Raw genomic sequence first — 57,146 nt, forward strand, 5'->3', positions numbered from 1 at the left:
AGGGTCTGGTGTTTGCCTTCACCGAAGCGCAACAGGGAATCTCGTTCCACGACATGTTTGACCTGCAACAGAAGGTCACCGAGGTCGTGCGCCAAGATCCCAACGTCATGAACCTGATTTCTTCCATGGGCGGGAATCCTTCTTTCGGCGGTTCCCTGAACCAGGGCCGGATGTTCTTCCGCTTGAAGGACAAGAAGGACCGCGTCAACCACATGAGTGCGGCGGAGATCATTCAGGAACTGCGCCCCAAGGTGGCGCAGGTGCCCGGCATCAACGTCTTCCTGCAGATTCCTCCGACCATCCGCATCGGCGGCAACCTGACCAAATCGCAGTACCAGTACGCCTTGCAGACGCCCGATTTACCCGGACTTTATTCCAGCGCGCCCAAGCTGGAAGCGGCCTTGCGCAACCTGCCGCTGCTGCAGGATGTAACCAGCGACCTCCAGGTCAAGAACCCCCAGTTGACCATTCAGGTGGACCGCGACAAGGCTTACGCCCTGGGCGTGACCCCGGGCCAGGTGACCGACGCGCTCTACTCCGCCTACGGCACGCGCCAGATCAGCACCATCTATACGCCCAACAACGAGTACTACGTCATCGTCGAGCTGGCGCCGCAGTTCCAGAACAATCCGGCCGAGTTGTCCTCGCTCTACATTCGCTCCAACGCCGGCAAGCTGGTCCCGCTCGACACCGTCTCCAAACTCGTACCCTCTTTGGGTCCGCTCACCGTCAACCACCTTGGGCAACTGCCGGCAGTCACCATCAGCTTCAACCTGAAGCCGGGCGTCGCGCTCGGGGACGCCACCCACGCCGTCGAGGAACAGGCACGCAAGATCCTGCCGCCCGACATCGTCGGCACCTTCCAGGGCACGGCGCAGGCCTTCCAGCAATCGTTCACCGGCATGGGACTGCTGCTGGTCGCTGCCATCCTGGTCATCTACATCATCCTCGGCGTCCTCTACGAAAGCTTCGTCCACCCGCTCACGATTCTCTCCGGCCTGCCCTCGGCCGGTGTGGGCGCGTTGCTCACGCTGCTGCTCTTCCACCAGGAGCTGAACCTGTACTCCTTCGTGGGCATCATCATGCTGATCGGCATCGTCAAGAAGAACGCCATCATGATGATTGACTTCGCGCTGGAGGCCGAGCGCAAGGAAGGCAAGTCGCCGGAGGAATCCATCTACCAGGGCGCGCTCGTCCGCTTCCGCCCCATCATGATGACCACCATGGCGGCGCTGATGGGCACGTTGCCTATCGCCATTGGTTTCGGCGCCGGCGCCGATGCGCGCCGCGGGCTCGGCCTGGCGGTGGTCGGCGGATTGCTCTTCTCGCAGCTCGTGACCCTGTACATCACGCCCGTCTACTACGTGTACCTCGACCGCCTGCAGCACAGCTTCCAGAGCTGGCGCGAGCGCCGCAAAGCGCAATCCATTCCGGAACTCGGCGAAGCCGCGCTCCTCGGACAGCAAGCCGACGACTAGGGTGGTGTCGGGTACTGAGGATGATCCATTACAAGTAGCGGCTCATCGTGCATTCGGATAAATCTCGTGAAATCCCCATATCACCAGCGTTGGGCCGGGAATCCCGTTTCGGGTGAAACAAGTGATAAGCGCTGTGGCTGTTCACGCCAGTTGACGACAGAAATGCACTCCGAAGGCATGCGAAGAAGAATCCTTCGCGGTAGATGAGCGTCCATCGAGGGGGTGTTGTTTCGTGCGCCGTGTTTAGGTAACCCTTCGAGTTCCGGGCCGTCTAATTCGTGATCTTGCAAGCGAGGGCAGATGGCATCAGCAAATGTTGGGCGGAACCTCTGGCAACATACTGCGGATGCTCCAGGCGACACCCGTACGGATTCTTCACCTAGGGCCAAAGCCGTGGCGGTCATCGCCGTAACCGTCGCAGCCGTTCATCTGCTCACGAACGGCCGCTATGGCTTTCATCGTGACGAGCTTCAGACCTTAAGCGATGCCATGCATCTGGACTGGGGATTTGTGCCATATCCGCCGTTCACGCCTTTTCTGGAGCGAATAGGCCTGGGAATGTTCGGAGTTTCGCTGGTCGAATTAAGGCTGTTCTCAGTCCTCGCGCAGAGTGCAGCAATCGTCGTCACTGGGCTTATGGCAAGCGAACTTGGCGGCGGGCGCTGGGCGCAGGCCGGCGCGGCTCTTGCCGTTGCTGTCTCGCCGCTGCCTCTGTTCGAGGGAACAGAATTTCAATACACGACCTTCGATTACCTGTGGTGGGTGTTGACTGCTTATTTCGTGATCCGCCTGCTGAAGACCGAGAACCCGCGATGGTGTTTGGCGATTGGCGCGGTGGTTGGCATTGGCCTGATGACCAAGTACACGATCGCGTTTTTCGTGGCGGGAATTCTGATTGGATTGCTCCTGACGGGCGCACGACGCTATCTAGCAAGCAGGTGGCTTTGGGCGGGAGTTGGTCTGGCGGTGCTGATCTTTCTGCCTAATTTGCTCTGGCAACTGCGACACGATTTCATCTCCTTGCATTTCCTCCGGTATATCCACGCGCGCGATGTCGGCGAGGGGAGAGCAGAGGGGTTCTGGCAAGCTCAGTTCTTATCCAACGCCAATCGTTATGCGGCACCACTGTGGATCGCCGGCCTGATCGGTTTCTTGCTGAACCAGCGCTACCGAACGCTGGCGTGGATGTATGTAACTCCCCTTGTGATCTTCTGGCTGACGAGAGGACGCGGTTATTACACGGGAGCGGCGTATCCAATGCTGATGGCCATGGGCGGTGTCACAATCGAAGACTGGCTGAAACACCTGCGACGCCTCTGGCGCGGGATCATCCAGATCGCGTACCTCATCGCGCTGATCGCGTGGGGCGTTTACGTTTCCACTGTGATTCTCCCCCTCGCGTCAAGCGGTCCGCTCCGGGATCGTGCTCTCAATAACAACGGAGACCTGCGCGAAGAAATCGGGTGGAACGAATTGGTCAAGACGGTCGCTGATATTCGGGACTCCTTGCCTGCGGAGCAGCGGCAGAACGTTGGGGTGTTGGTCGGCAACTACGGCGAGCAGGGCGCAATCGAGATACTCGGTCCCGCCTATCACCTGCCTCCGCCCATCAGTGGTACGAATTCCGCATGGTTTCGGGGATATCCCTCCTCGCCGCCGCCCACGCTGATCGTTGTCGGGCACTCGCGCGAGTACATCGATAAGATGCTCACCTCGTGTCAACTCGCCGGCCATAATAGCAATCGCTATGGCGTGCATAACGAAGAGGCCGACGATCACCCCGACATCTTTGTGTGTGGTTCCCCGCGTCTGCCATGGCCCGAATTCTGGAAGCGATACCGGAGCTTCGGCTAAAGCGCCGCAGACAAGATGTCGGATATTCGCACCAATATTCAATCGTTTGAGTCGTTTGCTCTTCAACTGGCGTGAAATCCCCGACTACCGGGCGGTGTAGTCGGCTACCCGGACAAATGCATTGGTGCTCGTAATTGTTGTGAAATCCTTATCACTAGTTAAGCGGGTATTGATAACGGTCAACCTCGACGGACCAACGTCCTCTGCTCACTGTCCCCTGGCGTAAAATGATCTCGTCCATGTCTCCCCGCGCCATCATTCGCGAAGCCTTGCGCGCTCTGTTCCGCAACAAATTGCGGAGCACGCTCACCGTGCTGGGCATCACCATCGGCATCGGCGCCGTCATCTGCGTCGTCGCCATCGGCCAGGCCGGCTCCGCCCAGGTAGAGGAGCAGCTCAACAATCTCGGCGACAACTTTGTGTGGATCGAAGCCGGTTCGCGCGCGCCCAGCGGCATCCGCACCGGCAGTCATGGCACCAAGACGCTGCTGCAGAGCGACGTCGAGGCCATCCTCAAGCAGGTGCCGCTCATCAAGCTGGCCTCCGCCAACGTCGATTCCCACACCCAAATCGTGTACGCCAATAAAAACTGGTTCACCGGCTACCGCGGCGTCGCCCCGGAATATTTCCAGATCAAGCGCTGGCCGATGTCGCTGGGCGCGCCCTTCACCCACGCCGACGTGGAGCGCGCCAGCGACGTCTGCGTCATCGGCGAGACCGTGCGGCAACAGCTCTTCGACATCGAAGACCCCATCGGCAAGGTGATCCGCGTTGGTACGCTTCCCTGCCAGGTCATGGGCGTGCTGGTTGCCCGTGGACAAACCGGCTTCGGGAACGACCAGGACGACACCGTCGTCATGCCCTACACGACCGCGCAGAAAAAGCTGAAGGGCACCTCCTGGCTCGACGATATCGTGTGCTCCGCCGTTTCTGCGGATGCCATCAATCCTGCCATCCAGCAGATTGCCGAGCTGCTGCGCGACCGCCACCACATCCGGCGCGGCCAGGACGATGACTTCAACATCCGCCGTCCCGACGAATTCATCAACGCGCAACTGGAAGCTCGCCGCACCTTCTCCCTCCTTCTCATCTCGATTGCTTCCGTGTCCCTGCTGGTCGGAGGCATCGGCATCATGAACGTGATGCTGGTCTCCGTCACCGAACGCACCCGCGAGATCGGCGTCCGCATGTCCATCGGCGCCACCGATGGCGACGTCGCCAAGCAGTTCCTGGGCGAAGCCGTCATGCTCAGCCTGTTCGGCGGATTGTTGGGCGTCGCTTTCGGGGTGGCCGCTTCCTACCTCGTCGGACGCGCCCTGCAATGGCCCATGGAAATTCCGCCGCAAGCCATCGTTATCGCGGCGCTGTTCGCCGTTGCCGTCGGCGTCTTCTTCGGCTTTTATCCCGCGCGCAAAGCCTCCAAGCTCGACCCCATCGAAGCCCTCCGCTTCGAGTAGGCTGCAGACGCCGGTCTCCGGTCGCCCGGTCCTGCCGCCTGAAGACTGGCGACTGACGACTTCCCTCATCACAGCACCCTGTGCGTTCTATCACCGTTTTCCCGGACTGTTTGACATAGCGTCACGCTGTATTGACGCGGCCTGCGCCACATGCTTCCCAATTTGGGAACCGGAAGCGCTCGTCTCGCCCCCCAGTTTTGTCCGTGATTCGGAGGATTCGATGAAGATCCGGCTCACTATCCTCGCCTTGGTCCTCATTCCCGTTCTGGTGGCAGGCGGATTTGCGGTCACCCACAAGCCCATGACCGCCCCCGTGGTCGCGGTTCTCGGGGCGGTGATGATCTGGCTCGCCTACACCCGTTACGCCCGGCGCATTGATGCCGATGTCATCCGTCCCGATGACAAGAAAGCCACGCCGGCGCGCATGTACATGGACGGGGTCGATTTCATGCCCACCAGCCGTAATGTGCTCTACGGCTATCACTTCAAATCCATCGCCGCCGCCGGACCCATCGTCGGTCCCATCGCCGCCGCCACACTTTGGGGCTGGATGCCGGCGCTGCTGTGGCTGACCCTCGGGGTTTCGTTCCTGGGTTGGGCCAGCGACTACTCGGCGATCGTGGTCGCCGTCCGCAACGACGGCAATTCGCTGTCCGCCATCGCCCACCGGCTGATTGCTCCCCGCGCCCGCATCATCCTGTTCGTATTTATCTTCTTTTACCTGTTGCTGCTCGCGGGAGCATTCGTCGGCATCATGGCGGGCATTTTCGATCCCCGCGCCGACGTTCCCTTTGGCATCTTCATGCTCGCCATCATGGGCCTGCTGATGGGGCAGATGCTCTATAAGTGGAAAATGGACCTGATCCTGGTGACCTTCATCGCCGTGGCGCTGACGCTCGGCGGCATGGCGCTGGGCGCCAAGGGCATCAGCAGCGCCAAGGGCACGGGGCCTGATGGCAAGCCGGCGGCCGCCATCGTTTTCGGCGGCCCGATCAATTCGCAGGTAGTGAGACTGGGCAACCTCATCAACCGCATCAGCGGCCGCGAGCCCCTCTACACTGTGGTCGATCCGACCAAGGCCGACCCGCGCCTGGCGACCACCATCATCACGCCCGACGGCAAGGTGGTGCCCAAGTACGTGGACCAGACCGGCGCCATCAAGATGATGCCGTCGTTCATTTTCTGGTGCCTGATGGTGTTCGTCTTCTCCTACCTGGGGACCGTATTGCCCATCTGGCGCTTCGCCCAGCCGACCAACTACATCGGCTTCTGGGTGACGTTCATCACCATCGGGCTTTCGGCGCTGGGCGCCATTGTCGGCGGCGTGCGTGCGCTGCTTGGCAATCCCGAGATGATCAAGGCCGTCACCTTCCAGACCAAGGTGTTCACCACCTGGATGCCGATGTCGCAGGCCAAGGACGCGGCCGGCGGCCTCCTGCAGGCCGTTCCTGCCATCCAGCCGATCTGGCCGATGCTGTTCGTGACCATCGCCTGCGGCGCCATCTCCGGCTGGCACGCGTTGGTCGGCTCCATCGGCACGGCGCGCCAGCTCGAATATGAAACCGACGCGCTGCCGGTCGGCGGCGGCGGCATGTTCTCCGAGAATGCGCTCGCCCTGCTCTCGCTGGTGGCGGTTTCCATCGCCGGCGGCGCGGGTGCGGGAGCGTTCGCGGCGGGCGTCGGCAAGCTGCTCGGCATCGTCACCTTCGGCGCCATTTCCCCGGCTTACGGCACGGCTCTGGGCTTCGGCGTGTTCGTGGTGATCGTGCTGACCATGGTGCAGCTCGTCTTCCGCGTCATGCGTGTGACCTTGGGCGAGTGGCTCGGCGATGCCTGGGTTGGCTTCAAGAACCCGCACATCTCCGCCATCGTCTCCATGGCCCTGGCGCTGGCGCTGGTCCTCAGCGGCACCTGGATCTACCTGTGGCAGTTGTTCGGCGCCTCCAACCAGTTGATGGCCGCTCTCAGCCTGCTGATCGTCAGCCTGTGGTTGAAGTCCATCGGCCGCAGTCCGCGGTACGCCTTCTGGCCGATGATCTTCATGTACGTCACCACCATGGCCGCGATCCTGGTGACCGGCTACAACCTCTACGCCAGCATCCTGTCCAATCCCAAAATCGCGGCGCAGCCGATCAATACCTTCGGCGCGATTGCGATGTTGATTGTGGCCGGGTTGCTGTTCATCGCCGCGCTCTTCATCGCGTACGACGCATTCAAGGCGTGGCGCAAGCTGGACCTGAAGGGCGTCACGCCCACTCCCGCCCGCGACCGTGAACGCCCGCTGACGGCGGCAGCGCACGATTAGTTGTGGAAGCGCACGGCTAGAGGTGGAAGCGCACGGCGGAACTTGTCCCGACCCTGAGCGCAGCGAAGGGGAGGGAGCCGAGCGAATAAGGACTTGCTACTTGTTGTCATTCCGAACGGGCGACCCGAGCGACAGCGAGGGAGCCCGCGAGGAATCTGGGTTCACAGCTTTTGCATGACCGCGCGCATGGCTTCGAATACTTCGCGCGGCTCGTGCTTGCGCACTTGATCGAGACGCCACTGCGCTTCCAGTTGAGGTTCGGTGGCGCGCAAGGTGAACCGCACCAGCGGGCAGCCTTCGAGTGTGGCGGCAGCAAGCACGTCAAGAGCCGGACGCTGTTGCTGTGGCGCGGAGGCCACCAGCGGCGCCGGCGCGGTGGCCGGGACCCAGCCTTCGTGCTTTTCGGCCACGGCCAGCGTCCAGGCGTTTGGGTCGTGGGCCACGATTTCCAGCCGCGGGTGCTTGTTCAGCGTCCCGCGGAAAATAAACAGGTCGCGCCGGCCGCGCAGCCGGGCGATCCACCACAGCAGCGCCACGTCGCGCGGCTCGAGTACCACCAGCACCTCGGCCTCGCGAAACGGCGGCTTCGCTTGACCGATTTTGAGCTCGACGACGGACGAGCCCAGCCAGCGCAGCGTGGTCTTCTCGCCGATCAGCGGCAGGCCTCGTTGCAGCCAGCGCAGCGCGTCCTCGCCCTTGCGGACGTTGCTGTGCGTGCCGGCTGCGAACCAGCCGACCACCAGGACAACGACGGCGATGAACAAAACCAGGTTGAGCGACATGCCCGACGCCACCGCAGGGCTATTGTGGCATGCGCGGCGCTCGCGCGGCTATGACGTATGAACATGGGGGCAACGGCAGTGTCGGGTGAGGCATGGCGCAAGGTCCGCGAATTCATCCATGGCTTTTACGCCTATGAGTTCGAGCGCCAGGCGCTGGAGATGCGCGGCGAGATCGAGTCGGTGTTCATGCTGCTCACCTTTGGAGACATGCTCGGCGTGCCCGTGCTGCCGCCGCTGTACTCGCTGCGCCTGCTGCCCTACGTCGTTCCCCAGGTCGAGACCTGGAAGCGCCGTGTCATGCGCGAACGTGATTTGTCCGACAAGGAAGAGTTTCACTTGCACGGAGTTTGAGGATTGACGAATTTACGTATTGAAGAATTGACGAATTGGTCGGGCAGCCTGACCTTCCACCGCCCCCAGGAATCCGTCAATCCGTAAATTCTGCAATTCGCCAACCGAGGAGAACCGCATGTCAGAAGAAGAAAAACAGGGTTTACTGAGCAAGTTAAAAGAGATCGCCTATGGCATGAGCACTCATGACATGTCGCGCTACGCCATGCGCACGCGCGCCAGCATGGAGCACCTGTTCATCCTCATCACCATGGGCGACCTGATCGGCGTTCCCATCCTCCCGCCCTACTACTCGCTGCGCCTGCTCCCCTACGTGGTCCCGAACATCGCCACCTGGAAGCGCCGCATGCTGCGGGAGAAGGACGTTTCCGACGCCATGTTCTAGGAAGTTCTCGGTCCTCGGTTTACGGTTTTCGGTAATAAGTGCTCGTCTTGGTTTTGCCTACCGACCACCGACAACCGATAACCGAAAACGTTTTGAGCATTGATTTCGCACTCATAAGGACTCCTATGTCATTCAAAGAAACCTTCGAAGCGAACAAGGAACGGCGCTACATCATGTTTGGCGGCAAAGGCGGCCTGGGCAAGACCACCTTCTCCGCCGCCACCGCTTTCTGGCTGGCGCAGCAGGGCCACAAGGTGCTGGTCTTTTCCGTGGACCCGCAAGCCTCGCTCAGCGACATCTTCCAGAAGGATATTTTCGGCAAGGGCGCGGTCAAGATCATGGACAACCTCTACGCCCAGGAAATTGACGCCGACAGCCACATCAAGAACTACCAGAACGAGATTCGCAAGAAAATCCTCGACATGTACGGCCTGGACAAGGTGCCGGAAGAGATCGAGCACTACATCCAGGCGGCTTCGGCCGAGCCCGCCATGGAGGAATCGGCCATCTTCGACGCCGTGGTCGACATCGTAGTCGGCGGCGACTACGACTACTACATCTATGACCTGGTGCCCCTCGGCCACGCCCTCTATTACCTCTCCATGGCCAAGGTCTATGACGAGTGGATCAACCGCATCACCAAGCTGCGCGAGGAAATGCGCCAGCACGAAGAGATGGTGGCGCGCATCAAGCGGCAGAAGACCACCGAGGAAGATCTCGTCCTCACCGAGTTGCTGTACATCAAGAACCGCATCAACCAGTCCTCCGGCATCCTCACCGACCGGAAGAAGACCGCGTTCTTCTTCGTCGTCGTGCCCGAGGAGATGATCATCCTCGATACCGTGAAGGCGGCGCAGTTGTTTTCCAAGTTCGACGTGCCCATCGCCGGCTATGTCGTCAACCGCGTGCTGCCGCCGGAACTGGCGGGCCAGGACATTCCCGCCTACCTCAAGAATCGCCTCAAGATGCAGGGGCGCTACCTGGAAGAGATCGATAAGACCTTCGGCAAGCAGGTGATCAGCCGCGTGCCCGAGTTGGAACGCGATATCACCGGGCTGAAGATGATCGAAAAACTCGCCGGGCTGATGTACGGCAACGGAAACGGGAGGCACTGAGCCATGCCGGAGATCAAGACTTCACTCACCGATTTCATGACCGAGCACCCGCAGATGAAGTTCAGCTTCTTCGGCGGCAAGGGCGGCGTGGGCAAGACCGTCATGGCCGGCGTTACCGCTCTGCACCTGGCCGGGCAGGGCAAGCGCGTCATGCTCGCCTCCACCAATCCGGTGCACTCGCTCAGCGGTTTGCTCGACCAGGACGTTTACGGCAAGCCTACGGCGGTCAAGAACGTTCCCAATCTCTGGGCCTACGAGATTGACACCAAGGAGACCATCGAGCGCTCCAAGCAGGACATCAAAACCAAGATCCGCTGGTTCCTGAAGTTCGCCGAAATCTCCACCCAGGCGGATATGTTCGTCGAGAGCGCCACCATGAACCCGGCCTTCGAAGAGTCGGCCATGTTCGAGAACATGGTGGACCTGATGTTCAAGAACGAGTACGACGCCTACGTCTTCGACACCGCGCCCACCGCCAACGCCCGCCGCCTGCTCGGCATGAGCAAGGTCTATTCGCTGTGGGTAAACAAGATGGTGAAGTCGCGCGAGGAGGCGCAGTCCCTCCGTGACCTGTTCTCCTTCACCAAGAAGAAAGAGGCCGACCCGCTGATGGACTACCTGCTCAGCTTCCGCGAGCGCATCGCGCACGCCCGCGATCTGCTTACCGATCCGGCCCTGACCGCGTTTTTCTTCGTCACCCTGCCGGAAGCGCTGCCCATCGCGGTCATCAAGCGCTTCATCAACTGGTTTCACGATTTCGGCATTCCCGTCGGCGGCGTCATCGTCAACATGCTCATCGACAAAGCGCAGGTGCGCACCGACTCGCCCGAGTTTGTGCGCAACCGCGTCGCCATGCAGGACAACTACATGGCCGAGATTTGGCGCGACTTCGACAACGTGCGCGCCGTCGTCCCCTTGTTCGATGATGAAGTCCGCGGCACCGCGGCGTTGAAGATGGTGGGAGACTACGCCTTTCCGCAACCGGTCGCGGCCGCCGGGACGGGCAAGTAAGCTTCACGATCTTCTAGGAGTCTCATTCTTTCTTGCCCACCCTTCGGAAACCGCGAAGGGTGGGGCACCCACGTTTTGCTGGGGATTAAAGGACGCGCCACCCGCCTCGGGAGTCATGTCCTGACACACCGTCCGCAACGCGTCATTGCTTTCCGCCATCCTTGGAGAGGAAGACCCCCCGATAAGCACAAATCACTGGCAGCACCATGCCATCGTGTAGCTGTCAAGGTGGACGGGGTGCTGGGGCACATTTCGGGAATGGTCTGTTCCGATTCTAGAACAACCTTGCAAAATTTCTTTGTTTCGCGTTTCCGGAACTACGATCTGGTTGTTTCCTGCAGGCCGCGACTTCCGTTCGCGGCGACTTGACCGACGACGTACTCGCGGTGGAGGCGTGTTTCAGGGGTCGGCAAGTTCTCAGAAAACTATTTTCCGGACCTTGACCGCAAGGACTTGGGGGGCGGGGTTCGTTTTTCCCAAAATTCCGCCCGCTTGATTGATCTCTGGCCCAGGAAAAACTCAACCAACTCAGCAAGGAGGATCCATGCCAGATCGAAGTCTTGAGCTTGATGTTTTCCGCGACCTCATGGAGGAAGCCGGCACCATCGGCCAGCTCGCCAAAGACAAGGAGGCATTCACCGCTGCCTATGAGGCGTTCCGCGCCGGTGACTCGGAGAAGTTCCATGCCATTCTGGAGCGGCTACGCCTGCGTCCGTACTGTCGCCTGATTTGTGAGTGGTTTCGCAGCAAGGAGTGCATCTTCCTCTGCCTCGAACTCTGCGGACCACCCAAGGTCATCGAGAAACCCAACCCGCACGACCTCGCTGATGCCATCGTGCGCATCACCGCCAACGAATCGCTGGTAAAGCAGCTCGTACAAGTGCTGGAAAAGCGCGATCACAACGCCTTCCAGCGCATCGTCGCCGAGCACAAACTCGGTCTCCTTTGCCACTTCTTCTGTCACTGGCTCTGCGTGATCCGTTACCGCCTGCTATGCCGATGGGTCTGCAGCCCCGAAAGAATTGAGAAGCCCGATCTTGCCGGCGAACTCAAGGCTGCCGGGCTCGCCCTCCGGCAATTACTCGAACACAAACAGGCCTTTGACCAGGCGGTGGCCGCCTCTGATGCCGGGGACTCCGCCAAGCTTGGCTCGGCTATTCAGGCTGCCGACCTGCTTTCCCGGTGCCGTTTCATTTGCGAGTGGTTCTGCAGTTGGCGTTGCACGCTGGTCTGCCTGAACCTTTGCCGGCAGTATCCGGTCCGGGAGAGCACGAACCACATAGAGGAAGCATTAGCATTTGCCAAAGCGCTGCAGCCGCTCCTCCAGAACCTCACCCAGTTCGAGCGTTTGAGCGTGGCCGTCGGCTCGGGAGACACCAAAGCCTATGATGCCATTCTGAAGGAGTTCAAGCTGCCGCATTTCTGCATTCAGCTATGCCACTGGGTCTGCGGATTGCGCTGCCGCCGCTTCTGTAACCTCGCATGCCCGCCGCAGCAGTTGTATCCCTGGTTCACCTCCATCGGGCGTTACGACTATCTCACCGACATTCACAGTCCGCACGGCCTAGGCGTAGACGGGCTGACTAATGACGGTCGCGCCTTCTACTCCAACCTGCGCCTGAATGGCATTCTCTCGCAAACGCTGGGTGGCCAGCAGTTGGAGTATCGCTTCGAAACCCGTCCCACGGACAACGATGGCAATCCCACCGGCCCCTGGTCACCCGTACTGCCCGCCCAGATCGCCCGTACCGAAATTGGGCATTGGGAACGCTTCAAGCCCGTCTTTCCCTTCATCGAAACGAAAAAGTACACGGTGAATGGCACGGCCGGCCCAAACGAAAAGGTAGCCACCATCGCCGCGGATGGCTGGATCCAGGTGCCGCAGGAGAATAATTACATGTCTCCGGCTGGGGCGTTTTTCTCCAACGGCAACATGATCGAGCTGATCTCGCGGTCCCTCGCGCCCTTCACTCCCGCTGATGAAACCGGAGTGAAGGCGGGCAGTCAAGCCACTCACCCTCTGGTACAGGATGTCTATTTCGGCATCCGCATGCGCATTCGGCAAGTGGGTAATGCTGCCTCAGAAACCGACGGTGGTACCTGCGAGCACATCGCAATTGACAACACCCTCTACAACAGCATCACCCTCCACCCGAGTTGGGACGGAGGCTTGCAAAGCCCGGGGCAGCTCGCGGTGCGCATGCTCGACATCGACGAACTGATCGCCCATCCCTGTGGAGATATCCAGGACACGCTCACCGTGAAGTTCACGGCAGCTCATCCTAATCTCGGCTCGGTCAGCATTTCGATGACCGGTCCCGGTGGGCCATACCCCTTCACGTTGACTCCGATACCCGAGCCGGGTGACTGGTTCGGTGCGGCTAATCCTCCTGCGCCCCCTGATCCTAATGCGTGGTCGGTCTCCGGCCTGGCTCCTTGCGCGTACCTGGTCACGCTTACGATCACGGTGCTCTTGACCGACGGGGATAATGTGCCTGACGCGCTTTACGATCAGATTGCTTTCTGTAAGAAGTAGGCATAGACACTTCCAGCGAGAAGACTCCGTCATCCGCGGGGCCTCTCGCTGGAAGCTATTCCTTCGATGTGTGGAGAGCCTGCTCCGCGCACCGCGGCCAATCAAATTCCCGTGGCTGGCCCCTCCATGCACCCGGAGCCCGCCCTGGGCGCAGCCGAAGGCTGGGAAAAGCGAATCTCAACGCCACCCCCCCTCGCTTCTAAATCTTCTGCCCAACGAAGTGAGTGGAACCCTTAACGATCTATCGCCGGCATTTTCCCCAGCCATCCTCGAATTACCTCCGGCCGATGCGTCAGACCGAAATGTGCAAACGACTTCCGCGAGTGTGCAAACTCTTGCACATTATCGGCCGACAACTCACGTAGCCACCCAATCCTAAGTTACTGATATCAAAGGGGAACATCTCTAGAATCTATATGGTCGTTAACTTGCCCTGTTTTCGGTGCAAATTCCCAGCCCGGTGAGGACAATGCTAGTCTCAAAGTTGCTCGAAGGCGTGGTGGTGGTGGAACGCGGGTCGTCGCGCCGCGCGTTTCGACCCAAGTTCGTGCATCGTCTCCTGCTCGCCTGGCTTTTTCGACACTTCGCTTCCCTGCCCATGTCCGTCTTGACGGCAAGCCAGAAAGCCCTGGTCGCCAACATCATCGCCAACGGCCGGACCACTCCGGTCCCTGACGGTGATTTCGGCACCATTATCGGCACGGTAGAGAGTGTCATCCCCCAAGCGGATCACAGGAAGCCCGTCGCCTCCAGCACCGGTTGGGAATTCGCGAGACGGGGCGCAACTGGCGACCGCATTTCAGCCTAAGCTCGCGAAAAACATCCGCTCATAACACGGCAGCGCCAGGGTGGGGGTTTTCCTCGCACTTCAAGTACACTTGTGCCCATAGGCCCCGGCGCCCTCGCCGGGGCTGCCTTTTGACATAAGCAGATCGCGGCTGCGGCGGGCGCCCTCGCCCGCCTCTCGCAATCCGTAGGGATGAGCAAATGAGCCAATTGCAAGTCGCTGTGTATGGCGTGGGCGGCGTCGGAGGCTACTTCGGCGCCACGCTCGCGCGCGCCGGTAATCCCGTTTCCCTGATCGCCCGCGGCGATCATCTGCGCGCCATCCGCGAATCAGGGCTGAAGATCGTGACTCCCAAGGAGGAGTTCACCGTTACTCCCGTCGCCGCCGGCGACAATCCCGCTGACATCGGTCCCGTAGATATTGTTCTCGTTGGGGTCAAAGCCTGGCAGGTGCCCGACGCGGCGAAAGCCATGCGCCCGCTGCTGAAGCCGGACACGCGCGTCGTGCCCCTGCAGAACGGTGTCGAAGCCGTGGACGACCTGGCCAGGGTGCTCGGACGCGAGTACGTGCTCGGTGGACTGTGCCGCATCATCGCTTCCATTGCCGCGCCCGGTGTAATCAGGATCGGCCCCATGGAGCCGATCGCCGTGCTCGGCGAACTCGACGGCGCCGAACTGGCCGGCAATGCGAAAGCCCTTTACGACGCGTTCCGCAACGCCGGCGTGAATGTATCGAAAGCGCCCGACATTCAGGCGGCGCTCTGGGAGAAGCTGTTGTTCATCGCTGCCGTGAGCGGCGTGGGCGCCGTGTCGCGCGCCAACGTCGGCGAAGTCCGCCAATCCCCGCCCACGCGCGCCCTGCTGCAGCAGGTCATGGAAGAGGTCGCCGCCGTGGCCGCCAAGCGTGGCGTGCGCATCGCCCCCGACATCGTCGCGCGCACCATGGCTTTCATCGACACCATGCCCGGGGAAGGCACCGCTTCCATGCAGCGCGACGTCGCCGCCGGACGCCCCTCGGAACTCGAGGCCATCATCGGCAGCGTCCATCGCCTCGGCAGCGCAGCCGGCGTGCCTACCCCGGCGACTCAGTTCATCTACGCCAGCCTGTTGCCGCAGGAGAGGCGGGCGCGTTCCGCCTGAACCACCACCGAGACACCGAGCACACCGAGAATCACCGAGAAATCCCTTTCAGGAAGAAATAGGAAAATTTCCTCGGTGTACCTCGGTGCACTCGGTGTCTCGGTGGTGAAGAACCACGCTCTACTCGGGGGCCCGCCGTGCTTACCGTGTCGCTTGGTTTTTCGTGGGCGGAGGCGCGTTGTCACAGGCCGGCGTGCTGGCGGCTGCCGCCCCCGATTCCCTGCGCGCCAGCCGCGCGGCCAGTTGGCGCACGCGTCCCTCCAGCTCGCGCTGCCGGATGAAGTCGGGCGAGCCGTGGTACATCATCTCGCGCCGCACCCACTCCAGCGCCTCCAGCACCTCGCGCATGGATCTCGATCTCTGCATGCAGTCAGGATTCTAGCGCGAGGCGCGCCCAGGCTCCGCGCGCTCGAAGGCCTTCAACTTTGCGCCTTGCGCCCGATTACGCGCTGGCCGCCTGCCCGCCCAGCGGCAGGAAGTACTGCGTGCCGCGCACCGGTTCGCTGACCTTGCGCAACAGCTCCTGCAGGTCTTCGTTGCGGTCCACGAAGTCAATGTCGGAGGTGTTGACGATCAGCAGGTCGCTGCCCGTGTAGTGAAAGAAGAAATGCTCGTAGGCGCGCGCGACTTCTTCCAGATAGTCGTCGCTGATCGCCGATTCCGCCGCCGCGCCCTTCTTGCGCAGGCGCTTTTTCAGCACCTCGGGCGTGGCCTGGAGATAGATGACCAGGTCGGGCGTGGGCACCTGCGCGCGGAACTCGCTATAAAAGCGGTTGTAAATCTCCAACTCGGAGTCGGTCAGGTTGAGGCAGGCGAAGAGCTTGTCTTTTTCGAAAATGTAGTCGGCCACCACGACGCGCCGCGACTTCGGCCCCACGTCCAGCGCCTTGAGCTGCTCGAATCGCCGCACCAGGAACGCCATTTGCGCCTGAAAGGCCGCGCCGCGCTCGCCGTCGTAGAAGGCGCGCAGGAACGGGTTGTCTTCCGGCTCGGAGATGCGTTGCGCGTGCAGCCGCTCCGCCAGCACTTCCGCCAGCGTGCTTTTGCCCACGCGAATGGGACCTTCGATTGCTATATATCGGGGTAGCTCGAAAAGATTGGCCATGGTGCCGGGTCGCCGTTTGCGGGGTCCCCAGCGAGCCGGCTTTTGGCTCGCTGGGGTGCCTCGTCCTGGGAACTGCGCGCAGCATAACCCGCAACTTTGCGGGAAGCAATTGCGGATTCAGTAAACGGTCGATCAGTCGATCGGTCGGTCAGTCAAAAACAGGTTGACAAATTCGGCGCACCGACTGATTGACCGAAAGACCGATAGACCGATTGACCGATCGACCTTACAATCCGCCTACATGCTTCTACCAATTATCGCGGGCGCAGTTGCCGCCGTCACTGCCGGCTACAACAGCATGGCCCCGCGGTCGCAGCTGTACGGCCGCACCTTCATCGGAGAGCGTCGCCCGTCCCGCCGGCTGGCCCTCACTTTCGACGACGGCCCCAACGATCCGCACACCCTTCACCTGCTTGACGTGCTGGCGCGCCACAATGTTCACGCCACGTTTTTCATGATCGGCGGCTTCGTCGAACAGCGGCCCGAGATCGCGCGCGCCGTCGCCGCCGCCGGCCACGCCGTCGGCAACCACACGCACACCCACCCGAACCTGATTTTCCACCATGGCAGCGTGGTTCGCCGGGAACTGCAAGACTGCGAGCGCGCGCTCGATAATGCCGGAGTGGTGCGCGCCAGTCTCTTCCGCCCGCCCTACGGCGGACGCACTCCCATCGTGTTGCGAACCGCGCGCGACATGGGTCTGGAGCCCATCATGTGGAGCGTCACCGCCTGGGACTGGAATCCGCACTCCCCGGAAAAGATCACCCGGTTGGTCCACCGGCAGGTGCTCGGCGGCGACGTCATCTTGATGCACGACGGCGGGCATCTGCGCATCGGCATGGACCGCTCCGCCTCCGTGCGCGCGGCGGAGCTTATCATCCAGAGATACAAGGGCGAGGGATATGAGTTCGTGACTGTACCGGAGATGATGCCGAAGCCGGCAGAAACTTCTAACTGATCGCCTGAAACTGAAACGCGAAACCGGAACTACTTCCCGCTCTTCAGCTTCTTCGATTTCTCTTCCACGCCGCGCGCCAGCTTTTCCTTGTGGCCTTTCAATTGGCGCGCGATTTCAGGATCGCCGAGCGCCAGCATCTGCGCCGCCAGGATCCCGGCGTTGGTGGCGCCGGGTTTGCCGACCGCCACCGTCGCCACCGGGATTCCCGCCGGCATTTGCACCGTCGCCAGCAGCGAATCCAGGCCGCCCAGCGAAGTGGAAGGAATGGGTACGCCGATGACGGGCAGCGTGGTCTCGGCGGCAATCACCCCGGCCAGGTGAGCCGCACCGCCCGCGCCCGCGATGATCACCCGGATGCCGCGCCCCGCGGCGTTGCGCGCGAATTCGCTGGTGCGCGCCGGCGAGCGGTGAGCGGAGGTGACATCCATCTCGTAGGCGATGCCGAATTCCTCCAGCGCCTTTCCCGCCTCCCGCATGATCTCCAGGTCGGAGTCGCTGCCCATGACGATGGCGACCACTGGTGTCTTTGCCATTCCATCCTCTTGCAAAAATCAACCGCAAAGTACGCAAAGTTCGCGAAGGTGATTTAACAATTGCCTTTGCGTGCCCTTGCGTCCTTTGCGGTAAGCGCTTACTTCTTGAGGGCGCGCGCGCCGATGTCCTTGCGGTAATGCATGCCGTCGAAGCGGATCTTGGCGCAGGCCGCGTAGGCGCGATCGATCGCCGTCCGCAGATCGGGGCCGCGCGCGGTGACCCCGAGCACCCGCCCGCCCGCGGTGAAGTACGCGCCCTCACGCCGCGCCGTACCGGCGTGAAACACCACCACGTTCTCCATCGCCCCCGCGTCTTCCAGTCCAAAGATCTGCTTGCCGGTTTCGTAAGCGCCCGGGTATCCGCCCGACGCCAGCACGACGGTGACCGAGGAGTCCTGCGACCACTTGAAATCGCCGTCGCTCACCCGCCCTTCAATGGAGGCGATGAACGGCCCCAGCAGGTCGCTTTCCAACCGCATGACCATCGGCTGCGTCTCCGGATCGCCAAAGCGCGCGTTGAATTCCAGCACCATCGGCCCGCGCGCGGTCATGATCAACCCGCAGTACAGGATGCCGCGAAACTCGGTGCCTTCCTCGCGCATGCCGGCCACCACCGGACGCGCGATGTGGTTGACCAGCCAGTCGCGCATCTGGTCGTCCACCAGCATCGGAGTGGAGTACGCGCCCATGCCGCCGGTGTTCGGGCCGGTGTCGCCGTCGCCGACGCGCTTGTGGTCCTGGGCCGCGACCAGCGGCGTGACCCGCTCGCCGTCGCTCAACACCAGAAACGAGAGTTCGTCGCCCTCCAGAAATTCCTCCAGCACCACGCGCCCGCCGGCCTCGCCCACCATCTTGCCCGACAGCATGTCGGCGGCGACCGCCATCGCCTCCTCGCGGCTCTTGACAATGACCACGCCCTTGCCCGCCGCCAGCCCGTCGGCTTTCACCACCACCGGCGCGCGGAACTGCTCGATGTTCTCGCGCACTTCCTCCATGGAATCGCAGATCGCATAGCGCGCGGTCGGAATGCGATGCCGGTACATGAATTCCTTGGCAAAGCTCTTGCTGGATTCCAGGCGCGCGGCCGCCGCCGTGGGGCCGAAAATGCGCAGTCCGCGCCGCTGGAATTCGTCCACCACGCCCAGCGACAGCGGCCCCTCCGGCCCCACCACGGTGAGATCAGGCTGGATGCGATGGGCGGCTTCCAGCAGCGAATCCAGATTGCGCACGTCGGCCGCGGAGCATTCCGCCTCAGCGCAAATGCCGCCGTTGCCCGGAATGCAGTACACCTGCCGGACGCGCTTCGACTGCCGCAGTTTCCAGACGAGCGCGTGCTCGCGCCCGCCGCTGCCAATCACCAGAACCTTCATGTGCCGCCCAGAGTACAGGTTTCGCGATTCACCTTTCAAGCGCCACTTTCTGGGCAGTCCACGGGCGGCGGCGAAACTCACCACCCAGACACCGAGGGCACCGAGGCCCACCGAGCTGACCGGGTCTCAATCACGCAGCAGGCGCAGGAAGCAGCAGGAAGAAAAAATTAAGGGCTTCTACGGTCCTCCGCGTCCCCAGCGTCCTCTGGGTTAAGCCTCCGGTCTCGGTGGATCTCGGTGCACTCGGTGGCTCGGTGGTGAAGGATCTGCGCACGAGAAACGCGAAAATCATGATGTTGTTAACTATAGTTAAGTTTTGGAGTATAATCCCGGTGCAATGATTACCGTCTCGAAAGAGGACTACCTCAAGGCGATTCTGGAGGCGGAGAGCGAGAGCCAGGCCGTGATCTCGGCCACGCTGGCGCACTGGCTTTCGGTTTCCGCGCCGGCGGTGACCATGGCCATGCGCCGCCTCAAGCGCGATGGCCTGGTGAAAGTGCAGGCAGACGGCCGGGTGCAGCTCACCGGGGCAGGGCGGGAGATCGCGCGCCGGCTGACCGTGCGCCACCACTTGATCGAGCGCATGCTGCACGAGATTTTCGGCATGGAGTGGACCAAGGTCCACGAGGAGGCCGAGCGCCTGGAGCATGCTGTTTCCGCGGACTTTGAAGCGCGCCTGGTGAAAAAACTCGGCCGCGGCGGCATTTGCCCGCATGGCAACCTGATGACGCCGGAGAGTGCGGCCAGCCGCAAGCGCCGCGGGCTGGTCCAGTTGGCGCAGGCGGAAACGGGGAAGAGCTACGTGGTGCGCAGCGTGTACGAGCGCGATCCGCGCCTGCTGGAATTTCTCGACCAGCGCGGCGTGCGCCCCGATGCGCACATTCGCGTCCTGGGGCGCCATTACGACCAGACTCTGACCCTGGCCACGGAGCGCGGCGAGGTCCCGCTCGGCAGCCCCGCGGCGGACAAGGTCTGGGTGGCGCCGGATCGCCCGGCACGAACCTCACATTAACCATGCTTCAGTTTCAGGCGCTAAGTCTGGATAAGGGAGAATAGTTTGGCCAACCGTTCTGAGATCGGCCATGTCTCGCTGGAGGGGATGCACAGCACCGTCGAGGTGCCGCACCATCAGGCCGGCTTCTGGGAGCAGTGGCGGGCTTTCGTCGGGCCGGCGATTCTGGTCAGCGTCGGCTACATGGACCCCGGCAACTGGGGAACGGACCTGCAAGGCGGCGCGCAGTTCAAGTACGGGCTTTTGTGGGTGGTCGGCCTGGCCAGCCTGATGGCCATCTTCATGCAGGTCATTGCCGCGAAATTGGGCGTGGTCGCCGGCAAGGATCTCGCCCAATGCTGCCGCGACTGGTACCCCAACTGGACCCGCTGGCCCAATTGGCTGATGAGCGAAGTGGCTATTGGCGCCTGCGACCTGGCGGAAGTCCTGGGGAGCGCGGTCGCGTTAAATTTGCTGTTCCATATCCCGCTGCTGTGGGCGGTCATCATCACCGGCCTGGACGTGCTCCTGCTGTTGGCCCTGCAAAGCTTTGGAATGCGGACCATCGAGGCCGTGGTCCTGCTGCTGATCGCCACCATCGGCGTGTGCTACTTCATCGAGATTTTCGTGCTCCCGCAGACCCACCCCGGCTTTCTGGAGATGGGACGGGCGCTGGTGTCGCCGCACTTTCGTCGCTCGGGGATGCTCTACGTCGCTATCGGCATGATCGGCGCCACCGTGATGCCCCACAACCTGTACCTGCACTCGGCCCTGGTCCAGAGCCGCCAGTTGCAGAAGGACCAACTGTCGGTTCGTCGCGCCATCCAGTTCAACACCATCGATTCCGTCGTCGCCCTGTCCATTGCCTTCTTCGTCAATGCAGCGATTCTGGTGCTGGCGGCGACCGTGTTCTTCGGCAAGGAAAGCGTGACCGTGGCCGGGGGCCAGGTGGTCAAGTTCAGCGCCGACAGTGATTGGATTCGGCTCGCCTATCTGACTCTGGCGCCGTTGCTGGGAACCACCGCAGCCAGCACGCTGTTTGCAGTGGCGCTGTTGGCCAGCGGCCAGAGCAGCACCATCACCGGCACCCTGGCCGGCCAGGTCGTGATGGAAGGCTTCATGCACTGGCGCATTCAGCCCTGGGTGCGGCGGCTCATCACCCGCACCCTGGCCATCCTGCCGGCGGTCTTTATAATCGGCCTCCGAGGCGACAGCAGCGTTACCGATCTGCTGACCCTCAGTCAGGTGGTGCTGGCGCTGCAGCTTCCGTTCGCCATGTTCCCGCTCCTGCACTTCACCAGTTCCCGAAAGCGAATGGGGACGTGGAAGAACGGATGGTTTCTCTTGATTGCCGGCTGGGGCAGCGCAATTCTGATCACCGCGATGGACATTTATGGCCTGCCGGACTCGCTCAAAGCTGCCTGGCAGGTCATCACCGGTGGATGACGCCTTTACGACAGAAACGGAAGAGCCGATGTACGAAAAAATTCTCGTGACCTTGGATGGCACGCCAACGGACCGGGCCATCATCGAGCACGTCAAACAGCTCGCGAAGCTCGCGGGCAGCAAGGTAGTGTTGCTTCATGTCGCCGATGGATGGGCCGCCAGAACCTATGGCCCGGACGCGGTCAGTCCCGAAATCGCCGAAGACACTGCCTATCTGGAACAAGTGCGCTCCGAGTTTCTCGCGGCGGGCATTCCGGCGCAGGCCGAACTGGCGTATGGCGACCCGGCGAATGAAATTATCAAATGGGTCAAGCAGAAGGGTTGCGACCTGGTGGCCATGAGTACCCACGGACACCGTTTTTTTTCCGATCTAGTTCGTGGCGTCACCGCCACCCGGGTTCAGCACAGTATCAATGTGCCCGTGCTTCTTCTTAAGGCGAAATGAAGCGCGCGGCGAAAGTGCGATGACCCGGCGCTGGTCGGTATCACTCCAGTTATTGTTGGTGAGCGTCGCGGTTTCCGCGGCGGCGCAGCAGGTCCAACCGGATGAACCTACGGCCAATCCCGGCCGACCAACCGTCTCCACCCCCGCCACCCTCACTCCGGTTGGCTACCTTCAATTTGAATCCGGGTACGTGGGTGCGTGGCACTCTCCCGAATTCTCTTCCCAGTCGAGTTTCAACGAGGTGGTGAAGTTTGCTTTCACGCGCCGGATCGAATTGCTGGCCGTATCAGAACCGTTTGCCCATTCCCGCGCTGACCATCAAACTGCCAACGGGACGGGAGACGTGGCACTGGGAGTGCAGGGAGTTGTCCATCAGGGAGAAGGCGCGCGTCCGACCATTGCCTTGAGTTATTTCCGCCGCGTCTACAGTGGAAACTCACCCGACCTCGATATTGGCAGCGCCAGAAACTCGCTGATCCTGCTTGCCAGCGCGGACGTAAAAGGCTTTCACTACGACACCAATTATCTCTTCAACGAAGTCATCGACAACGCGATTCACCGCGCCCAGTTCGGGCAGACGCTCTCGGTTTCCCATCCGCTGGGCGGGAAATTCGGGATCTCCGGAGAAATCTGGCATTTCACTCAGCCCTTTCTCCGCAGTCATGCCGTCGGCAACTTGTGGGCGCTGAACTACAATCCGCGGAAAAACCTCGTGATCGATGGCGGTTTCAATCATGGATTCACCAGTACATCCACGCGCTGGGAAGTGTTTGTGGGATTCACTTACCTGCTGCCGCATAAGGTCCTGGCGAGGAGCAGCGCACACTAATCCCCGAGGGGACAAAATTCATGCAGCGCGTTTCCGCAGCACATTAAAATCACGCCCATGGAAATCACCCACATCGAGTCATTCCTGCCCTATTACAAAAACGTTCGCGAGCGCACCATGCGGGTGGCGCGCGTGATTCCGGCGGACAAGCTGGAGTGGACCTACGCGCCCGGCAAGTTCACGCTCGGCGACGTGCTGCGGCACCTGGCGACGATTGAGCGCTATCTGTGGGCGGAAATCGTGCAGGGCAAGCCCAGCCGCTATCACGGATGCGGGCGCGAACTGGCCGACGGCTACGACAACGTGCTCGCCTTCGTCGAACGCCTGCACGCCGAGTCCGTCGAAATTTTCTCGCGCCGGGCCACCCGCCCAGGTCGTCACTAAGCACGAATCGCGAAAAAGCTGGCCAGCGACTAGATTCAAGTACAGAATTCGTAGAAAACGCGAAAACCAGATCGATCAACAATTACTCAGAGACAGCCTTTGCGCACGTCTATTCGTATGTGTGCAAGACAAGTCCGACGGGGGGTTTGTATTCAAGATAGACAGCTTTGCCGCTCTTGGTCTGCCCTAGAAATTTCCCTCCCTCAGGAGACTTACTTGTCACAAGCTGCCCGTCACCATTGGTAGGAAGCACAGCCATGACTGTACGCACCTTCGATGTGGCGTCACCCGCTGCGGGCCATAACTGGATTTGTGCAAGAAACGTCCCCGCAGTTTGCGTCGGCGACATCTTTATTATTTTCGCCTTCGCAGCGTTATTATTAGTCGCCATGTTTGCAAGTACCTTGTGCAAGGGGTACCGTCCGCGTATTCCGCCTGAAAGGGATATTGTGAGTATCTCTTCGGCAGGTGCGAGCCAAAGCACAAGTTGATCTCCGGCGACAAACATCTCTGTTTCGCCACACTCAGAGCCTGATTCCACCACTTCATCTCCTACGGCGAATTGACTTGCCGGGAGAAACTCCCCGAGAACTCTTCCCGCAGAAGAGTATTTGATTAATAGCGGATAACCTCGTTCTTTAGTGTCCTTAGTCCCTAAGGCGAATACGCTTCCGTCAGCGGCGACTGCAAGATGGTGGTGGTGATATGGATATACATCCCATATCCTTTCAAGTTTTCCATCTCGGTCGTACGTCATCAGGAGGGACTTCAACACGCGAGGCTTGGACGATTCCGCCGTATATTGTGCTATTGCACTGAACACAACGCCTCCTGACGGCGTTTGTGCCACATCCCATACGCCAATACTGAGCGCCCCCGGGAGATCCAGCAAAGGATAAATTGAAATCATACTACCGCTTTGCGCAACCATTTGGACGGCTGGCACTGACGCTACACGCGTGTCTCTAAAGAAGATCGCGCGTTGGGCGGCATAATCCCATTTCGTGAGGAATCCTGTCTCGTTCTGGCCGCCGACAGAAAGAACAACTGGAACTTCTTGTGCGGTACCAGCGCTCAGGAAGAGTTGCAAGAGTATTGAGAACGTCATGAGTTTCAACATAGTGTCACCCTATTCTCCATTTACAACTGTACACAGTCACTCGAAGCAGTGTCGTTACGACAAGTGCCACAGGGGGGATAGCTATTGTACTTGAACTTGCATGCCCTGTTGATAGTCGTTGTGACGGCGCATGTGTAAATTGTGCATGGTCCGTTCCAGCAATCCGGGCATTTACCGCACATTCTTCGATCGCAATTCTCGTCGTTACAGGTCGGCTTCGTTGTTGAGGTGTCGCAAAACGTGGTGGCACATGCCTGAGCACTCGGAATAAACGTGAAGCGAACCTGCGACAGCAGACCTCGATGTGGTACTGCGATCTGATGTTGTGTTGACTGCACAAAAACGTGTTTCACTTGGGAGAAGGTTGGATGTGGAGGCAGCAGCGCAGCTACACTCAACATACGGGTCGTCATTGCCGGAAGAAGTAGCAATCCGAATGTAATCGCAAGCACCTTTAGAACGCGTCGATTTAGCATCGTTATTGCCCTCATTGAAGTCGAACACGAAACATTGTGGTCAGTGAAACTAAGTGTCCGCTATCGAGTTGAACCTGGCGGTTTACTCATCAGCAAAACGTCGTAGGCCCATGTGCTGTGTCCACCGATAATGACTTTAGAGCGATAGCGGAAGATGTTTCCAAACTCGTCTGTTCTCTGCGATTGTCGGTAGTCAAGCGATATACTCGTAATCCCGAACTCCGAGAACGGGTGCAGTTCAGCAGGCTCGGAGATACCGTTATGGTTAGCATCTATCCACAGCAAGAGCCGCGGGAACACTGCGTCGTGTGAATCGATCACTCCATCACCGTTTCCTCCGTTCTCAGGCTTGTCGAACTCGCTAAGTGCTCGAAAGCCATTTGGTGTTTTTGAAGAAGGTTGTGGAGTCACATTGCCGAATAATTCGGTGCCATTGTTTATGACTCCATCTCCATTGCGGTCGAGCACTAAGAAGCCGACTTGTGAGTTTGCTTTAGTCCAGGCAATCTGTTCTGGCAAGCCGTCAGCGTTAATGTCGAAGAGTACTCCGTTCGCTACATCCGTGAGTACGATGTCTCCACGGGAAACGTTGATTATGATCGGTGTGGGGCAGCCCACACACTCGCAGAAACACGTATCCAACACTCCGCATGAGCACTCGGTAAGCTCACAGTACGGTACGCACTCACAAACCTGTGCGGAAGTGTTGATCGACGTTAGAGAGCACAATACAGTTACAACAAGGGTACAGAAGCGTGAGTTGATCTTCATCGTCATGTCCCCCTAGACGGTATGTGATCGGTTCTCAACCTTACAGATGGCCCAGCACTCTCCAAGACCCGTGAAAGCGCGGCAGCGATACTCTTGCGCACGAGGTCGCGCAAGCGAGTTGTACAACACTGGTACAACAAAATAGCTAGCCGAGTGTTCCGTTTCGGAACTTCAAGTTGCTAAAGGAGGCTTGCGTTCGTCGAGGATGTTCGCCTATGTTCGTGTATGAGGGCGCGTATCACCTGTGAGATTGAGACTTCTTTTGCACGCGCGATTGACCGCACAAACGAATAGTCAGCCTCGCTTATCCACAGGTGAATTTGACGACGACCGTTCGTGACGGATCGAATGATGCTGCTATCGGTTGCTTCGCGCATAGTGGCCGCGAATGTACGCGCACGAGAACCTCTACTGTTCAGAAAATACGATTTGTTCCGAATTCAGAACAGACGCAGGAGAAGAACTCGTCATTCATGCGGCGCGGACATCTTGTGTCGCTGCCTAGCAGATTTAGTGCGTTATTGGATAATGTTGCGGACCAGATGCGAATGCATCCGGTCGTTATCGCTGCACTCAAGCCACTCGGAGCCCTGCGCCTTTCTGTATGACTCAGAATTGAACATTGTGGTGCTCCAACGATCGCCTCATGTGAGCCACGCTGCTTTCGCGCGGCTGGTCAACTGGGCTGCGGACACTGCTTTCTTCTTCCTGCCAGTTCTGAACGGTGGAAGGTGCTGCGGCTGGTGGTGGAGCATGAAATCCACCATCGCGGCGAGATTTATGTCTACCTGGGAATGTTGGGCGTGCCAACGCCGCCGCTCTACGGCATGACCTCGGAACAAGTAATGGAACGAAGCGCCAAGGCGTGAGTTCTTTTGGTATTTAGAACTGGTTTACTGGTTTCAAGAATCGGTTTTTGGGTAGGGCTTTTTGGGGGTAGGGCACGGCGGAACCTGTCCCGAGCGAAGCGGAGGGAGCCGTGCCGCTCGAGGCCGCAAGAATAGTGGCCTTTAGCAGGCTGCTGAAAAACTCCGAGTGAAGCTCGTTTTGAAAGGGCGCGGCTTCAGCCGCGCCGCAAGAGCCCTTTATTACTGTCATTCCGAGGGGCTTCACCCCCGAGGAATCTCATTTTCGTTCCACCTACGCGAGTTTTTCAGCAGCCTCTTAGCCCCTGAGGGACATTTTTCCTCAGGCGAAAATGCATTTTTGAAACCAGTTCTAGTGATTGAGTGATTTGCGATTGAGTGATTTGTCGGTTCGCCACGCGATTGGTAAATCACTAAATCACAAATCACTAAATCACTAAATGCAGCTACCAACTACCTGGTGCCGACCGCGGTGGGCTGCGCTATATGCTTCGCTTTCCCCGCCGCCTCCACCCGGTTTCTCCCGTTATCTTTTGCGCGGTAAAGCGCCTGGTCGGCCGCCTCGATGACCAGCTCCGGCGTGTACAACCTGACGCTTGACTCGGCCACTCCCATGCTCACTGTCACCGCCGTCCTGGTCCGCGCGCTGCCCACCGGACGCCGCCCCGGCTTGGTGTAGCGCCGCTCATCGCGCCGGCGGTCGCTGCGATCCGGGCCGCGCACCATAAAACTGGACCGTTGAATGGCCGCGCGCAGCTCCTCCAGGTGCGGAACACAGTCCGCCGCGTTGTGGGCGGGAAACACGATGACGAACTCCTCGCCTCCATAGCGAAAGGCGTGCCCGCCTCCCCCGACCTGTGCCAGCCGCCCGGCAACCATGCGCAAAACCTGGTCGCCGGTGTCGTGGCCGTAGGTGTCGTTGAAGCGCTTGAAGTGGTCCACGTCCACCATGGCGATGGAGTAGGTGTCATGCAGGGCGAGCAGCGCCTGGTTGAACGCGCGCCGCCCGGGCAGTCCCGTCAGTTCGTCATGGAAGGCCAGCAGGTACGAGGTTTCGACCAGCGCGGCGGCAAACATCAGCACGCCGGTGGCGAGGTACAGCGACGACGCCCGCCCCGGTGACGCCACGTGCAGCCCGGCACAGGCGGCACACACGCTCCAGAAGAAGGCGCTGTCCACCGGCTTGCGCAGCAGGGCCATGCGCATGCCGAGCCAGGCCGCGGCGCCCGCACCCGCCAGCAGCGCCAGTTGGGGCAATGGTGTCCAGGCGAACAGCCCTCCCGGCAAATATGTGCGTTCTGCCCAGCGCGCGAATTCCAGGTTCTCCGGGCGCGCCAGTACGATGACCGCCACCGCCTGCACCGAAACAATGCCCACGCCCGATCCCACCGACGCCAGGGTGAGCCCGCACTCGCCAATCACCGAAAAGAAGACGAGGTTCAGCGGGACCAGCAGCGCCAGCAGCGCGAATCCCGCATTGGCCGCCGGCGCCGACGCGTGTCCCAGCATGACCAGCGCGCGGTCGGCAAGGCACAGCACCACGGCGGCGAAGACCACGCGGCTGGAATGGAACCGCCAGGCCATGGCGAGTGCGCCGAACATGGCGGTCCACAACAAAAAGTTGACCACGTAAGGCGCGGTAGCGTGCGCCGCCGGGACGTGCGCCAGCACCAGCGCCGCCAGCAACAGCGCGCCTCCGGGCACGACGAAAGAAACGAATGTCCTTGCTGGGGCCGAGTTCACGGCCGCGGCTCCTCGCTTCCGGGTTCGTCCTCAATTATGTGCGCCGCAGCGAGGCGAGGCAGGTGACTTACGGGGTACGCATTTTCGGTACAATATCCCCATGCCGACTGTGGACGACATCATGGAGCGCCTCCGCAACTGCTACGACCCGGAGATTCCGCTGAACATCGTGGATCTGGGCCTGATCTATAACGTCCAGGTGGAGAACGAAGGCGACGTGACGGTGGACATGACGCTCACCGCCCAGGGCTGCCCTTCGCATACCGAAATCAGCCGCGACGTGCGCACCACCCTGCTCAGTACGCCCGGAGTGAACAACGCGAAGGTGAATGTGGTGTGGGATCCGCCTTGGACTCCGGACCGGATCAGCCCCGAAGGCCGGCAGAAGCTGGGAATCGAGGAGTGATCGGGCGATCTGGTGATCGGGTGATTTGAAAGCCTTCGGGATATCAAGAACCTGCTTCAACGCTTACGCCGATCACCCGATCGCCGGATCACCCGATCACCCGATGTCTGGATCACCCGATTCCTCCCGCCGTTTGCTAAAATGGATTCACCCCACTAGGTACTTGGTACTCGGTACTAGCTCTTCCGTCGGGACGTGGCGCAGCCTGGTAGCGCACTCGCTTGGGGTGCGAGGGGTCGGCAGTTCAAATCTGCCCGTCCCGACCAATCTTTTCTTCCACACCAAATTTCATCTCTAGCAACGCACTTGAGGCTGCCGACCGCGAGCACCCCAATGTGCAGCGCGGTCGCGAAGCGAATGCGCGCAAAAGAACGCGTGCGAGGGGCCGCTCGTTCGCCAGAACGAGCGCGTTCGGCAGTTCAAATCTGCCCGTCCCGACCATTCTTTTCTCCTGCACAAATCTCTGCGCCGCACGTCAGCTTGAGTGCCGACCGCGAGCACCCCAATGTGCAGCGCGGTCGCGCAGCGAACGCGCGCAAAAGAACGCGTGCGAGGGGTCGCTCGTTCGCCAGAACGAGCGCGTTCGGCAGTTCAAATCTGCCCGTCCCGACCAATTATTTAAACGAGGCTAGACCAAGAACTTACAACGGCGACCATTCCTTCGGTTTTGAACGTCACAACAAAATTCCGGGTCGTCTGTTCTGAATTCGTAACAACAAGTAGATATCCGAACCTTCGCCGGGAATGGATGCTAGCATCCGACTCTCCGGCCAAAGCACAATTCTTCCGAAAAGACGTGCAATTCTCGCACTCCGCAAAGCGAGCAATTTTGAAGGTTGAGGTAGTTCTAACAAAAGGAGCAATTATGAGAATCCGATTGTATTCTCTACCTACATTTGGGGGCGCTACAAATGTTGGAGTATCAATGTGGGTGACCTACGTATATGCGGTAAATGGTGGGGGCAGTGATGTCAACGCAAGAATGGCAGAATATGACACCGATGATCCGAATGGGTTCGTAAGTCCAGTAATGAGCCGGCCAAGCCCCGAAGAGATTTTTACCTTGCTCAGCCCTAATGGCAGCGTTCTTAACCCCCTCGTATCAGGCGAGCAAGTTTATCTGCGCACTGCGGATGGCCACTATGTAGGAATTGAGCATGATGAGGACGAGCATGCGGACTATGTCGTAGCCTCCGCACTTACGCCTGGGCTTAGCGAAACTTTTGTGGTTACCTGTATTGCAGACAGCTCACTGACGATAGCTAGTACTACCCTCGATCCTTGTGGCCCTTCGCATGCCATCGGTTTTAGGGGTCGCAATTGGAACTATCTTGCTTTTCCGAATACGGGCGATGGCCCACTTTCGATTGGCTCACCTGTACTTGGCTCCCCACAGACATTTGCGCTTGATTATCTCGATCCTGTACCTTTACGCCACAAAATCCCGCAACCCATTAAGCCTATCAGACACTACATTAAGCCTTGACACTAAAAGCTGACGGACCATCGCACCAAATTGGCGGGTGGCGCACCCTTCCTTAACTTTTGAACCGAACAAGTGAACTGGGGCCCCACCGTTCGCGGTTTTCGAACGGTGGGAATCCCAAATCTCAGAACGACAGCGGAGCGGAATCGGGCAGTCCGGCTATCGCCCAAGTTCGAAAATCGTCTGCTAGGGCCGACCATTCCATTCCTCGCGTTCAGAATTCACATTCCAGAAATGCGCTTGAGGGGCCGACCGCGAGCACCCCAATGTGCAGCGCGGTCGCGAAGCGAATGCGCGCAAAAGAACGCGTGCGAGGGGCCGCTCGTTCGCCAGAACGAGCGCGTTCGGCAGTTCAAATCTGCCCGTCCCGGCCATGCTTCCTTCGCGTCTAAAAAACCCATTTCAGAAATCCGCTTGCGGCGCCGGGAATGGTTAAGGGGGCCACCCGCCGCTCCATCCCCAGGTGGGCATGACCATCGCGCGCCAGCGCCAGCGCTTCTGGGAATCCTTCTGGAAAATGACCAGGCAGTAGGACACCCCCTCAAGCGGTGTGCACCGCAGCACGCGCGAATTCTTGTAGGGGCCGCTTCCGGCATAGGGCATGGGGGTGCCCTGCGCCGCCTGCTGCAGGTTCAGCCACTGCTGGCCATGATTTGAGTCCAGGCCGCTGAACACGGCGCCCGGCGGCACGTTGGTGGCACGGATGAAATCGAAGCTTGGCGACATCAACCTCGCGAGCGTCTCTGTGTCCTTCTGCTCGACGGCGCTTTTGAAGGTAGCAAGAAACGTATTGAAGTCTTGGGTGGCTTTCTGCTTCGTGCCGAGAAGCATGGGGTTCAGCAGCAGGATCGCGGACAGGAGGAATGCGCGTGATCGGGACATTAAGAGGACCTCATTCGCTGACCCGATAGTAGCAAGTCTCTCTCCGCACGACATGGATTATCGGATGCGCTCGGCTCAGGCTGCTGGCCGCGAGCACTCCAATGTGCAGTGCGGCCGCGAAGCGAACGCGCGTTGGGCGGCCGCGGGAGCCGCTTGTCCCGCCAACTGAAGCGCGCCTAGCCTTCCGCCTCCCAGCGGAAGCGCGTCACGGCGACCGTCCCGAATAACGCCGTAAACAAAAGCAGCACGGCGATGGGCGGCAGGGCGGCGGAAAGATCCAGGCCACGCCAGGTCATGGCGTCGAGGCCGTCCATCGCCCAGCGCGTCGGCACAACCAGGGTGGCCTGCTGCAACCAGCGCGGAAAGATGAACGCCGGCACCCACGCGCCACCCAGCATGACCATGATCAGTGTCGCCATGATGGAGATTCCACGAGTGGCTTCGAGCGTTTTGCCGAGCGCCGCCACCATCAGCCCGAAGGCGGCAGTCATCAGCGAGAAGGCTGCGCAGATTCCGAAGAATCCAAGCAGACTGCCTTGAATGCGAACTCCAAACACCAGGCGCGCGAAGGCGAAGAGGAAGAGCATGATAAATGCCGCAATGATGGCCGCGCTGATCGCCCGGCTGCCCAGCAGGACGCTGCGCGACAGTGGCGCCGCTCGCAGCCGTTGCCACAGTCCGCTCTTGCGCAGCAGCAGAAGGCGGAGGCCGACGTCGAGTCCCATGAAGAGGATGAACTGAATTCCCATTCCACCGAACGAATGTGCGTACCCGTTGTACTGAATGCCGGAGCCGGAGGTGATGGCTTCGGCGCGCGTTTCGTAGGGCATGCTCATGCCCGTCGTGGCCTGAGGTTGTCCGGCCGTTTGCGCGCGGTCCTGCTGCTGGTTCAAAGCTTGGACGCTGCCCAACAGGTCGCGCATGACCTTCTTGTCCGCGCCGGGCATGTCTTTGGCGGAGTCGATTTCCGCCAGCGACTGCTTCACCATCTCGCGCCCACCCTTGCCGGAAAACATCTCTTTGCTTACCGACTGCATGACGGCGCCGCTCAGAATTCCCTGGACCATTCCAGATTCCATGGTATGCGACGGATCGTAGAGCACGCGCAGCTCCGGCTTTTTCGCGCCGCTGTAGAAGAGGGCGCGTCCTGCCTCGCTGCCGAAGCCCTTGGGAATCACAATCGCCACCATGGCCTTGCCTTTGCGCACCGCCACCTGCGCGGCTTCCAGGGTGGATGGCTTCACTTCGAGGTTCTTGTCGGCGCTCAGGCGGGCGACGATGGCGGCGGAAACCTCGCTCTGGTCCTGGTCGATCACCAGCACCGGCATGCGGCTGACTTCCGTCTCGCCCTTTCGTCCGCCGAACAGGTAGCCGAAGAACGAGCCGCAGATGATCGGCACCAGCAGGCCCACGATCACGGCGCGGCGGTCGGAGAAAAACATCCGAAGATCCTTTCGCACCAAGGCCCAGAAAGCAGTGCTCATGAGTCGCGCAGGCTCCTTCCAGTAAGAGTCAGAAAGACCGTCTCCAGATTGGGCCGCTCGCTGCCCAGGTGCTGATAGGGATGACCGTGCTCGGCCAGCCACTTCAGGATTCCGGGAGTGTCGGTCGCCAGGTTGTGTACGCCGATCCGCAAGACACCCTCGCGAATCTCCGCCGACTGGACCTCCGGCAGGGTCCGCAGTTGTTCCGAACGCAATCCATCGGGCGTTTCAAGTTCGATGGCGAGGACGTTCGTGACCGGCAGCATGCGGTGCAGCCCGGCGAGGGTGTCGTCGGCGATTACCTTGCCGTGGTCGATGATGACGATGCGGTCGCAGAGTCGCTCGGCTTCCTCCATGTAATGGGTGGTGTAGATGAGCGTTTTGCCGCGCCGCTTCAGGGTCTCGAGGTTTTCGAAGATGGCGTTGCGGCTCTGCGGGTCCACCCCGACGGTGGGCTCGTCGAGGAGCAGGATTTGCGGGTCGTGGAGAAGCGCTCCCGCTAGATTCAGGCGCCGCTTCATGCCGCCGCTGAACGTTCCGACTTTGTCCCGGCCGCGATTGGCGAGCTCGACCAGATCGAGTGCTTCGGCGATTGCGCGTTTCGCGGTGGCACGGTCAAGTTGGTAGAGCGCGGCAAACAAAGAGAGGTTGTCGAGAGCGGAGAGCTCGTCGTAGAGGGCCATGTCCTGGGGAACCAGGCCGATCTTGCGCTTGATGGGATCGGTGTCGCCGCGCAACGGATTGCCCGCGATCAGCACCTCGCCGGAGTCAGGGCGCAGCAGGCCGGCGATGATCGAGACGGTGGTGGTTTTTCCCGCGCCGTTGGGCCCAAGCAGGCCGACCGTCTCCGCCTCACCCGCACGCAGGCTGACGCCGTCCAGTGCGACAACCTTGCCGTAGCTCTTGCGCAGAGCTTTTGCTTCGAGCATATGCCGTGGAGTGTACCACCGCGCTGCTGATCTCGAATCGACGCGCCGCGAGTGGGATAGAGCCGCCTCGCTGGATTCTCTAGGCAGAGACGCCCTTGCAGCGTATAGTGCCTCTCCCAGATACCCAGCCAGTACGTTCGCAGTGGGGTTTCAGCGATTTGACGGACGCGTCACTCCGGCCACATCACTTTCGCAACTCAACAAGGAGGCAGGAATGAGGAAGCTTTGGCTAATTCTGTGTTCAGTGTGTCTGCTGTCGTGCGGCGCTCTGGCACAAGTCAAGATGGACAACCAGTGGAAGTGCGGGAAAGCTACGATTCAGCACAGTATTGACGTCGGCGACAAGCCCGGCCACGCCTACGCCGTAGACCAGATCAACTGCACCGCCCCCAAAGGCGAGATCGACGGCGTGAAGAGAAAGTCCGGTATGGGCACCGAGTTTATTGAAGTCACCGGCGACAAATTCACCGGCCACGGCGAGTTTGTCGAAACCATGGCCAACGGGGACAAGAATTTCTACACGTACCAGATGATGGGCACGATGAAAAACGGCGTGCTGCAGGCGGGTTCCGACAAGTGGACTTTGCGTGAAGGCGGAGGAAAACTGAAGGGCGCAAAGGCCAGCGGCACTTGCAAGGGAGCGGGCAACGCAGATCAATCCGCCACTTGGGACTGCACCGGCGAATACACCATGGCCAAGAAATAGAGCGACCGCACCCCTGCGCTCCGCCAGGGTGGGGGTGCGATTCGCCTACCCATCAGGGCCTCGTATGCCCATCTCAGCTCAGTTGCACAATCTCGCGGAGTGCTACACCGCAGCGTGGGGTAGCCAGGATGCCGCGAGTGTGGCTTCCTGCTACTCGCCCGCCGGATCGCTCAGCGTCAACGGTGGTCCGCCGGCCGTGGGTCGTGGCGCCATCGCCGCAGTGGCCCAGGGATTCATGACCGACTTCCCCGACATGACGTTGCTCATGGACGGACTGTCCATACAGGGGAACCGGGTTGTTTATCGCTGGACTCTCGCCGGCGCTAACACGGGTCCGGGCGGGACAGGGAAGCGGGTTCGCATCAGCGGCTTCGAGGAGTGGCGGATCGGGGCAGACGGGCTCATCGCCGAGTCGCGCGGCCACTTCGACAGCGCCGAGTACCTACGCCAACTCGAACGGGGCGTCGACGAGTCCCGGTAGACCTTACTCCTCGCTTATACTCGGGGAGACCGCAGGCTGCATGGCGGTCCAGAAAACATGCCGCAATTCCTGGCCACCCTCTTGCGCAACCTGCGCGGCGCGCGCGGCACCGACATGCGGGTGCTGTGCACGCAATTGCTGTCGCAGCGCGGCGAGGCGTCACAAACCGTGCTGGCGCAGCGCATCCTCGAACAGTACCGGGCGATGGACAGCGCCCAGCAGCTCGCTTTTTTCCAAATGCTGGCGCTGGATTTCAGCCCCGACCGCGACGCCATCCAGCGCGCCATCGAGGCCTACCGGCACAATCCAGGTTCGGCCACGGCGGCGGCGCTGGAGTCGGCCGCCGAACCCCCGCGGCAGGAATTGTTCCGGCGCATCAACACCGCGCCCGCCGGCACCGATTCCCTGGTGACCCTGCGCCGCGACCTGCTGCGCATCCTCCCCTCTCATCCCCAACTCAGCGTGGTGGACGCGGACCTGAAACACCTGTTCCGCTCCTGGTTCAACCGGGGATTCTTGCGCCTGGAGCGGATTGGCTGGCACACCTCGGCGCTGACGCTGGAAAAGCTCATCGAGTACGAATCGGTCCACGAAATCAACGGCTGGCCGGACCTGCGCCGCCGTCTGGAAGCCGACCGGCGTTGCTTTGCCTTCTTTCAACCAGCGCTCGCGGGCGAACCGGTCATCTTCGTCGAAGTGGCGCTCACCAAGGGATTGGCCCGCCATCTCGAGCCGCTGCTCGATATTACCGCTCCGGTGCTTCCTCCCGAGCAGGCCGACACCGCAATCTTCTACTCGATCAACAACTGTCTCGACGGCCTGCGCGGAATTCCGTTTGGTAATTTCCTGATCAAGCACGTGGTGGACGAGCTTGGAGCGGAGCTGCCGAAAATTGACAACTTCAGTACGCTCTCACCCGTCCCGCACCTGGCGCGCGCGCTGCACGCGCGCCAGGACAACCACGGATTCACCCACGAGCGGCTGTCGCGTCTGTTGCGCGACTTTGCCGGCGACTTGACTCGCGAATCCGGCCTCGACGATCCAGTGGACGCATTGTTCCACCTGTTGCGGAACCCGGCGGAGCACCAGAAGGCGCTGTCCCCACCTCTCAAGCGGCTCACGCTTGCTTACCTGACACAATTACGGGCCGGCGAAAAGCCCTACGATGCGGTGGCGCAGTTCCATTTTTCCAACGGTGCCCGGCTGGAATCCATCAATCCCTTCGCCAACATGCGTCCCTACGGCCTGCACGACTCTTTTGGCGTGATGGTCAACTATCGTTATATCCCCGATGAGCTGGAAGAGAACCATGAGCGCTTTGTGGTCAGCGGAGAGATGCGGGTTTCGTCATCGTTGGCGCACGAACAGCGCCTCGTGGCGGAATCGTGGCGCCGCGAGGCCGCAAAACTAGGCAAGCGCAGCCATTCCGCCGGCGAGAAGTAACCGCAGGGTAAGGGTCACACGGTGAGAACGACGCACTTGAGGTAGGCCGTTTCAGGGACAGCCAGCAGTACGGGATGGTCCTTGGCCTGGCCGCGCTTCTCGATCACCTTCGGCGACTTGCGCGCGTCGCAGGCCGCCGCTTGCAGCATCTCCAGAAAATCTGCTTCTCTCACGTGGAACGAGCACGAGCAGGTGACCAGGACGCCGCCCGGCCGCAGCATCTTCAGCGCCCTCAGGTTCAGCTCCTTGTAGCCGCGCATCGCGGTCGCCAGTGCCTTGCGCGATTTCGCAAAGGCGGGTGGATCCAGCACGATGGTGTCGTAGTGCCGGCCGGCCGTCGCGTAGTCCTTGAGCAGGTCGAAGGCGCTGGCTTCCATCCATTCGATCTCGCGCCCGCCGTGCGCCTCGGAATTCAGTTTTTCGTTCTCTTCCGCGATTTCCAATGCCGGACGCGAACTGTCCACGGCGGTTACCTGCGAGCAGACTCTCGCCAGGTGCAACGCGAAACCGCCCTGGTAACAGAAGACGTCGAGTGCCTCGCCGTGGGCATACGTTGCGGCCGCCGCGTAGTTCTCCCGCTGATCGAGAAATGCCCCGGTTTTCTGTCCCGCGAGCGCGTGGAAATGAAAACGCACGCCATTCATGGTGAACTGCGTGTCGGTTTTCTCGCCGTAACGCAGGCCTTCCTCGCGCGCCGGCAACTGCTCCAATTCGCGGATGCGCGGTTCAACCCGCTCCACCACGGCGGCGGGGTGGAACTGGTCGACCAGCGTCTCGAGGAGCGCTTCCCGGATTTCGTCGCGGTCCATCGCTTGGGTGAGCACCTGCAACGAAACAATATCGTTGTAGCGGTCCACGATCAGGCCGGGCAGGCCGTCGCCCTCGCTGAAGACAACCCGGTAAGCGTCGGTGTCGCGCACGATTCGCCGGCGATAGGCGATGGCGCCCAGCAGGCGTTCGCGGAGAAATTCCACCAGCCCGGCGGGCTCCAGGCGCTCACCGCCGAGCATGCGGAGGGCGATTTGCGAGCTGTTGCTGTAGAGCGCGGCGCCGAGAAATTTTCCCGCTTCATCCTGCACCCGGACCAGCGACCCGGGCGGCGCCTGGTCGCTCCCGACCAAGTCGGAGCGGTACACCCAGACATGACCGCGGCGGATGCGTGCCGCGGCTCGCCAATTTACGTGCAGGACAGGTGCCACTTTCAGGGCTTCGGAGTCTGTGTGAGAACTCACTTTCGGGAAGCGCGGTGGTCTACACGCACCCATAATCTAGCCGCGGAGCGGCGGAATTCGTTAGCCCAGCGCGGCAGCGCTGGGGAAGTGGCACAGAATTATCGAGCGCCAGCGGCGCGGCACAGTTCTCACACAGACTCTTCGGCGCCGCGCCTCCGGGCTTGAACGTCTTACTCGCCCGACGGGGTTGCTTCCGCCGGGACAGCCGTTTCCTGCCCGGCCGCCGGTACATCGCGCGCCGGGTCGTACCAGAGGATGCGGTGGCAGGAGTCACAGATGATGAACTGCTCGTTGGTGCGGACCTCGTTGTACAGCTGCGGCCGCAACATCACCTGGCAGACCGAACAATGGTGGTCCACCGCCTCGGCCATGGCGCTGCCGCGCAGCTTGAGCACACGGTCGTAGTGCCGCAGCACGTCCGGTGTGATCGCCGCGCGCAACGTGCTGCGCTTGCTGTTCCACGTCGCCAGCTCTTTTTCGTCCACTTCCGTCCGCGAGCGGGCCTCCGCCTTTTCCTTTTCGATTTCCGCGGCCTCCGCCTTCAACTCCGCCTCCGCGGTCTTCAGGTCCTTTTCCAGCGACTCGGTCGCGAGCATGCCTTCCAGGATCTTGTCCTCCGCTTCGCGGATGTGCTGCTGCGCGAATTCCACTTCCGTGGTCAGCGCTTTGTACTCCTGGTTGGTCTTGACGCCCAGCATCTGGTCGCGGTACTTGGAAACTTTTTGCTGCAGGTCCTGGATTTGCGATTCGAACTTGCGCCTGGAGGCCTCGCCCGCCTTAATGGCCGCTGCTGCCTTTTCCTTGCGCGCCTTGGAGTCGGCGAGCTTGGCCTCGATCACCGCCACCCGGCGCGGCAGGGCGGCAATCTCTTGCGAGAGCCGCGCAATCTCGCGGTCGGCCTCCTGCAACTCCTTCAGGTTCTGTAGGTCTGGGTTCATCCCCACACGTTCCGATCGGTTGAAAATTGTAGCACGCCAAGCTTGTGCCCCGTCGCGATCCGGTGAGCGAAGAAACCCACCGGGTTAAGAAGGCCGGAGGAGCAGCGGCGCGGCCAAGTCCGGTTGGGCGCTGCTGCATCCGGCGAGCGCTATTTCAATGTTGCTCCTGCGATCAGCAACGAACCAGTCGGTCAGTCCACCTTGAGAGGGGCGGTGAGGCTGCCTATGCTTCCCGTAAGATTGTCGCGGACGACGAACTTTGCCGTGTACTCGCCAGGAAGTAAGCGAATGTAATTGAGGTAAGTTACGCCTCCCGAGTCGATCCTGGTCACCGCCTCCTGATCGACGCCCTGGTTGACGCCCTGGCCGATGCTCGCCACCTCCTTTCCTTCCCTGGTGCGTACGACGGTTAGGAAATCCATGCTGATGTGGTCGCCCTTGCTGGATTCGACCTGAGTCTTGCCGGGTGGCACGAAGAGGGAGAAATACACCTTTCTCGTGCCCTTCTCGAGCTCAATTTTCCCCCAAGTCCCGGAAAGGGGCAGGCCGGTGAAAGGAAGAGAGGAATCCAGTGCCATGCGCTCGTCGAGGAGTTGGGCTTCTTCGGGGTCACGCAGCGTCAGATCGAAGTAGTACCCGGAACGGTGCCGGACCTGGACGCCTTTGCGGCGGACCTTGACCGCGATCTTGCGCCATCCCACGGTGCTGGAGTCGCTGCTGTAATAGCTGACGAGGTAAAACTGTGTCTCGTCCTGGTCAGCACGGGCGAACAGACCACTCACATCATTGCGGTTGTAATAAGCTTCGCCCCCGGTCATTTCCGCGATCCTCAGCATGGCGGCGTGCTTGGCCACCACTGGATCGCTGTAAACTCCGGCCGCAACCGCCTCCAGGGCCCGGCTCTTCTCCGGCACCGTGCCGCTGGTCTGCGGCCCCGGCGCGATCGGCGGCACATAGTCCTTGTAATTTGCGGCAACGTTGGTCACCAGTCCGGTCACGTCAAGCGGGTAGATGGTAATGTTCGCGTCCTGCAACAGCCGCATCGTGCGCTGCCAATCGTCCGGCGTGGGCCCACGGCTGGCGGCCCCAGTGACGTTGGCGAAGCTGGCGGGAAACCCGGCCGAGGCCCAGATCAGCGCCTTACGTCCCTGCACCGCGGAAAAGTAGTGTGCCACTTCCTGGAAGTTCAGCAACGTCGCCAGCGCGGCATCGTTCTGCCTGCCGATATCAACCTTGGCCTCTGCTGCTTGCGCAACCGCCGCGTAGGCGGTCACGATGTCGTCGTCCGCCAAGGTCGCATGGGAAGAATCGGTGGACTGGCTGCTGCGCGAGAAATCCCTCTCGAACAGCTTGGCCAGCAACACACCTTCTTCGTCCACGCGCGAAGTCCGCGTGTCCGCGACCGACAGTTCCCCCTGCAGCTTGCCGATCGCCGCCGTCAGGATGGCAGTGTCGCTGGTGAAATCGTGGATAATCCGGGGGCCTCCGCGACCTATGGTGAGCACCGCGATCAGGGCGTTCTTCTCCACCGTCTTGGAAAGAAAATCGAGGATGCCGCGGCGCGCCTGAACCCGGTCGTCGAATGGCGTGTTCAGCAGGTCCAAGACGATGATCTCCATCTTGCGCGGCGTGTGCTCCATCACCTGATTGCTGAAGGTGTTCGTTGGAGGCGTTACACGCTGCACCGGCGCTGCTTGCGCGACTACTTCTTCAAAGGCGGCGACCTTCTGCCCTCTTCCGTTCTCTTGGACTTGGAAGTCGTCGCGTGTGAGATGGGAAACGGGATGGCCGTGGTCGAGCACGACCACCGGCACGAGCACGAGGTTGGTTTCCGAGGAAAACGCGGCACGCTGGCCTCTTCCGCTGTCGGCCTGCGGCAACGCGAGTGTGGCAACAAGGACTACAAGGATGGAGAAGTGGGACGCTCGCATGATTCGCTCCTGGCAAGGGCCCGTTCCTTGTCCGCGGCGGAGACGAGCACCGTGCAAGTTTATACGCTTCCGGCGCAGCGCACACTTGCACCCCCCGCCGTCAGACTGCGTCCAGCACTCCCGTTTCCCGAAATGGTCGGCATCAAGCCAGGTGTTGTAAACTTCTTCGCCCTGCTGTCAGCCAAGTCTTAGGAGCCTTGATGCGCCGTTTGCTCGTCCTTTTTGTGCTGTGTCTGCCGCTGGCTGCGCAACAGCCGGCCCCCGCGCCCGCCACGCCGCCGAAGCTGACCATCGAATCCATCTTCGCCGAGGGCGGCCTCACCGGCCGCGGGCCGGACGTCTTCAAGTGGAGCCCGGACAGTACCAGGCTCTCCTTCATCCAGCGCGATGATTCCGGCGAACACGGCCAGCTCTGGTCGATTGACGTCGCCACCGGCGCCAAGGCAGTGCTGGTTACGGAAAGCAAGCTGCAGTCGCTGTTTCCGCCCGACAGCCGCATGACCGCCGAACAGCGCGAGCGCGCCCAGCGCTATGCCGTCGCCGCCTACCAGTGGGCTCCCGACTCCAAGCACCTGCTGTTCGACAGCCGCGGCCAGCTCTGGTACTACTCCCTCGACAGCGGCACCGCGGTGCAGCTCACCACCGCGGCGGAACCCACGAGCGATCCCAAGTTCTCTCCCGACGGCAAGCATCTGGCCTATGTCCGCAAGCACGACCTCTGGTCACGCCCGGTCGGCGAAGGTGGCGAGCACCAGGTCACCCGGGATGGCGATGAGAACCTCCTCAACGGCGAGGTCGACTGGGTGTACCAGGAGGAACTCGGTGTCCGCAGCAACTACTTCTGGTCGCCGGACAGCAAGCGGATCGCGTTTCTGCAGATGAACGAGAAAACGGTTCCCACCTATCCCTTGGTTGACTGGATGCCGACGCACCCCAAGGTCACCGACCTGAAGTATCCGAAAGCGGGGGATCCCAATCCCGAAGTGCGCCTCGGCGTCACCTCCGCTGATGGCGGCAAAGTGAAATGGATCAGTCTCGGGGACAGCGACGGCAGCGAAACCTACATCCCGCGCTTCGGGTGGGTGGGCAGCGGCACGCTCTACGCGGTGGTGGTGAACCGCTTGCACACGCGCATGGACCTCTACTTGGCCGATGCCGCCAGCGGACGCTCCCGCCGGGTGCTCACCGAATCCGAGCCCAACGGCTACCTGGACGACGAGCGCTTCCACATTACGTGGCTGAAGTCAGGCGACCGCTTCCTGTGGCCGAGTTGGCGCGACGGGCACATGCACCTGTACCTCTACAGCTTCGATAAGAACAATCCGCTGGCCGCCGACGCCAAGCTCGAGCGGCAGCTCACCAAGGGAGAGTTCGAGGTCAGCAGCGTGGCCGCGGTGAACGAATCCAGCGGCACGGTTTATTTCGAGGCCAATGCGGGCGACACACGCCAGGAACAGGTCTTCGCCGTGCAGCTCGATGGCGGCACGATGCAGCCGATTACGACCGAACCCGGCGTGCACGGCGCCGACTTTGCCTCCGGCGGACAGTATTTTGTTGACCGGCATTCCGCGCTGCTCATCCCGCCGCACGTTTCGTTCTGCAAAGTGGGCGGCGCCTGCAGCACCATTTGGGAATCGCGCGCCGTTTCCGCCTACAACCTGCTTGCCCCGCGCGAACTCACACTCAAGGCTGCCGACGGGCAGACCACCTTGTACGGATACCTGCTTCTGCCTCCCGGCGCCGAAACCATGGGCGCCGCCAGCGTCCCGGTGATCCTGAATCCCTACGGCGGCCCGGGAGGCCAGGTGGTGCGGAACTCATGGGGCGGCGCGAATTTTCTCTTTCACAACATCATGGCGCGCCGCGGATTTGCCATTCTCCAGGTGGACAATCGCGGCATGGGCGGGCGCGGACGCGCCTTCGCCACGGCGATCCTCCATCACTTCGGCAAGGTCGAGTTAGAGGACCAACTGGCAGCTCTGGACCAGGTACTGAAGCAGTTCCCCGCGCTCGATCCCAACCGCGTCGGCTGGTGGGGCTGGAGCTACGGCGGGTACATGACGCTCTACGCCATGACCCACACCGACCGCATCAAGGCCGGCGTTGCAGTGGCGCCGGTGAGCGATTGGCGCGATTACGATTCCACCTACACCGAGCGCTACATGGGCTTGCCCAAGGACAATGCGTCCGGCTACGCCGACAGTTCTCCGGTCAATGCGGCGAAGACGCTCCGTGGACGCCTGCTGGAAGTGCACGGCACCAGCGACGACAACGTGCACGTCCAGAACACCATGCAGATGGTCCGCGCGCTGATCAACGCCGGCAAGCAGTTCGACCTGCAGCTCTATCCCGGGAAGACGCACGGCATCAGCGGCGCCGCCGACCGCACGCAGCTTTACCACCGCATCCAGCATCAATTCGAGCAGTACCTGCTGGCGACGCAGCCCGCGCCCGTACAACCGCAATGACAAAACCCCGCACTCTGGGCAATTTTGAACTCTCCATCGTCACCGACGGCGCCTACCTGGCCGACGGTGGGGCCATGTTCGGCGTGGTGCCCAAGGTCATGTGGGAGAAGAAAGCGCCTGCCGACGAGCTGAACCGCATCGTGCTGGCCCTCAATTCGCTGCTCATCCGCACCGGCGAGCATACGGTGCTGGTCGAAACCGGCATCGGTCCCAAGCTCTCGGAGAAGCGGCGGCGCATCTACCAAAACCGTCCGCAGTTACCCGACAACCTGCGCGCCGGCGGCGTGGATCCCGAAGCCATCGACATCGTCATCAATACGCATTTGCATTTCGACCACTGTGGATGGAACACCTACCTCGAAAATGGAAAGGTCAAGCCGACCTTTCCCAACGCCCGCTATTACGTCCATGCCGGCGAGGTTGAGCACGGGCGTCAGCAGCACGAGCGCGACCGCATCAGCTACATCCGCGAGAACTATGAGCCGCTGATTGCCAGCGGGCAGATGCAACTGCTCGACGGCGATGGCGAGATTGTGCCCGGTATATCGGTGAAGGGCTATGCCGGCCACACGCGCAACATGCAGGCCGTCATGGTGCGCAGTGGCGGCAAGACCGCGTGCTACATCTCCGACTTGATTCCCATGCTCTCCCACCTGAAGCCGACCTGGGTGATGGCCTTCGACCTGTATCCGCTGGAGACGATCGAAAACCGCAAGAAGTTCTATGCCGAAGCCCTGCGCGAGAACTGGCTGGTAGTCTTCACCCACGAACCGCACACCCCGATGGTGTTCCTCGACGAAGACGACAAGGGCGAAGTGATCCCGCACCCGGTCACCGGGGCCGCGCCGCCTTCGTCCAAGCACTAGGAATGTTTTCAAAAGTCGCTTTTGGGAAGGGCACGGCTTCAGCCGTGCCGCCGAGCCCGCAAGAATACTGGGCTTTAGCCCCTGAGGGATTTCCGTTCCTCGCTCGGAATGCCACCGGGCGGGCGCGGGTGCAGTGATCCTGCTCGACAGCCAATGGCCGAACGCCGATGGCCAATCAGCTTTTCTTGCGATAAATCTCGTTCACCGCCTGGTTGGCTTCGTCGCTCTCCACCAGCACGCAGCGGATGCCCTGCTTCAGCCACATGTCGCAGACCGGCGGCCGGTCTTCGATCACCAGCTTGATGCGCTCCTTCGGCCAGCGCTTCAGCGCTTCCTTCTTGATTTCGTAGTCAGGACGATGATCGCCGTCGCGGCGCATGAACACGTCGGAGAACGGGATTCCGTGTTCTTTCAGCCACGCAACCGTACGGGCACGGTATTCCTCCGGCCGGCCGGTGATAACGATGATGTCGTGCACCTCGGCAAGCGAGCGTACCCACGCGACGGTGGACGCAATCGGGGTATCGCGGTCCATGCCTGCGAAAAACGCCTTCCAGTTTTTCTTGCGCCCGTCGCGGATGTGATGCAGGCGGTGGCGCACGTCGGCGAGCGTGCCGTCGATGTCGACGAGCACGATAGGCTTGCCTTTCATACTTTCACCCCAGAGACTGGGAACACCGCAAACAGCAATTCTCCCCCTGGTGTTCCAATGGTCTCCCAACTACACGGCCGTGACGGTCTCGCGGAGAATGCTTTCGAAAAACTGGTCCACCCGCTCCAGGATCTCGCGTTCTTCCCGCGCCTCGTACACCGCCTTGCGCAGCCCGCTTCCGTTGCGCACCCCGTGCGTGAACCACGACGCGAACTGCTTCATCTTGCCCGCCGCTCCTGGCATTTCTTCTGCAATCAGCATCTGGAAATAGGTGCGGATCATGTCGTAGCGGTCGCGCTCCGTGGGCTCCTCGTAGGCGCCGGTCGAGGCGTGTTGCGCGATCTGGCGGAAGATCCAGGGATTCGATGCTGCCGCGCGCCCGATCATCACCGCGTCACATCCGGTCTGCGCCACCATGGCGCAGGCGTCCTGCGGGGTGCGGACATCGCCGTTGCCGATCACCGGAATCCGCACCGCGTTCTTGATCGCGGCAATCCAGCCCCACTGTGCCGTGCCGCCGTAGCCCTGCTCGCGGGTGCGCGCGTGCAGCGCGACCGCCTGCAACCCGCAATCCTCGGCCATGCGCGCCAGGTCCACGCCAATGATCTCGCTGTCGTTCCACCCGGCCCGGAATTTCACCGTGAAAGGAATCTTTACCGCCGCGCGCACCGCGCGGAAGATTTCCCCGATCCGCGGCAGGTCGCGCAGCAGTCCCGACCCGCCATTGCACTTGACCACCTTCTTCGCCGGGCAGCCCAGGTTCAGGTCCACCAGGTCGAAGCCGAGGTCCTCGATCATGCGGGCGGCGTCGGAGAGCACCGCCGGATCGCTGCCGAACAGTTGCGCCGAGATGGGGTGCTCGTCGTCGTAGAAGTGCAGGTAGCGGCCGCGCATGCGCTTGTCGCGCAGCATGCCGTCGGCGGAGGTGAACTCCGTCATGATCAGCCCGCAGCCGCCGAGATTGCGGATGAAGCGGCGGAAGACCGTGTCGGTCACCCCGGCCATGGGCGCCAGGACGGTCGCCGGCCGCAGCGTCACTCCGCCCACCTGGAATGATACCGGCACGGGCGTCTGCGGGCGGGCGGCGTCGCTCGAGACCGGGTTTTCCCAGCGCTTCTGCATGAGGGCTTCAGGAACGGATCTCTAAATCGGGACGGTGGCTACTCACAAACCGATCAGCGCCCCGAATGTAGGCAGGACCAAGCCGAAATCTCTCGGGAGCGACCATTTCTACAGCGTGAAGGTTATGGTCCTTTCCCTCGCTGATTTGAATAACCCCGACTCGCCCAAAGCCATCAGGTGAGTACAACAACGCTTCAGAAACGCGGTAGTTACCGCTACCGACAATTGCTAGATACTTGAAATGGGCCGGAGTGTGCATCAACTGCTCGATCGCGACGGATGCGTTATGCATTCCAAACCTCACTTCTGCGACGTGGATGTCTCCCGTCCCCGCCCGGTCTATCGCTAATACATCCACCTCACGGGTTCGGCGTGGCCAAGCCGCATGCAAATACACCTTAGGCACAATGAGCTGGCGAAACAACAGTTCCGCGACAACCATCGCTGCACGCCCTTCCGATTGTTCCAGGCTAAGGACTCTCCTCGACACGCAGCACCCCTTTGAAAGTAGTGTACGCCCAGCTAAAAAACTTCTCAGCATGATCCATTGCGAGCTTAACTTCCGCGTTGTCAATCACATCGCTCGTATATGAGAATTTCGTTTTTCTTTCCAACAACCAGCTCAAATGGCGCAAACCACCGCTTTTCACGCCGTGTATATTGCACACTTTCGCCAGTTCTCGACCCGATTGCTTATGATCCTTAAATATTCTCTGCTTACCTGTCATCGCTACCAGAATCGCATCGTTCATCAGTATGCAACTGTGAACCGCCATGATGCAGATCCCAGTCCGATAGGCAGACAGGTCATCGCCGGTTAATCTCATCGCCTGAAGCACATGTTCCGCCTTGTTGCGGAGCTTTGTGGTTTCGATCTCGTTGAGATTCTTCAACTGTCATTCCGAATGCAAAAGCCCTCGCCGCAGCGAGGGCGTTCGCTCCCAGATGGGTGTTACTTCTTTTCCGCGGTCGCCGGCTGTTCCGCGGTCACCGGCGCCTTCTTGCCGTACTTGCGGCGGAAGCGCTCGACACGGCCCGCCGTGTCCATCAGCTTCTGCTTGCCGGTGAAGAACGGGTGGCACGCGGAGCAGATTTCCACGTGGATGTCGCCCTTGTGCGTGGAGCGGGTGATAAACGTGTTGCCGCAGGCGCAATGCACCCGCACTTCCTCGTAAACCGGATGAATGGCTGCCTTCATGGCGCTTCAGGTTCCTTTCGCGAAACTCTTATTTTACAGGAGAGAATGAAACATCGGCAAACCCGGCGCCGCCGGCGCTGCGCAAAAACAAAACGGCAGGCGCGCGCCTGCCGTCAAAAACCTGGCACAACCCCTGGGTTCGGCCCTGCTACTTGCGGTTCACTGCCTTTTTGAGATCGATGCCCGGCGTGAACTTGGCGACCTTGCGCGCGGCGATCTTAATGAGCGATCCAGTCTGCGGATTGCGCCCGTTACGCGCCTTGCGCTGCGAGACGGAAAACGTTCCGAAGCCAACCAGGGTCACGCGCTCCCCTTTTTTCAATGCGGCGGTAACGCCGTCAATCATGGTGTCAATCGCGGCGGCAGCTTGCGTCTTGCTGCATTTGGAGGAACTGGCGATCCGGTCTACGAGATGCCCTTTGTTCATGGTGCACTCCTGGGCAGGTCTTGCAAGTACCCCACCCCACGGGGCTTTTGGACCTGGCGCGCGCCTATTCTCCCCTTCCTGACCTGAAAGTCAAGAACTGACGCGGCTTTTGGGCCACTTTTCTGTGGAAAGCCGCAATGGACGGGTGGATGGCAGCACCGGCTAGTCGGAAGCGGCCACCTGCGGCCCGGGCTGCGACACCTGGCCCGCCGATAAGTCAGCCAGCAGATGTTTCAGGCGGGCCAGGATCTCGTCGGCAGTGGTGGACTTCAGCGCAAACTTCAGCACCCCGGCGGGCGTGAACTGCGCGCCCTTTTGCGCTGCCACGAACCGTGCCAGGCGCTGCGGCTCGATGGCTGCGTTGCCGCTGAAGCGGATACTCACCAGGTCGCGCTTGCGCTCCATCCCGGCCACGCCCACGCGCTGCGCCAGCAGCTTCAGCGTGGCGTACTCCAGCAGGTTTCGCACCGCGGCCGGCGGCGCGCCGTAGCGGTCTTCCAGTTCGCCGCGGACTTCGTTCAACCGCGCCTCGGTCTCGATGCCGGCCACGCGCTTGTACATGCGCAGGCGCTGGTTTTCCTGGGGAATGTACTCGGCGGGAATGCGGATGTTCAGGCCGAGGTTGAGCTGAGTTTCCGCCTCTTCCGGCGCCGCTTCGCCCTTGAGCTCACGCACGGTGCGCTCCAGCATCGAGGTGTACAGTTCGAAGCCGACCGCATCGATGTGGCCGCTCTGCTCGCCGCCCAGCAGGTTGCCGGCGCCGCGCAATTCCAGATCGAGGGCGGCGATCTTGAATCCGGCGCCGAGATCGGAGAACTCCTTCAGCGCGGCCAGCCGGCGCCGCGCCAGGGGCGTCAACTCGGTGTCGGGCGGGATCAGCAGGTAGGCGTAGGCGCGCCGGTTGGAGCGCCCCACGCGCCCGCGCAATTGATACAGCTCGCTCAGCCCGTGGCGGTCGGCGCGGTTCACCACGATGGTGTTGCACAGTGGGATGTCGAGCCCGTTTTCGATGATGGTCGTCGCCACCAGCACGTCGGCCTCGTGGCGCATGAACGCCAGCATGACCTTTTCCAGCTCGCCTTCGCTCATCTGCCCGTGGCCGACGATGACCCGTGCCCGCGGCACCATCTCCTGGACGCGCGCCGCGATCTCGTAAATGGTGTCCACCCGGTTGTGCACCATGTACGCCTGCCCGCTGCGTTCCAATTCGCGCTCGATGGCGGATTTCACCAGCTTCTCGTCCCAGGCGGCGACCACGGTTTCGATCGCGATACGATCTTTCGGCGGCGTCTCGATCACGCTCATGTCGCGCAGCCCGACCAGCGACATGTGCAGCGTGCGCGGAATCGGCGTCGCCGACATGGTCAGCACGTCCACTTCTTTCTTGAGCTGTTTCAGCCGCTCCTTGTGCCGCACCCCGAAGCGCTGCTCTTCATCCACCACCACCAGCGCCAGGTCGGCGAACTTGATGTCCTTGGACAAGAGGCGGTGCGTGCCGATCAGGATGTCGACCTTTCCCTGCTCGACCTTCTCCACGATCTCTTTCTGCTGGCGCGGGCTGCGGAATCGGCTGATCATTTCCACCGTAATCGGGAACGCCGCAAACCGCCGCCTGAACGTCTCGAAGTGCTGGAAGGCAAGAACGGTCGTGGGCGCCAGCACCGCCACCTGTTTGTTGTCGCTCACCGCCTTGAAGGCCGCGCGCATCGCCACTTCCGTCTTCCCGTACCCGACGTCGCCGCACAGCAGGCGATCCATGGGCTGCGCCTGCTCCATGTCTTTCTTGACGTCAACAATGGCCTGCGCCTGGTCTTCGGTTTCGTTGAATTCGAAAGCACCTTCGAATTCGCCCTGCCACTGCGTGTCGGGAGGAAACGAGTGGCCCTCGGCGGTCTTGCGCAGGGCGTAGAGCTTGAGCAGTTCGTCGGCCATGTCCTTCATGGCCTTCTTGACGCGCGCCTTCGTCCTGTCCCATTGCTGCGTGCCCAGCCGGTTGAGCACGGGCTTGGCGCCGCCTTCGGCGGAACGGTACTTCTGCACCAGGTCCAGCCGTGTGAGCGGCACGTACAGCCGGGCGCCCTCGGCGTATTCCAGGATCATGAACTCGGCCTTGTCCCCGTCCCCTTGCGCAATCTCCTTCAGCCCCTGGTACTGACCGATGCCGTGTTCCACGTGCACCACGTAATCGCCGACCGCGAGGTCTCGGAAATCGGAGATGAACGCGCTGGTCTTCGATTTCGAGCGCTGCGGCCGGACCACGCCCTCCGGCTCGTCAAACAGGTCGCGCGTGCCGAAAACCACCAGGCGGGCGTCGGGCAAGGCGACACCGTCGGGCACAGTCGCTTTTACTATTGTTGTAGTAGATACGGCGCCCCCCAGGTAGGCGGCGTCATCCAGGTAGCTTTCCCCCGGACGCGGCGTGCGCGACCCCAGGCGGAATGGAACCCCATACTCGCTGAACAGGTCGGCGATGCGCTCCACTTCCCCAGTGGACGCGGCGGTGAAGAGCACACGCTTGCCCTCGGCGGAGAGCTTCTTCACCTCGTCCACCATCGCCGGTACGGAGCCGTGGAATCGCGTGGTGGGCTGGGACAGCAAGAATTCGCCGCTGATGAACGCAGATGAACGCTGATCGTCTTTAGCGTCCTCTTCTGATCCGCGTTCATCAGCGTTAATCTGCGGCTGGTTTTCTTCAATTTGCTCAAGTCCAAGATGCTGAAGATCCGCTCTGGGCAAGGATTCCAGCTTGGCTTCAAATTCCTCCGGCGACAGGTACAGCTCTTCGGGACGCACCAGGTTGCCGACGCCGCTGCGCAGGTGCATATCGCGCGCGCGGTCCCACCAGCGGTCCAGTTCGGAACGCAGGTCGTCGGGCTCGTCCACCACGACGGCTACGCTGGAGAAAAAATCGAACACCGTTTGGTCGGCGCCTGCCACTCCGGCGTAAAACTCCCACCCGGGAAACACCCCGACTCCCCCGGCGCGCACCGCGGCTTCCACCGCCTCCTCGTCGCCGCTGACACGCTTGCCGGAAAGCCGGGTGTGGATGGCCGCCAGCGTGTCCTCGCGCACCGGGACCTCGGTCAGCGGCAGCAGCAGCGCTTCTTCTACAGATGTAGTAGAACGCTGCGTGCCGGGATCGAACTTGCGGATCGACTCCACCTCGTCGCCAAACAGCTCGATGCGCAGCGGGCGGTCGGCTTCCGGCGGGTAAACGTCGAGGATTCCACCCCTTAGCGCATATTCGCCGGGCATCTCCACCACGTCGGAGGCGTTGTAGCCGAGGGTATTGAGGTGCTGGAGAAGCGGTTCGGTGTCGAGCGTCTCGCCCCGGCGGATGGTGCGCGCCAGCTCGCCATAGAACTCGGGTGGGCGCAGGCGCAGGGCGGCCGCGGCCACCGGCACAATCACCACCGCCGCGGTACCGGCGGCCACTTTGGACAGCGTGGCGGCGCGTTGCTCCTGGATCTCCGGATGCGGCGAAAGGCCCTCAAACGGCAGCACGTCGGGCGCGGGCAGGACGAGAACCGCATCGGAGCTGGTGGCGCGTTCGGTGTGCGGCGCGATCGCGCCGGTGAGTTCGCCAAACGCGGCGACCACCGGCTGGAGGTCTTCCGCCGCCCGGTTATCGGACACGACCACGACCAGCGGCTTGCCGGCCGCGCGATGCAGCAGTGCAATCACCAATGCCTTGGCTGTCGGAGTCAGTCCGGAAACACTCATCCCTCCCGCGCCGGTCTTCAGGTGGGAGGCGGCGCGCGCAAAGGCGGGCAGATTTTCCACCTCCGCGAAGAGATCGCGGACGAATGGGAGGACCATGCCAGTTTGATTCTACCGGATTGAGCTGGACTGCGCCCTCAGCCGCCGGCCTTTTTCTGGGCGTATTCGGCAGCCGCCTCTACTACTTTGGCGACACGCCGTTCCCGCGCTTCCGGGTTGCGGTAATAAAAGATTGCCAGCAACTGGGCCCGGCGCTGCGCGGGCGACATCCGCTGCCAGCCTTCCAGCGCATGCCGCGTGCGCCCAAACGCCAGTCGCAACAGCGGCGGCAACTCCTGCTCGGCCTCCATGGTGGACAGCAGTCGCTCGGCCAACTGCTCGGCGCGGCGCACCCGGGCTTCAGCGCCCTTGACCTCCGTAATCCACTCGGCTATGTACTTGCGCGTCGAGTAGTTCAGCGTGTCGTACCAGCGCTCGAGCGCGCGATCGCCGGCCATGGCGCGCTTCAGTTCCGCCGGCGCGATCACCGTGCGTTCCTCGGTGTCGAGTTCGAGCCGGAATTGCGCCACGCTGCCCGGGACAGTTCCGCTCTCGCGCTGCATGCGCTTGTTCACCAGCACAAAGTGACCACCGGTGCGCTTCGGAAACAGCGTGGTGCGGAAAGGGAAGCCGTTGATCTCGCCCTTGACCTTGGGTCGCCGCGTTCCCCACGTTTTGGCCACGTCGAACGGAACGCGGGCGATCACCCATCCGAGACCGGAGCGCAACAGCTCCAGCGTGGCCTTGAACGATTTCGATGCCGTCGGTTTAGTCATTGCAGGAAAACTACCCGGAAACTAGCCGCAGATTAACGCAGATCAACGCAGATTTGGCAATGATCGGCGTGCAGCTGCGTTCATCAGCGGCGAACGGTCAACTCGCCGTCATAACCCGTGGCGATTTCTGTATATTCGCCGCATGCCTCGCGTTCCCCGCGTACGACGCTCGCTCGGCCTGCTGCCGCTGGTCGCCGCCACCTTTTTCATGGTGTCGGGCGGCCCCTACGGCCTGGAGGAGTTGGTGCAAAAGGCGGGGTACGGCCGCGCCCTCATCGTCCTGCTGGTGCTGCCCTTCATCTGGAGCCTGCCCACCGCGTTCATGGTGGGAGAGCTTTCGGGCGCGCTGCCGGAGGAAGGCGGCTACTACGTCTGGGTGCGGCGCGCGTTGGGGCCGTTCTGGGGATTTCAGGAAGCGTGGCTCTCCATGCTGGCCAGCATCTTCGACATGGCAATCTACCCCACGCTGTTTGTCCTCTACCTGGGGCAGATCGCGCCCTCGCTGGGCCGCGGACGCAACGGGTTGCTGGTCGGCGCCGCAATCGTCGCCGTTGCCGCCATTTGGAACATCGCGGGAATCCGCGCCGTCGGCACCAGTTCCGTGTACCTCATGCTGGTGCTGCTGTTCCCCTTCGCGGCCATGACGGTTTACGCGATGTGGCGCTCGCCTCTCACAGGTGTGGTTCATCACGGTGCGTCCGTGGACTTGCTGGGCGCGGTGTCGGTCGCGATGTGGAATTACATGGGCTGGGACAACGCGTCCACCATCGCCGGCGAAGTCGAGGACCCGCAGCGCAATTATCCGCGCGCCATGATCGGCGCCGCCGTGCTGGTCGCCGTCGTGTATCTCATCCCCGTGGCAGCGGCCATGGTGGCCGGCATTGACCCGGGCACCTGGACGACCGGGTCCTGGGTGCAGGCCGCGGGCGCGCTTGGCGGGCGATGGTTGGGGCTGGCCGTAGTGGCGGGCGGCATGATCTGCGGCCTCGGCATGACCAACGCGCTGGTGCTGTCGTATACGCGCGTGCCCTTCGCCATGGCGCAGGATGGATATCTGCCCACGGCATTCCTGCGCGTGCACCCCAAGACCGGCGCGCCCTGGGTTTCGATCCTGGCGTGCGCGGTGGCGTGGACGGTATGCCTGCCGCTGGGCTTCGAACGCCTGGTGTTGATTGACATCATCCTGTACGGCGTGGCGCTGCTGCTGGAATTTGTCGCGCTGGTCGTGCTGCGCGTGCGCGAGCCGGATTTGCCGCGCCGCTTTCGCGCCCCGGGCGGCATCGCGGGCGCGGCTGCCTTGGGCATCGGACCGGCAGCCTTGCTGGTGCTCACCTTCGTCCGCGGCGAGAGCGAGCGCACCGGCCCCTTCACCGCGCTCGGCCTGGGCGCCATTCTGGGATTGCTGGGCGTGCTCGTGTATTACGCGGTGCGAGGAAGAAATGAGGAAGTAATCAGCAACGAATGATCAGAACTGGCTTGCCTCTGTTGGTGATTTTGAGTGTTTAGTACCCAACCGAACCCGAGCCAGGGACATCTCGACACGGTTTCTACAATGCGTAGTCCGGTTACGCGCTTGTAACTTACGCTAAGGGGATTTATCAATAGTTACAACGGGCAAGGCACTTCACACGTCAATGTGCCACGGAGCGGAGATACTAGAAGCAGTCCCACAAATGAATCAGCTCTTGCAACACAAGCGTAAGTTGTTGTAACTGCATGACCGTGATGAACTGATGCTTGGTTGGAGCGCAAAGCACAGCATCGTCGATTCAACAACTTCGAGGACTTGTTGCTCAGTTCGGTTCATTTACGAGAGGCCTTCTAGTAGAGCCTAAAATTGACCTCCACATTGATTTGGACGGCGACCGACTGGCCATTGAGTTCTGCGGGCTGGAACAGCCAGGTGCGAACGGCCGCGACTGCGGCGTCATCGAGGCCCATCCCAATGGCGCGGACAATGCGGATCATCTGCGTGCGACCGGTTTGATCGACGACCAGCCACAGGACGGTAGTGCCCTGATACTTTGCTTGACGTGCAACCTCGGCGTACTGCGGATCTGGCGCGTGCAGCGCCTTGGGCGGTTTCACCCCGCCTTTGACGGCGAAATAAATGGTCAGCCCGTCGCAGACGATTTTTTGGACTCCGGAAGGTTCGGCCTGAAGAGGCGTGTCCGTCGAAATACCGGACGGGCAACCGTTCTTGAAGCTAAAAGGTCGAAGGCCGTCCGGACTCGCCGCGCGGACTACATTTCCGCTAAGCAGATCGCGCCAGTAGTCGGGCACGTCAGAGGCAATGCTCGTATCAGGCATGTAGAATACGCGATCCATAGCGCTTCGTAAGGTGGCCTCGTCAGGCGTGGCGGAGAGGGCTATGTCGATGCGCACGTCCTCATTCTCGCGGATGTACGACTTGTGATTCGTTTCATCGATTCGGACGGCGACGCGATTGCCACGCACTTCGAGCTGAGACTGGGTTAGCTTCAGGCGATTAATCGTGACGTATCCGAGCGTCCACGAGCCAGGGTGGCCGGGACCGACGAGCGCACCGGAGGCGTCGTATTTCAAGTGGGAGTCGGAATAAAACTTCTGCAGCGTTCGGGTTTGTGTCACGTAGGATTGCCGCAGCGAGTGCTCGATGCGAGAGAGGTCCTCGGCGCTAGCGAGGTTGGCGAGAAGGACAAGGAGAGAAAGAGTCCGCATGCGTCAGAAGAACCTTAACATTGTCATAACTGTTGATAACAGTCCTTATCGTAAGTTACGCCCACATCGGGACTCCCGGCGGGTGATCTCTAGCCAACAGTCGCAGGCTAAGCACCACAGTAGCGCCTGACTTAGATTCCATTTAAGTTCTCGGCGTGTAGTGCCGCGTCAGCCAGCGCGCCAGCCCGTCCAGTCCCGGGAACAGCACGCGCTCGGTGATGTTGGCCTGATCGAGCTTGTCGCGCGCCTCCCACTTCAGGTCCACCGGAATAATGATCCGCCGCACCAGCTCGGTGTGTTCTTTCAGCAGCCACTCGTCAAAGCGCGCCACCGGGCTCGACATCATCGAGAAGATCGAAAACTGGTTCACGATGCGCTGGTCCAGCGAGGGCGGTTCCAGGAAGACCGCGAAGGGCTCTTTCGACTGCTTCTCCATTGCTGCCAGCGACGGCGCGCCCCGTTCCAGCATTTCCACCGTGAACGCGTTCGACCGCTCCTCCGCCAGCACCTCGCGCATCGGCTTCGGCAGCAGCTTGTGCACCGAGACGTAATCGACGCACCAGATGATCCCGTCGCAACCGTAGCGCTCCAGGTCCTCGGTGGCGAAGTGCAGCGCGACGTAGGGCGAGTAGCTCCAGTCCAGCAGGCGCGTGGGCACGCCGTGGTGCTGCGCCACCGCCAGCCAGTTCCACTGCGAATCTTCGCGCACCGTGTCGGTGTGCGCGTACTTCTTGAAATTCCGCAGGATGTGGAATTCCACTTCGCGGATGTTGCCGCCGAGCTTCATCAGCCCGGTGCGTAGATCGCCGGTGGCGTCGCCCATGCCGCGATACACCTGATTGGAGCGGTAGCGGAGAATCGCCGCGTTCCAGGTGTTCTCGAACAGTTCGCGGTTCAGCTCGGTCCAGTTGGTGACGCGTACGTCTTGCACGATGACTCCGATGCACCCCGACGCGATTGTAGTCGGTTTGCACCACCGAGACACCGAGGACACCGAGTAAGACGTCTCAAAACAGGAACAGACATTCTCGGTGAATCTCGGTGAACTCGGTGACTCGGTGGTGATCAGGAAAAGGACCTGCGCGTTTGTGATCAAGCGCACGCCCGTCTGTGTGCGGTCCGCTGGTATAGTGTGCGATTACATTCCGCGTACTCGAGGTCCCCATGGCCCGCCGATTCGACAAATCGCGCGAACTCCGCCGTCGCGCCGAAGCCGTGATTCCCGGCGGTGTGAATTCGCCGGTGCGCGCCTTTGGCGCCGTCGGCGGCGATCCGCCCTTCATTACCCGCGGCCAGGGCGCCCATATCTGGGACGCCGACGGCAACGATTACATTGACTACGTCGGTTCCTGGGGCCCGCTGATCCTGGGCCACGCCGCGCCCGCCGTGGTCGAGGCCGTGATCGACGCCGCCCGCCGCGGCACCAGCTTCGGCGCTTCAACCCCTTCGGAAATTGATCTCGCCGAGGCCGTGCTCGATGCCTATCCCTCGATGGAGCACGTGCGCTTTGTCAGCTCGGGCACGGAAGCGACCATGTCGGCCATCCGCCTGGCCCGCGCCCATACCCACCGCAAATATATCGTCAAGTTCGAAGGCTGCTACCACGGACACAGTGACGCGCTGCTGGTGAAAGCCGGCTCCGGCGTGGCGACGCTCGGCATCCCCGGCTCGGCCGGTGTGCCCGAGGAGTTCGTCCAGTTCACCCTCGCGCTGCCTTACAACGATCCTGACGCAGTCGAGGAGGCGTTCAAGAAGTACCCGGGGCAGATCGCGTGCGTCATCGTTGAGCCGGTGGTCGGCAACATGGGTTGTGTCCCGCCGCGGAAGGGTTACCTGGACGCGCTCCGCTACCTCACCTCCCGGGACAATGCGCTCCTCATCTTCGACGAGGTGATGACGGGATTCCGTGTCGCCTTCGGCGGCGCGCAGGAACTGTACGGCACGCGCCCGGACCTGACCACGCTCGGCAAGATCATCGGCGGGGGTTTGCCGGTCGGCGCCTACGGCGGCCCGGCCGACATCATGGACATGATTGCGCCGCTCGGACCGGTGTATCAGGCGGGAACGCTCTCGGGAAATCCGCTGGCCATGGCGGCGGGCCTGGCGACCATCTGCCATCTGCGCGACCACCGCGAAATCTACGGCCGCATGGAACGCATGGCCGCCACTCTGGTCACGATGGTCACCGAAGCGGCCCTCGATGCCGGCCTGCAGGTCACGGCCAACCGCGTCGGCTCGATGTTCACCTGGTTCTTCACCCCGGAAACCGTCACTGACTGGCTGGGGGCGGCGACCTGCAATACCACCGCATTCGGGCGCTTCCACCACGGCATGCTGGACGCCGGCGTGTATCTGCCGCCATCCCAGTTCGAAGCAGCGTTCCTCGGCGCGGCCCACACCGATGAGGACATCCATCAGACCATCGCCGCCGCGCGCGAAGCGCTCACCGGCGTGCACGTGTGACAGTCGCCAGTCGCCGGTCGCCAGCCTCCAGGCTTGCGTCATCAGGATGTTCCTGGCGCCTGCAGCCTGGCGACTGGCGCCTGTTATTGCAACACCACCTCCGCGATATAGAGCGCGATCACCAGCACCGTCCAGCCAAAGCCGACCGGGATCAGGTATTCCTCTTCGAACCTGCGATACTTGCTGCTGTCGGAAGCCATGGCCCTACCTGCCGCGCGAAGCGGATGATATGTGGGAGTGAATCGGAGGGGCTGCGAGTCTCCGGATCAGCTCGCGATTCCAGCGGTCGGGCCGGGTTGAAGGCCCGCCGCGCGTATTCCCATTACGCACTTCCACCTTCGCACCGATTGGCGGAGGCGTATACGTTGCAGATCACATTTTCTTGTGATTGACCCCAAAATGGTAACTGCCGTCGAATCGGGCCGGAGAGCGGCGGCCTTATAGCTCCAGCTTCTTCATCCATTCGCGCAACGGGCCGCCCAGGTCCTCGCGCTTGAGCGCAAACTCCACCGTCGCTTTCAGGAATCCCAGCTTGTCGCCGGTGTCGTGGCGCTTGCCCT

At 61.4% G+C, this 57,146-nt stretch carries 51 protein-coding genes and 1 tRNA gene (2 of these 52 only partly in view); 28 read left to right on the forward strand and 24 right to left on the reverse strand.

Features of this window, described 5'->3' with window-relative positions:
* The 4 genes from LAN70_05250 to LAN70_05265 all read left to right on the forward strand — a co-directional run.
* Window positions 1-1,478, forward strand: partial view of an efflux RND transporter permease subunit gene (locus LAN70_05250; GenBank protein MBZ5510561.1) — the 3' end only. The gene continues 1,672 nt to the left of window position 1, outside the view; 1,478 of the gene's 3,150 nt are visible here — the last part of the coding sequence; its start codon lies off the left edge, out of view; it ends in the stop codon at window positions 1,476-1,478.
* 300 nt (window positions 1,479-1,778) lie between these two features.
* On the forward strand, window positions 1,779-3,332 hold the full coding sequence (locus LAN70_05255; GenBank protein ID MBZ5510562.1) for a glycosyltransferase family 39 protein: 1,554 nt from the start codon (window positions 1,779-1,781) through the stop codon (window positions 3,330-3,332).
* 239 nt (window positions 3,333-3,571) lie between these two features.
* On the forward strand, window positions 3,572-4,789 hold the full coding sequence (locus LAN70_05260) for an ABC transporter permease (protein MBZ5510563.1): 1,218 nt from the start codon (window positions 3,572-3,574) through the stop codon (window positions 4,787-4,789).
* 220 nt (window positions 4,790-5,009) lie between these two features.
* The gene (locus LAN70_05265; GenBank protein MBZ5510564.1) at window positions 5,010-7,094 is read left to right on the forward strand and encodes a carbon starvation protein A; all 2,085 of its coding nucleotides are present in this window, start codon (window positions 5,010-5,012) and stop codon (window positions 7,092-7,094) included.
* Between the two features lie 161 nt (window positions 7,095-7,255).
* On the opposite strand, the gene LAN70_05270 is transcribed toward LAN70_05265, so the two are convergent.
* Window positions 7,256-7,876, reverse strand: coding sequence for a hypothetical protein (locus tag LAN70_05270; GenBank protein ID MBZ5510565.1), 621 nt, complete (start codon window positions 7,874-7,876; stop codon window positions 7,256-7,258).
* A gap of 63 nt (window positions 7,877-7,939) precedes the next feature.
* Between LAN70_05270 and LAN70_05275 the strand changes: the two genes are divergently transcribed.
* The 7 genes from LAN70_05275 (at window position 7,940) to LAN70_05305 (ending at window position 15,200) form a co-directional block, all read left to right on the forward strand.
* Window positions 7,940-8,227, forward strand: coding sequence for a hypothetical protein (locus LAN70_05275; protein ID MBZ5510566.1), 288 nt, complete (start codon window positions 7,940-7,942; stop codon window positions 8,225-8,227).
* A 118-nt stretch (window positions 8,228-8,345) separates the two neighbouring features.
* Window positions 8,346-8,612, forward strand: coding sequence for a hypothetical protein (locus LAN70_05280; GenBank protein ID MBZ5510567.1), 267 nt, complete (start codon window positions 8,346-8,348; stop codon window positions 8,610-8,612).
* 125 nt (window positions 8,613-8,737) lie between these two features.
* The gene (locus LAN70_05285; GenBank protein MBZ5510568.1) at window positions 8,738-9,727 is read left to right on the forward strand and encodes an arsenical pump-driving ATPase GET3; all 990 of its coding nucleotides are present in this window, start codon (window positions 8,738-8,740) and stop codon (window positions 9,725-9,727) included.
* A gap of 3 nt (window positions 9,728-9,730) precedes the next feature.
* Window positions 9,731-10,738, forward strand: coding sequence for an ArsA family ATPase (locus LAN70_05290; GenBank protein MBZ5510569.1), 1,008 nt, complete (start codon window positions 9,731-9,733; stop codon window positions 10,736-10,738).
* Between the two features lie 544 nt (window positions 10,739-11,282).
* Complete coding sequence (locus tag LAN70_05295; protein ID MBZ5510570.1) at window positions 11,283-13,274, forward strand: hypothetical protein; 1,992 nt, start codon at window positions 11,283-11,285, stop codon at window positions 13,272-13,274.
* Window positions 13,275-13,743: 469 nt separating this feature from the next.
* Window positions 13,744-14,082, forward strand: coding sequence for a hypothetical protein (locus LAN70_05300; GenBank protein ID MBZ5510571.1), 339 nt, complete (start codon window positions 13,744-13,746; stop codon window positions 14,080-14,082).
* A 179-nt stretch (window positions 14,083-14,261) separates the two neighbouring features.
* Window positions 14,262-15,200, forward strand: coding sequence for a 2-dehydropantoate 2-reductase (locus LAN70_05305; GenBank protein ID MBZ5510572.1), 939 nt, complete (start codon window positions 14,262-14,264; stop codon window positions 15,198-15,200).
* Window positions 15,201-15,341: 141 nt separating this feature from the next.
* Here the strand turns inward: LAN70_05305 and LAN70_05310 are convergent, their stop codons facing one another.
* On the reverse strand, window positions 15,342-15,566 hold the full coding sequence (locus LAN70_05310; GenBank protein ID MBZ5510573.1) for a hypothetical protein: 225 nt from the start codon (window positions 15,564-15,566) through the stop codon (window positions 15,342-15,344).
* A 76-nt stretch (window positions 15,567-15,642) separates the two neighbouring features.
* Window positions 15,643-16,305, reverse strand: a complete 663-nt coding sequence (locus LAN70_05315; protein ID MBZ5510574.1) for a deoxynucleoside kinase — start codon at window positions 16,303-16,305, stop codon at window positions 15,643-15,645.
* A 241-nt stretch (window positions 16,306-16,546) separates the two neighbouring features.
* Between LAN70_05315 and LAN70_05320 the strand changes: the two genes are divergently transcribed.
* A complete protein-coding gene (locus LAN70_05320) occupies window positions 16,547-17,263 on the forward strand; it encodes a polysaccharide deacetylase family protein (protein ID MBZ5510575.1) in 717 nt (238 codons plus the stop codon).
* A 29-nt stretch (window positions 17,264-17,292) separates the two neighbouring features.
* Here LAN70_05320 and purE read toward each other — a convergent pair whose 3' ends face one another.
* A complete protein-coding gene (purE, locus tag LAN70_05325) occupies window positions 17,293-17,796 on the reverse strand; it encodes a 5-(carboxyamino)imidazole ribonucleotide mutase (protein MBZ5510576.1) in 504 nt (167 codons plus the stop codon).
* A 98-nt stretch (window positions 17,797-17,894) separates the two neighbouring features.
* Window positions 17,895-19,166, reverse strand: a complete 1,272-nt coding sequence (gene purD / locus LAN70_05330; protein ID MBZ5510577.1) for a phosphoribosylamine--glycine ligase — start codon at window positions 19,164-19,166, stop codon at window positions 17,895-17,897.
* Window positions 19,167-19,503: 337 nt separating this feature from the next.
* On the opposite strand from purD, the gene LAN70_05335 reads away from it, so the two are divergent.
* From LAN70_05335 to LAN70_05355, 5 genes are all read left to right on the forward strand, one after another.
* On the forward strand, window positions 19,504-20,178 hold the full coding sequence (locus tag LAN70_05335) for a metal-dependent transcriptional regulator (GenBank protein ID MBZ5510578.1): 675 nt from the start codon (window positions 19,504-19,506) through the stop codon (window positions 20,176-20,178).
* Between the two features lie 87 nt (window positions 20,179-20,265).
* The gene (locus LAN70_05340; protein MBZ5510579.1) at window positions 20,266-21,603 is read left to right on the forward strand and encodes an Nramp family divalent metal transporter; all 1,338 of its coding nucleotides are present in this window, start codon (window positions 20,266-20,268) and stop codon (window positions 21,601-21,603) included.
* Window positions 21,596-22,048, forward strand: a complete 453-nt coding sequence (locus LAN70_05345; protein MBZ5510580.1) for a universal stress protein — start codon at window positions 21,596-21,598, stop codon at window positions 22,046-22,048. The genes LAN70_05340 and LAN70_05345 overlap by 8 nt, the downstream gene beginning before the upstream one ends.
* A gap of 19 nt (window positions 22,049-22,067) precedes the next feature.
* On the forward strand, window positions 22,068-22,877 hold the full coding sequence (locus tag LAN70_05350; protein MBZ5510581.1) for a transporter: 810 nt from the start codon (window positions 22,068-22,070) through the stop codon (window positions 22,875-22,877).
* 57 nt (window positions 22,878-22,934) lie between these two features.
* Complete coding sequence (locus tag LAN70_05355; GenBank protein ID MBZ5510582.1) at window positions 22,935-23,261, forward strand: DinB family protein; 327 nt, start codon at window positions 22,935-22,937, stop codon at window positions 23,259-23,261.
* Window positions 23,262-23,370: 109 nt separating this feature from the next.
* On the opposite strand, the gene LAN70_05360 is transcribed toward LAN70_05355, so the two are convergent.
* Together LAN70_05360 and LAN70_05365 are read right to left on the reverse strand one after the other, a co-directional pair.
* The gene (locus LAN70_05360) at window positions 23,371-24,381 is read right to left on the reverse strand and encodes a hypothetical protein (GenBank protein ID MBZ5510583.1); all 1,011 of its coding nucleotides are present in this window, start codon (window positions 24,379-24,381) and stop codon (window positions 23,371-23,373) included.
* Between the two features lie 536 nt (window positions 24,382-24,917).
* Window positions 24,918-25,475 (reverse strand): hypothetical protein, encoded by a 558-nt coding sequence (locus tag LAN70_05365; GenBank protein ID MBZ5510584.1) that lies wholly within the window; start codon window positions 25,473-25,475, stop codon window positions 24,918-24,920.
* A 767-nt stretch (window positions 25,476-26,242) separates the two neighbouring features.
* On the opposite strand from LAN70_05365, the gene LAN70_05370 reads away from it, so the two are divergent.
* Window positions 26,243-26,497 (forward strand): DinB family protein, encoded by a 255-nt coding sequence (locus tag LAN70_05370; protein ID MBZ5510585.1) that lies wholly within the window; start codon window positions 26,243-26,245, stop codon window positions 26,495-26,497.
* Window positions 26,498-26,947: 450 nt separating this feature from the next.
* Here LAN70_05370 and LAN70_05375 read toward each other — a convergent pair whose 3' ends face one another.
* Entirely contained in the window at window positions 26,948-28,237 is a 1,290-nt protein-coding gene (locus LAN70_05375; GenBank protein MBZ5510586.1) for a GGDEF domain-containing protein, read from the reverse strand.
* Window positions 28,238-28,337: 100 nt separating this feature from the next.
* On the opposite strand from LAN70_05375, the gene LAN70_05380 reads away from it, so the two are divergent.
* From LAN70_05380 to LAN70_05390, 3 genes are all read left to right on the forward strand, one after another.
* Window positions 28,338-28,643, forward strand: coding sequence for a metal-sulfur cluster assembly factor (locus LAN70_05380; protein MBZ5510587.1), 306 nt, complete (start codon window positions 28,338-28,340; stop codon window positions 28,641-28,643).
* 189 nt (window positions 28,644-28,832) lie between these two features.
* Window positions 28,833-28,909, forward strand: a tRNA-Pro gene (locus tag LAN70_05385).
* Between the two features lie 659 nt (window positions 28,910-29,568).
* Window positions 29,569-30,129 (forward strand): hypothetical protein, encoded by a 561-nt coding sequence (locus LAN70_05390; protein MBZ5510588.1) that lies wholly within the window; start codon window positions 29,569-29,571, stop codon window positions 30,127-30,129.
* Window positions 30,130-30,561: 432 nt separating this feature from the next.
* Here LAN70_05390 and LAN70_05395 read toward each other — a convergent pair whose 3' ends face one another.
* The 3 genes from LAN70_05395 to LAN70_05405 form a co-directional block, all read right to left on the reverse strand.
* A complete protein-coding gene (locus tag LAN70_05395) occupies window positions 30,562-31,011 on the reverse strand; it encodes a hypothetical protein (GenBank protein ID MBZ5510589.1) in 450 nt (149 codons plus the stop codon).
* A gap of 176 nt (window positions 31,012-31,187) precedes the next feature.
* Window positions 31,188-32,495 (reverse strand): ABC transporter permease, encoded by a 1,308-nt coding sequence (locus LAN70_05400; GenBank protein ID MBZ5510590.1) that lies wholly within the window; start codon window positions 32,493-32,495, stop codon window positions 31,188-31,190.
* A complete protein-coding gene (locus LAN70_05405) occupies window positions 32,492-33,424 on the reverse strand; it encodes an ABC transporter ATP-binding protein (protein ID MBZ5510591.1) in 933 nt (310 codons plus the stop codon). Before LAN70_05405 ends, LAN70_05400 begins: the two co-directional genes overlap by 4 nt.
* 214 nt (window positions 33,425-33,638) lie before the next feature.
* On the opposite strand from LAN70_05405, the gene LAN70_05410 reads away from it, so the two are divergent.
* The 3 genes from LAN70_05410 to LAN70_05420 all read left to right on the forward strand — a co-directional run bounded on the left by LAN70_05410 (window position 33,639) and on the right by LAN70_05420 (window position 36,054).
* Window positions 33,639-34,130, forward strand: a complete 492-nt coding sequence (locus LAN70_05410) for a hypothetical protein (protein ID MBZ5510592.1) — start codon at window positions 33,639-33,641, stop codon at window positions 34,128-34,130.
* Between the two features lie 64 nt (window positions 34,131-34,194).
* On the forward strand, window positions 34,195-34,611 hold the full coding sequence (locus LAN70_05415; protein ID MBZ5510593.1) for an ester cyclase: 417 nt from the start codon (window positions 34,195-34,197) through the stop codon (window positions 34,609-34,611).
* A 57-nt stretch (window positions 34,612-34,668) separates the two neighbouring features.
* Window positions 34,669-36,054, forward strand: a complete 1,386-nt coding sequence (locus tag LAN70_05420; protein ID MBZ5510594.1) for a malonyl-CoA decarboxylase — start codon at window positions 34,669-34,671, stop codon at window positions 36,052-36,054.
* A gap of 14 nt (window positions 36,055-36,068) precedes the next feature.
* Here LAN70_05420 and LAN70_05425 read toward each other — a convergent pair whose 3' ends face one another.
* The 3 genes from LAN70_05425 to LAN70_05435 all read right to left on the reverse strand — a co-directional run bounded on the left by LAN70_05425 (window position 36,069) and on the right by LAN70_05435 (window position 40,155).
* A complete protein-coding gene (locus LAN70_05425; protein ID MBZ5510595.1) occupies window positions 36,069-37,319 on the reverse strand; it encodes a class I SAM-dependent rRNA methyltransferase in 1,251 nt (416 codons plus the stop codon).
* A 137-nt stretch (window positions 37,320-37,456) separates the two neighbouring features.
* Window positions 37,457-38,224, reverse strand: a complete 768-nt coding sequence (locus tag LAN70_05430; protein MBZ5510596.1) for a hypothetical protein — start codon at window positions 38,222-38,224, stop codon at window positions 37,457-37,459.
* A gap of 191 nt (window positions 38,225-38,415) precedes the next feature.
* Window positions 38,416-40,155: a VWA domain-containing protein gene (locus tag LAN70_05435; GenBank protein MBZ5510597.1), complete on the reverse strand. Its 1,740-nt coding sequence runs from the start codon at window positions 40,153-40,155 to the stop codon at window positions 38,416-38,418.
* 200 nt (window positions 40,156-40,355) lie between these two features.
* Between LAN70_05435 and LAN70_05440 the strand changes: the two genes are divergently transcribed.
* Together LAN70_05440 and LAN70_05445 are read left to right on the forward strand one after the other, a co-directional pair.
* Window positions 40,356-42,623 (forward strand): alpha/beta fold hydrolase, encoded by a 2,268-nt coding sequence (locus tag LAN70_05440; GenBank protein ID MBZ5510598.1) that lies wholly within the window; start codon window positions 40,356-40,358, stop codon window positions 42,621-42,623.
* Window positions 42,620-43,489, forward strand: a complete 870-nt coding sequence (locus LAN70_05445) for an MBL fold metallo-hydrolase (GenBank protein ID MBZ5510599.1) — start codon at window positions 42,620-42,622, stop codon at window positions 43,487-43,489. The genes LAN70_05440 and LAN70_05445 overlap by 4 nt, the downstream gene beginning before the upstream one ends.
* Window positions 43,490-43,664: 175 nt before the next feature.
* On the opposite strand, the gene LAN70_05450 is transcribed toward LAN70_05445, so the two are convergent.
* The 7 genes from LAN70_05450 to LAN70_05480 form a co-directional block, all read right to left on the reverse strand.
* Window positions 43,665-44,141 carry a hypothetical protein gene (locus LAN70_05450; GenBank protein ID MBZ5510600.1) on the reverse strand — a complete coding sequence of 159 codons (477 nt, stop codon included), beginning with the start codon at window positions 44,139-44,141 and terminating at the stop codon, window positions 43,665-43,667.
* A gap of 69 nt (window positions 44,142-44,210) precedes the next feature.
* Window positions 44,211-45,263, reverse strand: coding sequence for a tRNA dihydrouridine synthase DusB (dusB, locus tag LAN70_05455; GenBank protein MBZ5510601.1), 1,053 nt, complete (start codon window positions 45,261-45,263; stop codon window positions 44,211-44,213).
* Window positions 45,264-45,733: 470 nt separating this feature from the next.
* Window positions 45,734-46,156, reverse strand: a complete 423-nt coding sequence (locus LAN70_05460; protein ID MBZ5510602.1) for a hypothetical protein — start codon at window positions 46,154-46,156, stop codon at window positions 45,734-45,736.
* A gap of 59 nt (window positions 46,157-46,215) precedes the next feature.
* On the reverse strand, window positions 46,216-46,461 hold the full coding sequence (gene rpmE / locus LAN70_05465) for a 50S ribosomal protein L31 (GenBank protein ID MBZ5510603.1): 246 nt from the start codon (window positions 46,459-46,461) through the stop codon (window positions 46,216-46,218).
* A gap of 148 nt (window positions 46,462-46,609) precedes the next feature.
* Window positions 46,610-46,888 carry an HU family DNA-binding protein gene (locus LAN70_05470; protein MBZ5510604.1) on the reverse strand — a complete coding sequence of 93 codons (279 nt, stop codon included), beginning with the start codon at window positions 46,886-46,888 and terminating at the stop codon, window positions 46,610-46,612.
* A 162-nt stretch (window positions 46,889-47,050) separates the two neighbouring features.
* Window positions 47,051-50,707, reverse strand: a complete 3,657-nt coding sequence (gene mfd, locus LAN70_05475) for a transcription-repair coupling factor (GenBank protein MBZ5510605.1) — start codon at window positions 50,705-50,707, stop codon at window positions 47,051-47,053.
* Between the two features lie 38 nt (window positions 50,708-50,745).
* A complete protein-coding gene (locus LAN70_05480) occupies window positions 50,746-51,423 on the reverse strand; it encodes a YdeI/OmpD-associated family protein (protein MBZ5510606.1) in 678 nt (225 codons plus the stop codon).
* A gap of 142 nt (window positions 51,424-51,565) precedes the next feature.
* Here LAN70_05480 and LAN70_05485 point away from each other — a divergent pair, with 142 nt between their 5' ends.
* A complete protein-coding gene (locus tag LAN70_05485; protein MBZ5510607.1) occupies window positions 51,566-52,888 on the forward strand; it encodes an APC family permease in 1,323 nt (440 codons plus the stop codon).
* A 356-nt stretch (window positions 52,889-53,244) separates the two neighbouring features.
* On the opposite strand, the gene LAN70_05490 is transcribed toward LAN70_05485, so the two are convergent.
* On the reverse strand, window positions 53,245-54,123 hold the full coding sequence (locus LAN70_05490; protein MBZ5510608.1) for an energy transducer TonB: 879 nt from the start codon (window positions 54,121-54,123) through the stop codon (window positions 53,245-53,247).
* A gap of 142 nt (window positions 54,124-54,265) precedes the next feature.
* Window positions 54,266-55,054: an FRG domain-containing protein gene (locus LAN70_05495; GenBank protein ID MBZ5510609.1), complete on the reverse strand. Its 789-nt coding sequence runs from the start codon at window positions 55,052-55,054 to the stop codon at window positions 54,266-54,268.
* A 233-nt stretch (window positions 55,055-55,287) separates the two neighbouring features.
* Here LAN70_05495 and hemL point away from each other — a divergent pair, with 233 nt between their 5' ends.
* Window positions 55,288-56,586: a glutamate-1-semialdehyde 2,1-aminomutase gene (gene hemL, locus LAN70_05500; protein MBZ5510610.1), complete on the forward strand. Its 1,299-nt coding sequence runs from the start codon at window positions 55,288-55,290 to the stop codon at window positions 56,584-56,586.
* A gap of 438 nt (window positions 56,587-57,024) precedes the next feature.
* On the opposite strand, the gene galU is transcribed toward hemL, so the two are convergent.
* Window positions 57,025-57,146, reverse strand: partial view of a UTP--glucose-1-phosphate uridylyltransferase GalU gene (gene galU, locus LAN70_05505; protein ID MBZ5510611.1) — the end only. Its footprint extends 754 nt past the window's final position; 122 of the gene's 876 nt are visible here — the last part of the coding sequence; its start codon lies off the right edge, out of view; its stop codon occupies window positions 57,025-57,027.

It is taken from the genome of Terriglobia bacterium (assembly GCA_020072845.1).
Taxonomy (GTDB): Bacteria; Acidobacteriota; Terriglobia; order Terriglobales; family Acidobacteriaceae; genus JAIQGF01.

What these genes read in the sequence shown, in the direction of transcription:
- LAN70_05255 (MBZ5510562.1), top strand. Translation starts at nt 1,779, where the DNA reads ATGGCATCAGCAAATGTTGGGCGGAACCTCTGGCAACATACTGCGGAT.
- LAN70_05260 (MBZ5510563.1), top strand. Translation starts at nt 3,572, where the DNA reads ATGTCTCCCCGCGCCATCATTCGCGAAGCCTTGCGCGCTCTGTTCCGC.
- LAN70_05265 (MBZ5510564.1), top strand. Translation starts at nt 5,010, where the DNA reads ATGAAGATCCGGCTCACTATCCTCGCCTTGGTCCTCATTCCCGTTCTG.
- LAN70_05270 (MBZ5510565.1), bottom strand. Translation starts at nt 7,876, where the DNA reads ATGTCGCTCAACCTGGTTTTGTTCATCGCCGTCGTTGTCCTGGTGGTC.
- LAN70_05275 (MBZ5510566.1), top strand. Translation starts at nt 7,940, where the DNA reads ATGGGGGCAACGGCAGTGTCGGGTGAGGCATGGCGCAAGGTCCGCGAA.
- LAN70_05280 (MBZ5510567.1), top strand. Translation starts at nt 8,346, where the DNA reads ATGTCAGAAGAAGAAAAACAGGGTTTACTGAGCAAGTTAAAAGAGATC.
- LAN70_05285 (MBZ5510568.1), top strand. Translation starts at nt 8,738, where the DNA reads ATGTCATTCAAAGAAACCTTCGAAGCGAACAAGGAACGGCGCTACATC.
- LAN70_05290 (MBZ5510569.1), top strand. Translation starts at nt 9,731, where the DNA reads ATGCCGGAGATCAAGACTTCACTCACCGATTTCATGACCGAGCACCCG.
- LAN70_05295 (MBZ5510570.1), top strand. Translation starts at nt 11,283, where the DNA reads ATGCCAGATCGAAGTCTTGAGCTTGATGTTTTCCGCGACCTCATGGAG.
- LAN70_05300 (MBZ5510571.1), top strand. Translation starts at nt 13,744, where the DNA reads ATGCTAGTCTCAAAGTTGCTCGAAGGCGTGGTGGTGGTGGAACGCGGG.
- LAN70_05305 (MBZ5510572.1), top strand. Translation starts at nt 14,262, where the DNA reads ATGAGCCAATTGCAAGTCGCTGTGTATGGCGTGGGCGGCGTCGGAGGC.
- LAN70_05310 (MBZ5510573.1), bottom strand. Translation starts at nt 15,566, where the DNA reads ATGCAGAGATCGAGATCCATGCGCGAGGTGCTGGAGGCGCTGGAGTGG.
- LAN70_05315 (MBZ5510574.1), bottom strand. Translation starts at nt 16,305, where the DNA reads ATGGCCAATCTTTTCGAGCTACCCCGATATATAGCAATCGAAGGTCCC.
- LAN70_05320 (MBZ5510575.1), top strand. Translation starts at nt 16,547, where the DNA reads ATGCTTCTACCAATTATCGCGGGCGCAGTTGCCGCCGTCACTGCCGGC.
- purE (MBZ5510576.1), bottom strand. Translation starts at nt 17,796, where the DNA reads ATGGCAAAGACACCAGTGGTCGCCATCGTCATGGGCAGCGACTCCGAC.
- purD (MBZ5510577.1), bottom strand. Translation starts at nt 19,166, where the DNA reads ATGAAGGTTCTGGTGATTGGCAGCGGCGGGCGCGAGCACGCGCTCGTC.
- LAN70_05335 (MBZ5510578.1), top strand. Translation starts at nt 19,504, where the DNA reads ATGATTACCGTCTCGAAAGAGGACTACCTCAAGGCGATTCTGGAGGCG.
- LAN70_05340 (MBZ5510579.1), top strand. Translation starts at nt 20,266, where the DNA reads ATGCACAGCACCGTCGAGGTGCCGCACCATCAGGCCGGCTTCTGGGAG.
- LAN70_05350 (MBZ5510581.1), top strand. Translation starts at nt 22,068, where the DNA reads ATGACCCGGCGCTGGTCGGTATCACTCCAGTTATTGTTGGTGAGCGTC.
- LAN70_05355 (MBZ5510582.1), top strand. Translation starts at nt 22,935, where the DNA reads ATGGAAATCACCCACATCGAGTCATTCCTGCCCTATTACAAAAACGTT.
- LAN70_05360 (MBZ5510583.1), bottom strand. Translation starts at nt 24,381, where the DNA reads ATGTTGAAACTCATGACGTTCTCAATACTCTTGCAACTCTTCCTGAGC.
- LAN70_05380 (MBZ5510587.1), top strand. Translation starts at nt 28,338, where the DNA reads ATGCCGACTGTGGACGACATCATGGAGCGCCTCCGCAACTGCTACGAC.
- LAN70_05390 (MBZ5510588.1), top strand. Translation starts at nt 29,569, where the DNA reads ATGTGGGTGACCTACGTATATGCGGTAAATGGTGGGGGCAGTGATGTC.
- LAN70_05395 (MBZ5510589.1), bottom strand. Translation starts at nt 31,011, where the DNA reads ATGTCCCGATCACGCGCATTCCTCCTGTCCGCGATCCTGCTGCTGAAC.
- LAN70_05400 (MBZ5510590.1), bottom strand. Translation starts at nt 32,495, where the DNA reads ATGAGCACTGCTTTCTGGGCCTTGGTGCGAAAGGATCTTCGGATGTTT.
- LAN70_05405 (MBZ5510591.1), bottom strand. Translation starts at nt 33,424, where the DNA reads ATGCTCGAAGCAAAAGCTCTGCGCAAGAGCTACGGCAAGGTTGTCGCA.
- LAN70_05410 (MBZ5510592.1), top strand. Translation starts at nt 33,639, where the DNA reads ATGAGGAAGCTTTGGCTAATTCTGTGTTCAGTGTGTCTGCTGTCGTGC.
- LAN70_05415 (MBZ5510593.1), top strand. Translation starts at nt 34,195, where the DNA reads ATGCCCATCTCAGCTCAGTTGCACAATCTCGCGGAGTGCTACACCGCA.
- LAN70_05420 (MBZ5510594.1), top strand. Translation starts at nt 34,669, where the DNA reads ATGCCGCAATTCCTGGCCACCCTCTTGCGCAACCTGCGCGGCGCGCGC.
- LAN70_05425 (MBZ5510595.1), bottom strand. Translation starts at nt 37,319, where the DNA reads ATGGGTGCGTGTAGACCACCGCGCTTCCCGAAAGTGAGTTCTCACACA.
- LAN70_05430 (MBZ5510596.1), bottom strand. Translation starts at nt 38,224, where the DNA reads ATGAACCCAGACCTACAGAACCTGAAGGAGTTGCAGGAGGCCGACCGC.
- LAN70_05435 (MBZ5510597.1), bottom strand. Translation starts at nt 40,155, where the DNA reads ATGCGAGCGTCCCACTTCTCCATCCTTGTAGTCCTTGTTGCCACACTC.
- LAN70_05440 (MBZ5510598.1), top strand. Translation starts at nt 40,356, where the DNA reads ATGCGCCGTTTGCTCGTCCTTTTTGTGCTGTGTCTGCCGCTGGCTGCG.
- LAN70_05445 (MBZ5510599.1), top strand. Translation starts at nt 42,620, where the DNA reads ATGACAAAACCCCGCACTCTGGGCAATTTTGAACTCTCCATCGTCACC.
- LAN70_05450 (MBZ5510600.1), bottom strand. Translation starts at nt 44,141, where the DNA reads ATGAAAGGCAAGCCTATCGTGCTCGTCGACATCGACGGCACGCTCGCC.
- dusB (MBZ5510601.1), bottom strand. Translation starts at nt 45,263, where the DNA reads ATGCAGAAGCGCTGGGAAAACCCGGTCTCGAGCGACGCCGCCCGCCCG.
- rpmE (MBZ5510603.1), bottom strand. Translation starts at nt 46,461, where the DNA reads ATGAAGGCAGCCATTCATCCGGTTTACGAGGAAGTGCGGGTGCATTGC.
- LAN70_05470 (MBZ5510604.1), bottom strand. Translation starts at nt 46,888, where the DNA reads ATGAACAAAGGGCATCTCGTAGACCGGATCGCCAGTTCCTCCAAATGC.
- mfd (MBZ5510605.1), bottom strand. Translation starts at nt 50,707, where the DNA reads ATGGTCCTCCCATTCGTCCGCGATCTCTTCGCGGAGGTGGAAAATCTG.
- LAN70_05480 (MBZ5510606.1), bottom strand. Translation starts at nt 51,423, where the DNA reads ATGACTAAACCGACGGCATCGAAATCGTTCAAGGCCACGCTGGAGCTG.
- LAN70_05485 (MBZ5510607.1), top strand. Translation starts at nt 51,566, where the DNA reads ATGCCTCGCGTTCCCCGCGTACGACGCTCGCTCGGCCTGCTGCCGCTG.
- LAN70_05490 (MBZ5510608.1), bottom strand. Translation starts at nt 54,123, where the DNA reads ATGCGGACTCTTTCTCTCCTTGTCCTTCTCGCCAACCTCGCTAGCGCC.
- hemL (MBZ5510610.1), top strand. Translation starts at nt 55,288, where the DNA reads ATGGCCCGCCGATTCGACAAATCGCGCGAACTCCGCCGTCGCGCCGAA.